This window comes from Pedobacter cryophilus, assembly GCF_005116455.1.
Classification (GTDB): Bacteria; Bacteroidota; Bacteroidia; order Sphingobacteriales; family Sphingobacteriaceae; genus Pseudopedobacter; species Pseudopedobacter cryophilum.
The window spans coordinates 1-57671 of record NZ_SWBP01000006.1; the positions used below are offsets into that span (position 1 = coordinate 1).

55 protein-coding genes (1 of these 55 running past the window's edge) are annotated in these 57671 nt (G+C 34.0%); 31 read left to right on the forward strand and 24 right to left on the reverse strand.

The window, feature by feature from the left end; genetic code table 11:
- Positions 1-1098: 1098 nt before the first annotated feature.
- The 8 genes from FA046_RS14525 to FA046_RS14560 all read right to left on the reverse strand — a co-directional run bounded on the left by FA046_RS14525 (position 1099) and on the right by FA046_RS14560 (position 7433).
- The gene (locus FA046_RS14525; protein WP_136827266.1) at positions 1099-2001 is read right to left on the reverse strand and encodes a histone deacetylase family protein; all 903 of its coding nucleotides are present in this window, start codon (positions 1999-2001) and stop codon (positions 1099-1101) included.
- Positions 2001-2813, reverse strand: coding sequence for a hypothetical protein (locus FA046_RS14530; RefSeq protein WP_136827267.1), 813 nt, complete (start codon positions 2811-2813; stop codon positions 2001-2003). The genes FA046_RS14525 and FA046_RS14530 overlap by 1 nt, the downstream gene beginning before the upstream one ends.
- Before the next feature lie 53 nt (positions 2814-2866).
- Entirely contained in the window at positions 2867-4156 is a 1290-nt protein-coding gene (kynU, locus tag FA046_RS14535; protein ID WP_136827268.1) for a kynureninase, read from the reverse strand.
- Between the two features lie 69 nt (positions 4157-4225).
- Complete coding sequence (locus FA046_RS14540) at positions 4226-4714, reverse strand: pyridoxamine 5'-phosphate oxidase family protein (RefSeq protein WP_136827269.1); 489 nt, start codon at positions 4712-4714, stop codon at positions 4226-4228.
- Between the two features lie 44 nt (positions 4715-4758).
- The gene (locus FA046_RS14545; protein WP_136827270.1) at positions 4759-5352 is read right to left on the reverse strand and encodes a DNA-3-methyladenine glycosylase; all 594 of its coding nucleotides are present in this window, start codon (positions 5350-5352) and stop codon (positions 4759-4761) included.
- A gap of 17 nt (positions 5353-5369) precedes the next feature.
- The gene (locus FA046_RS14550; RefSeq protein WP_136827271.1) at positions 5370-6230 is read right to left on the reverse strand and encodes a bestrophin family protein; all 861 of its coding nucleotides are present in this window, start codon (positions 6228-6230) and stop codon (positions 5370-5372) included.
- 79 nt (positions 6231-6309) lie between these two features.
- Positions 6310-6960, reverse strand: coding sequence for an alpha/beta hydrolase (locus FA046_RS14555; RefSeq protein WP_136827272.1), 651 nt, complete (start codon positions 6958-6960; stop codon positions 6310-6312).
- Entirely contained in the window at positions 6960-7433 is a 474-nt protein-coding gene (locus FA046_RS14560; protein ID WP_136827273.1) for a GAF domain-containing protein, read from the reverse strand. Before FA046_RS14560 ends, FA046_RS14555 begins: the two co-directional genes overlap by 1 nt.
- Positions 7434-7544: 111 nt before the next feature.
- Between FA046_RS14560 and FA046_RS14565 the strand changes: the two genes are divergently transcribed.
- From FA046_RS14565 to cobC, 8 genes are all read left to right on the forward strand, one after another.
- The gene (locus FA046_RS14565) at positions 7545-9983 is read left to right on the forward strand and encodes a zinc-dependent metalloprotease (protein WP_136827274.1); all 2439 of its coding nucleotides are present in this window, start codon (positions 7545-7547) and stop codon (positions 9981-9983) included.
- A gap of 19 nt (positions 9984-10002) precedes the next feature.
- On the forward strand, positions 10003-10581 hold the full coding sequence (locus FA046_RS14570; protein ID WP_136827275.1) for a sigma-70 family RNA polymerase sigma factor: 579 nt from the start codon (positions 10003-10005) through the stop codon (positions 10579-10581).
- Between the two features lie 2 nt (positions 10582-10583).
- Positions 10584-10847 (forward strand): hypothetical protein, encoded by a 264-nt coding sequence (locus FA046_RS14575; RefSeq protein ID WP_136827276.1) that lies wholly within the window; start codon positions 10584-10586, stop codon positions 10845-10847.
- Positions 10848-10934: 87 nt separating this feature from the next.
- Positions 10935-11621 (forward strand): DUF3291 domain-containing protein, encoded by a 687-nt coding sequence (locus FA046_RS14580; protein ID WP_136827277.1) that lies wholly within the window; start codon positions 10935-10937, stop codon positions 11619-11621.
- 129 nt (positions 11622-11750) lie between these two features.
- Complete coding sequence (locus tag FA046_RS14585; protein WP_136827278.1) at positions 11751-11996, forward strand: hypothetical protein; 246 nt, start codon at positions 11751-11753, stop codon at positions 11994-11996.
- A gap of 213 nt (positions 11997-12209) precedes the next feature.
- Complete coding sequence (gene cobT / locus FA046_RS14590) at positions 12210-13247, forward strand: nicotinate-nucleotide--dimethylbenzimidazole phosphoribosyltransferase (protein ID WP_136827279.1); 1038 nt, start codon at positions 12210-12212, stop codon at positions 13245-13247.
- 161 nt (positions 13248-13408) lie between these two features.
- Positions 13409-14176 carry an adenosylcobinamide-GDP ribazoletransferase gene (locus FA046_RS14595; protein ID WP_136827280.1) on the forward strand — a complete coding sequence of 256 codons (768 nt, stop codon included), beginning with the start codon at positions 13409-13411 and terminating at the stop codon, positions 14174-14176.
- Positions 14177-14259: 83 nt separating this feature from the next.
- Positions 14260-14871, forward strand: a complete 612-nt coding sequence (gene cobC / locus FA046_RS14600; protein ID WP_136827281.1) for an alpha-ribazole phosphatase — start codon at positions 14260-14262, stop codon at positions 14869-14871.
- Positions 14872-15011: 140 nt separating this feature from the next.
- Here the strand turns inward: cobC and alaS are convergent, their stop codons facing one another.
- From alaS to FA046_RS14625, 5 genes are all read right to left on the reverse strand, one after another.
- Positions 15012-17657: an alanine--tRNA ligase gene (gene alaS / locus FA046_RS14605; RefSeq protein WP_136827449.1), complete on the reverse strand. Its 2646-nt coding sequence runs from the start codon at positions 17655-17657 to the stop codon at positions 15012-15014.
- Positions 17658-18286: 629 nt separating this feature from the next.
- The gene (locus FA046_RS14610) at positions 18287-19012 is read right to left on the reverse strand and encodes a head GIN domain-containing protein (protein ID WP_136827282.1); all 726 of its coding nucleotides are present in this window, start codon (positions 19010-19012) and stop codon (positions 18287-18289) included.
- A 124-nt stretch (positions 19013-19136) separates the two neighbouring features.
- Entirely contained in the window at positions 19137-19817 is a 681-nt protein-coding gene (locus tag FA046_RS14615) for a GIN domain-containing protein (RefSeq protein WP_136827283.1), read from the reverse strand.
- A 238-nt stretch (positions 19818-20055) separates the two neighbouring features.
- Positions 20056-21150, reverse strand: coding sequence for a hypothetical protein (locus FA046_RS14620; RefSeq protein WP_136827284.1), 1095 nt, complete (start codon positions 21148-21150; stop codon positions 20056-20058).
- A 2-nt stretch (positions 21151-21152) separates the two neighbouring features.
- Positions 21153-23045, reverse strand: a complete 1893-nt coding sequence (locus FA046_RS14625; RefSeq protein ID WP_317130554.1) for a RecQ family ATP-dependent DNA helicase — start codon at positions 23043-23045, stop codon at positions 21153-21155.
- 373 nt (positions 23046-23418) lie between these two features.
- On the opposite strand from FA046_RS14625, the gene FA046_RS14630 reads away from it, so the two are divergent.
- Positions 23419-26667, forward strand: coding sequence for an amidohydrolase family protein (locus tag FA046_RS14630; protein WP_136827285.1), 3249 nt, complete (start codon positions 23419-23421; stop codon positions 26665-26667).
- A gap of 284 nt (positions 26668-26951) precedes the next feature.
- Entirely contained in the window at positions 26952-28421 is a 1470-nt protein-coding gene (locus FA046_RS14635; protein ID WP_225870936.1) for a family 43 glycosylhydrolase, read from the forward strand.
- 173 nt (positions 28422-28594) lie between these two features.
- Here FA046_RS14635 and katG read toward each other — a convergent pair whose 3' ends face one another.
- Positions 28595-30853 (reverse strand): catalase/peroxidase HPI, encoded by a 2259-nt coding sequence (gene katG, locus FA046_RS14640; protein WP_136827286.1) that lies wholly within the window; start codon positions 30851-30853, stop codon positions 28595-28597.
- A gap of 627 nt (positions 30854-31480) precedes the next feature.
- On the opposite strand from katG, the gene FA046_RS14645 reads away from it, so the two are divergent.
- The 3 genes from FA046_RS14645 to FA046_RS14655 are packed head-to-tail and all read left to right on the forward strand — an operon-like array spanning position 31481 to position 32699.
- Positions 31481-32113, forward strand: coding sequence for a peroxiredoxin (locus FA046_RS14645; RefSeq protein WP_136827287.1), 633 nt, complete (start codon positions 31481-31483; stop codon positions 32111-32113).
- Between the two features lie 42 nt (positions 32114-32155).
- On the forward strand, positions 32156-32470 hold the full coding sequence (locus tag FA046_RS14650) for a thioredoxin family protein (protein WP_136827288.1): 315 nt from the start codon (positions 32156-32158) through the stop codon (positions 32468-32470).
- On the forward strand, positions 32451-32699 hold the full coding sequence (locus tag FA046_RS14655; RefSeq protein WP_136827289.1) for a DUF6952 family protein: 249 nt from the start codon (positions 32451-32453) through the stop codon (positions 32697-32699). The genes FA046_RS14650 and FA046_RS14655 overlap by 20 nt, the downstream gene beginning before the upstream one ends.
- 187 nt (positions 32700-32886) lie before the next feature.
- Here FA046_RS14655 and FA046_RS14660 read toward each other — a convergent pair whose 3' ends face one another.
- On the reverse strand, positions 32887-34077 hold the full coding sequence (locus FA046_RS14660; RefSeq protein ID WP_136827290.1) for a BaiN/RdsA family NAD(P)/FAD-dependent oxidoreductase: 1191 nt from the start codon (positions 34075-34077) through the stop codon (positions 32887-32889).
- 75 nt (positions 34078-34152) lie between these two features.
- Here FA046_RS14660 and FA046_RS14665 point away from each other — a divergent pair, with 75 nt between their 5' ends.
- Both FA046_RS14665 and FA046_RS14670 read left to right on the forward strand, forming a co-directional pair.
- A complete protein-coding gene (locus tag FA046_RS14665) occupies positions 34153-34734 on the forward strand; it encodes an NADH-quinone oxidoreductase subunit A (protein ID WP_136827291.1) in 582 nt (193 codons plus the stop codon).
- Entirely contained in the window at positions 34731-35213 is a 483-nt protein-coding gene (locus FA046_RS14670) for an NADH-quinone oxidoreductase subunit B (protein ID WP_136827292.1), read from the forward strand. Before FA046_RS14665 ends, FA046_RS14670 begins: the two co-directional genes overlap by 4 nt.
- Positions 35214-35216: 3 nt before the next feature.
- On the opposite strand, the gene FA046_RS14675 is transcribed toward FA046_RS14670, so the two are convergent.
- Both FA046_RS14675 and vapB read right to left on the reverse strand, forming a co-directional pair.
- Positions 35217-35606: a type II toxin-antitoxin system VapC family toxin gene (locus FA046_RS14675; RefSeq protein ID WP_136827293.1), complete on the reverse strand. Its 390-nt coding sequence runs from the start codon at positions 35604-35606 to the stop codon at positions 35217-35219.
- Positions 35606-35812 carry a type II toxin-antitoxin system VapB family antitoxin gene (vapB, locus tag FA046_RS14680; protein WP_169303383.1) on the reverse strand — a complete coding sequence of 69 codons (207 nt, stop codon included), beginning with the start codon at positions 35810-35812 and terminating at the stop codon, positions 35606-35608. Before vapB ends, FA046_RS14675 begins: the two co-directional genes overlap by 1 nt.
- A gap of 136 nt (positions 35813-35948) precedes the next feature.
- Here vapB and FA046_RS14685 point away from each other — a divergent pair, with 136 nt between their 5' ends.
- Complete coding sequence (locus FA046_RS14685) at positions 35949-37085, forward strand: 5-(carboxyamino)imidazole ribonucleotide synthase (RefSeq protein WP_136827295.1); 1137 nt, start codon at positions 35949-35951, stop codon at positions 37083-37085.
- A gap of 139 nt (positions 37086-37224) precedes the next feature.
- Positions 37225-37737 (forward strand): 5-(carboxyamino)imidazole ribonucleotide mutase, encoded by a 513-nt coding sequence (purE, locus tag FA046_RS14690; protein WP_136827296.1) that lies wholly within the window; start codon positions 37225-37227, stop codon positions 37735-37737.
- Here the strand turns inward: purE and FA046_RS14695 are convergent.
- Positions 37734-38297, reverse strand: a complete 564-nt coding sequence (locus FA046_RS14695; RefSeq protein ID WP_136827297.1) for a YqgE/AlgH family protein — start codon at positions 38295-38297, stop codon at positions 37734-37736. The two genes, purE and FA046_RS14695, sit on opposite strands and share 4 nt — an antisense overlap.
- 142 nt (positions 38298-38439) lie before the next feature.
- On the opposite strand from FA046_RS14695, the gene pdxH reads away from it, so the two are divergent.
- The 8 genes from pdxH (at position 38440) to FA046_RS14735 (ending at position 44911) form a co-directional block, all read left to right on the forward strand.
- Positions 38440-39093, forward strand: a complete 654-nt coding sequence (pdxH, locus tag FA046_RS14700; RefSeq protein ID WP_136827298.1) for a pyridoxamine 5'-phosphate oxidase — start codon at positions 38440-38442, stop codon at positions 39091-39093.
- A complete protein-coding gene (locus FA046_RS14705; RefSeq protein ID WP_136827299.1) occupies positions 39093-39593 on the forward strand; it encodes an NADH-quinone oxidoreductase subunit C in 501 nt (166 codons plus the stop codon). Before pdxH ends, FA046_RS14705 begins: the two co-directional genes overlap by 1 nt.
- Positions 39594-39603: 10 nt before the next feature.
- On the forward strand, positions 39604-40791 hold the full coding sequence (locus FA046_RS14710; protein ID WP_136827300.1) for an NADH-quinone oxidoreductase subunit D: 1188 nt from the start codon (positions 39604-39606) through the stop codon (positions 40789-40791).
- Between the two features lie 178 nt (positions 40792-40969).
- Positions 40970-41413 (forward strand): YMGG-like glycine zipper-containing protein, encoded by a 444-nt coding sequence (locus tag FA046_RS14715; protein ID WP_136827301.1) that lies wholly within the window; start codon positions 40970-40972, stop codon positions 41411-41413.
- A 150-nt stretch (positions 41414-41563) separates the two neighbouring features.
- A complete protein-coding gene (locus FA046_RS14720; RefSeq protein WP_136827302.1) occupies positions 41564-42532 on the forward strand; it encodes a M23 family metallopeptidase in 969 nt (322 codons plus the stop codon).
- 41 nt (positions 42533-42573) lie between these two features.
- Positions 42574-42909, forward strand: coding sequence for a MerR family transcriptional regulator (locus FA046_RS14725; protein ID WP_136827303.1), 336 nt, complete (start codon positions 42574-42576; stop codon positions 42907-42909).
- A gap of 18 nt (positions 42910-42927) precedes the next feature.
- Complete coding sequence (locus FA046_RS14730) at positions 42928-44016, forward strand: AI-2E family transporter (RefSeq protein ID WP_136827304.1); 1089 nt, start codon at positions 42928-42930, stop codon at positions 44014-44016.
- The gene (locus tag FA046_RS14735; RefSeq protein ID WP_136827305.1) at positions 44003-44911 is read left to right on the forward strand and encodes a diacylglycerol/lipid kinase family protein; all 909 of its coding nucleotides are present in this window, start codon (positions 44003-44005) and stop codon (positions 44909-44911) included. The genes FA046_RS14730 and FA046_RS14735 overlap by 14 nt, the downstream gene beginning before the upstream one ends.
- On the opposite strand, the gene FA046_RS14740 is transcribed toward FA046_RS14735, so the two are convergent.
- Positions 44885-45931: a metallophosphoesterase gene (locus tag FA046_RS14740; protein ID WP_136827306.1), complete on the reverse strand. Its 1047-nt coding sequence runs from the start codon at positions 45929-45931 to the stop codon at positions 44885-44887. The genes FA046_RS14735 and FA046_RS14740 overlap by 27 nt on opposite strands.
- Before the next feature lie 91 nt (positions 45932-46022).
- Here FA046_RS14740 and FA046_RS14745 point away from each other — a divergent pair, with 91 nt between their 5' ends.
- From FA046_RS14745 to FA046_RS14770, 6 genes are all read left to right on the forward strand, one after another.
- A complete protein-coding gene (locus FA046_RS14745) occupies positions 46023-46823 on the forward strand; it encodes a PorV/PorQ family protein (RefSeq protein ID WP_136827307.1) in 801 nt (266 codons plus the stop codon).
- Between the two features lie 31 nt (positions 46824-46854).
- Complete coding sequence (locus tag FA046_RS14750; protein WP_136827308.1) at positions 46855-48867, forward strand: helix-hairpin-helix domain-containing protein; 2013 nt, start codon at positions 46855-46857, stop codon at positions 48865-48867.
- Positions 48868-50934, forward strand: coding sequence for a ComEC/Rec2 family competence protein (locus FA046_RS14755; protein WP_136827309.1), 2067 nt, complete (start codon positions 48868-48870; stop codon positions 50932-50934).
- Between the two features lie 17 nt (positions 50935-50951).
- Positions 50952-51722, forward strand: coding sequence for an enoyl-CoA hydratase/isomerase family protein (locus FA046_RS14760; RefSeq protein WP_136827310.1), 771 nt, complete (start codon positions 50952-50954; stop codon positions 51720-51722).
- A gap of 64 nt (positions 51723-51786) precedes the next feature.
- Positions 51787-52467, forward strand: a complete 681-nt coding sequence (locus FA046_RS14765) for a DUF4412 domain-containing protein (RefSeq protein ID WP_136827311.1) — start codon at positions 51787-51789, stop codon at positions 52465-52467.
- A gap of 65 nt (positions 52468-52532) precedes the next feature.
- Positions 52533-54407, forward strand: coding sequence for an LTA synthase family protein (locus FA046_RS14770; RefSeq protein ID WP_136827312.1), 1875 nt, complete (start codon positions 52533-52535; stop codon positions 54405-54407).
- 118 nt (positions 54408-54525) lie between these two features.
- Here FA046_RS14770 and FA046_RS14775 read toward each other — a convergent pair whose 3' ends face one another.
- The 5 genes from FA046_RS14775 to FA046_RS14795 all read right to left on the reverse strand — a co-directional run.
- Positions 54526-55062: a YciE/YciF ferroxidase family protein gene (locus tag FA046_RS14775; protein WP_136827313.1), complete on the reverse strand. Its 537-nt coding sequence runs from the start codon at positions 55060-55062 to the stop codon at positions 54526-54528.
- Positions 55063-55271: 209 nt separating this feature from the next.
- Complete coding sequence (locus tag FA046_RS14780) at positions 55272-55892, reverse strand: hypothetical protein (RefSeq protein ID WP_136827314.1); 621 nt, start codon at positions 55890-55892, stop codon at positions 55272-55274.
- A gap of 1 nt (position 55893) precedes the next feature.
- Positions 55894-57159 (reverse strand): adenosylmethionine--8-amino-7-oxononanoate transaminase, encoded by a 1266-nt coding sequence (gene bioA, locus FA046_RS14785; RefSeq protein WP_136827315.1) that lies wholly within the window; start codon positions 57157-57159, stop codon positions 55894-55896.
- Complete coding sequence (locus FA046_RS14790; protein WP_136827316.1) at positions 57156-57611, reverse strand: NUDIX domain-containing protein; 456 nt, start codon at positions 57609-57611, stop codon at positions 57156-57158. The genes bioA and FA046_RS14790 overlap by 4 nt, the downstream gene beginning before the upstream one ends.
- Positions 57611-57671, reverse strand: partial view of a cation diffusion facilitator family transporter gene (locus FA046_RS14795; RefSeq protein WP_136827317.1) — the final stretch only. Its footprint extends 914 nt past the window's final position; the window shows 61 of its 975 coding nt (coding positions 915-975); its start codon lies off the right edge, out of view; it ends in the stop codon at positions 57611-57613. The genes FA046_RS14790 and FA046_RS14795 overlap by 1 nt, the downstream gene beginning before the upstream one ends.

Below are 57671 nucleotides of genomic sequence, written 5' to 3' on the forward strand. Positions count from 1 at the left end.
ATGCTACCCGCAATCGCCAAGGCGGAATTTAAACGGTGTACTTTGGTTTGTCTGGCTACTTCTTTGGTTTGAGTCAAATTCACTATTCCAATTGTGTTGGTGTCTTTGCAAAGTTGCTATGCAATGCGACGTAGCAGAGCAATACAGCAGAGCGGCAAAGCAAGGATGGCCTTTGAAAATTTGGAAAGGAAGACCAATAAATCTTTTGTAGAAACTTTATGAAAGCAGTACCCTCAGCAAACCGACGAGTGTTGCATAAACTTTGTTAATCCACTGCCGTTCCCACGGCTTCGGTTTGCGTTTTAAGATTTATTGAGGCTTACTGAACAAATATTCATCAAGCCTTGATTCTTTGGTTACTTTCTCATCAAGGAGAAAGTGACTAGGCTTGTCCCGCCATTAGGGACGGAAAGCCCTTTGAGCGTTTGGGAAATTATCGTCAAAATTGAAATTTAGTATATCAATTCATAATCTCGCCGCTCATTAGCCGCGGAGGCCTAGTCCTTTTCCTTTAGCTGAAAAGGACCAAAAAGCCACCGCTTCGCCATTAGCTACAAAGTTTCTTCTTTAACCTCTTCATCACTACCGCTAATGCCAAGGCGGGATTAGGCGGTGTACTTTGGTTTGTCTGGCTACTTCTGTGGGTGAAGTTAAATTCACTATTCCCATTGAAATGGTGGCTTTGCAATGCCGTTATGCAAAGCGACGTAACAAAGCCGTATAGCAGAGCGACAAAGCAAGGATGGCCTTAAAGGATTTGGAGGGAAAGCCCATAAATCTTTTGCATTGCCATACATTAAGCACAAGCTTTAAAGAATCCGTAGAAGTGTTGTAGAAACTTTATGCCATCACTGCCCTTCCCCACGACTTGGATTGTTGCTTTAAAGATTTGTGGAGCTATCCCGAACAAAGGCTTTTCAGCCTTGATTCTTTGGTTACTTTCTCATCAAGGAGAAAGTGACTAGGCTTAGCCCGCCAATGAGGGCTGGAAAGCCTTGTGGGAAAAGGCAATTACAAATGAACATAAACGCAGGTTCCTCTATGAGAGACCCTGCTTGAACGAAAGAGAAACCTTGCTTGAACATAAAGAGAAAATCATTAAAAATACACCTCATAAGCAACCTTAAAAGTATTACAATGCGCATCAACAATATCTTTAATATCAGGCGAATAGCCCCCACCCATACTTACCTGTACCGGAATATCCTTTTGGAAACAAGCTTCAAAAACTATTTGATCTCTTTGTTTACAGGCCTCTTTAGAAAGAGCTAACTTTCCTAACTTATCAGTTGCTAAAACATCTACTCCTGCTAAGTAAAAAACAAAATCGGGTTTCACTAAATCAAGTAAATAAGGAATTTTTTCTTTAATGATGCTGAGATACTCGTTATCGCCAACACCATCGGGCAAACCAATATCTAAACTAGATTGCTCTTTTCTGAAAGGAAAATTCTTCTCGCCATGTACCGAGAAAGTAAACACCCGAGGTTCATTTTCAAAGATTTGAGCGGTTCCGTTACCTTGATGAACATCTAAATCGATAATTAAAATAGAAGAGGCTAAATTTTTATTTAATAGATAGTTAGCTGCAATAGCTTGATCGTTTAACAAACAAAAACCTTCGCCCCAATTAGAACCCGCATGGTGTGTGCCGCCGGCAATATTAAATGCTACGCCATGCTCAAAAGCATAGTGGCAACCATCAATTGTTCCCTGGGCTATGCGCAATTCTCGCTCTACCAATTGTGCCGAAAGTGGAAATCCTGTCCGCTTTTCTTCTTGATAGCTGAGGTTTAGATTTTTGAGCTTTTCCCAATAGGCTTGCTCATGGGTGAGTAAAACAATTTCTTCTGCCAACATTGCTGGCGAAAAAAAATTAGCATCATTTACCACGCCTTCATGTTTTAACTGCATGGGAATAAGCTCATATTTTAACATCGGAAAACGATGTCCTTCTGGTAAAGGATGAGCGTAAATAGGATCGAAAGCGATTTTAAGCATTAAGAAACCTGTTCTTTCTTATTAGATTTTGTGATTTTGAATAACTCTAAGATGCTAACAACGGCTAATATTCCAATTCCCATCCAACATAATTTAATAAGTGATGCAAATGCTACGGGGTCAATAGCTGTTCTTTTTAGTATAATGCCATACAACGCCCACATCACTACCAAACCAAAAGAGATATTTTTCTTTTTACCGATAATGAATAAAGAAATTAAAGTAACCACAGAAACCAATGCGGTTGCCCACTGTACTTCTGTTAATCCGAAAAGATTAGTTACGCCTATAGAAACTAAATAAAGAGAAATATTTGCCACGTTTGCTACACACAACCAAGCAAAATAAATACTTAAAGGAAACTGTGTAAATAGCTTGTTTTTAAATGATTGTTGCGTGTCCCATAAATTTAATTTGATAAAAACCATCAATAAAGTAATCAATTGGATGATGATTAAAAGCATGGATAAAAGAATGTATTCATACGTAAAAGCAAATACCCAAAAGGTAGTCGCAATGTTGTTGATGATAAATAAATTCCCGATTTTAAGGATGGCCACACTAGCCTCAGCATTTATATCATCCTGGTAAGCTTTAATTAAGTGGTAAATGGTAAACCCAAACAACGAAAGATAAATTACCCCCCAAATGGCAAAAGTGATGCCTGCCGGCGTAAAAACGGTGTCGTACTTATTACTAATATCTGCATTGGTTACGCCTCCAAATATTTTTAACTGACTTAAATTTGAAACCGCAAATGCAATAACAAAGAATATAAAGTTGAGCACTGCTAATTGTTTTACTTTTTTCATTTGATTTAGTTTGCTAGTTGGTTGGTTTGTTGGGTGGTTAGTTTGTTGGGTGGTTAGTTGGTTGGTTTTAACTTTAAACTAATCTCAAGCAAAGCATCGGCGAAAGCAAAAACATCTTTAAAAGTATTATACAATGGTACCGGACTTACCCTAATCACATTGGGCTCTCGCCAATCGCCAATAATTTGTTGTTTAACCAAAGCATCAAAAATAAGTTTACCATCTTGTTTGCAAATTAAAGAAAGTTGGCAACCTCGTTCTTCTGGATTTTTAGGGGTAATGATTTTGAAAAACTCTTCTCCTAAAGCTTCATTTACTTGTTGAATTAAGAACTCTAAAAAGCCTGTAAGCCTGATACTTTTAGCTCGCATATTTGCAAAACCTGCTTTCTCAAAAACTTTTAAGGAAGCTTTGTGGGCAGCCATCATTAAAATTGGACTGGTGCTTACCTGCCAACCCTCTGCTCCTTTTTCGGGCACAAAGCCTTTATCCATTTTAAAGCGTTTATCTAATTGGTAACCCCACCAACCTGCAAACCTTGGCAAATCTGCTTCAAAATGCTTCTCGTGAACAAATATGCCGCTTATGCCACCGGGGCTGCTATTCATGTATTTATAAGAGCACCAGCAAGCAAAATCTACCTCCCAATTATGCAATTGAACTGGGACGTTTCCTGCTGCATGGGCTAAATCAAAACCCACCAGGGCGCCAATATCATGCCCGGCTTTGGTAATGGTTTTCATATCAAAAACCTGCCCGGTGTAATAATTTATCCCACCAAAAAGAATTAAAGCCAGTTCTTTTTTATGCTTATTTATTTTCTCTAAAATATCTTCGGTTCTTAAAGTCTCTTCTCCTGCTCTGGGAAAAACCTCAATAATGGCATCATCGGCATTGTAACCTCTAAATTTTACCTGAGATTCTATAGCATATTGATCTGAAGGAAAAGCGCCTCCTTCCATTAAAATCTTATACTTTTTGCCTTTCGGCTGATAAAAACTCACCATCAGTAAATGTAAATTGATGGTTAAGTTGTTCATGCAGGTCACCTCAATAGGTTTTGCTCCCAAAATTGGCGCCAGCAAATCACTAATTTCATGATGATAGGCTAACCAAGGTTGTTCGCCATCAAACCAACCTTCTACGCCGTATTTTTCCCAATAATCTAATTGCTCATTAATAAATTGACGGGTGTTTTTAGGTTGTAAACCCAAAGAGTTTCCACACAAATAGGTAATTTCCTTTCCCTCATGTTTAGGGATAAGAAATTCGTTCCTAAAATGTTGGAGTTCATCCTCTTGATCTTGTTGTTGAGCAAAAGCCAAAGTATTGGTAAACTGCATATTTTATTTTTGTTCGCAATTTAATCATCTTAAACAAAAAAGACCATCTTAAAAATGGTCTCTTTTATATTACAGTTTAATTTTTCCGTGTTCACCCTCATGAAACAGCGTTTCAGAAAAAAGAGCTTGTGCAATGTTAAACAGGAAAACCATGGTATTAGAAGAATTGTCCCAATATTCGGCAGAAGTTACATCAGCTTTTAATAGCGCCAACTTTGGATCATCTAAGCCTTTTGGAAACCAAGCTTTTACAATTGGATTAAAAAGCGCTTCCATTTTTGCTTTATCTGTTACTAAGCTTGCTGTAGCTTTTAAAGTGACATAATTACTTTTACCCTCGTTAATAAAACTGATATTGATTTTATTATTTACAGAGATTTCTTTCATTTTTGGCGAATACTCATTTGTAAAAAACCAAATCATGCCGTCGTCATCTATTTGATGATAAGACATTGGACGGGTATGAATACCTTCCTTTTCATTGTAAGTACTTAACATACAAACCTTAGAAGAAGACAACAATTCTCGTAATTTTTCAATTTCTTTTTGCTTTTTCATATCCTTATTATTAAAATTATAAAAGGCTTATTTATAAAAGCCCTTTAGCCTTTACTTACAAAAGCATTGCCAGAAAGGCAAAATCTCCAGGGAATAGAGAAATAGGGTTCGGCACAGCTTAAACCTACTCTGCCTGTTGCTTTAATGTTTTCTGGGGTAATAATTAACCCTTGGTCTTCTATCCAAATTAAATCTCCGGTTAAACGCTCTTTATCAAAAGATTTATTTAAACCTAAGGCTTTGGCTAATGAACCCGGACCTTTTGCTAATCTTTTTAAAGGCACATTTCCTCTTCTTTGCTGCATGGTTTCTATTCCAACCATAGGTTCAAAAGCTCTGATGAGAATAGCATGTGAACTACCAGCCTCACCGGTAACCACATTCAACATATCATGAATACCATAGCAAATGTATAAGTAAGCCACTCCGCCTGCTTCAAACATGGTGGCGTTCTTTGGGGTTTTACGATTATTAAAAGCATGAGAACCGGCATCAAATGGCCCTATATAAGCTTCAGTTTCTACAATCATTCCGCCTGTAAGGTTTCCATCAATTTTAGTGAATACAAATTTCCCTATCAGCTCTTTTGCAATTAATAAGGTATCTTCTCTTAAATAAAAACTTTTAGGTAGTTTCATTGGGATTTGATTTCTATTTAATCTAAAATCTCTTTCACATGCTTTTTAATATTCTTACAAATAGAATCTAAAGGCAAGTCATTAGCATCAGTACCAAAAGGGTTTTCAATTTCCTCGGCTATTAACTCTAAACTGGCAAAAGCATATAAAATAAACACCACCACCGGAATAATATAATAACCTAAGTTAAACACCCAGCCAAAGGGTAAAGTCATCACAAAAAAGAAAATGAATTTCTTAATAAAAAGGCTGTAAGAAAAGGGAATTGGGGTGTTTTTAATACGTTCGCAGGCGCCACAAATATCAGTAAAGGCCATGGCTTCTTCATTTAAAATAAGCAGCTGGTTGGAAGATAGCTTATTTTCTTGGTGAAGCTGATAAAGCTTACTGTAAATACCTGATGCAATTTGATTGGGTAAATGTTTTTCTTTGTGTAAATCTAAAACAGGGTCTATTTCATGGTAATCTTCGTTTTCTCTTAAATGATTTTTTAATGCAAAAGCATAGTTTGGAATCATACGTTCAAAAAACTTTCTATCGGTACTATCAGGTAAAAAGACATGTAATTTAATGGCCAAGTTGCGTGACGAGTTGGTTAAAGCGCCCCATTGCTTACGGCCTTCCCACCACCTGTCATAAGCGGTGTTGGTTCTAAAAACTAATAATAAGGATATTACAAAGCCTAATATGCTATGCATTAAGCTCAAATTTTTAACATGGCTGGTTTCTGCTAATTGCCAATACTCTAATTCTAAATAAGCAATTGCACCAGCGTAAACACTTACTGCCAGCATCAAAGGCATTAATTTTCTAAAGGTATCTGCTTTATGTATTCTAAAAATGAAGGTAAACCATTCTTTGGGGTTGTAATTAATCATATTAATTTGTTGACAGCGGTAATAGACTACTTAAAAGCTTATTGTATTTATTGGCAAAAGTATCAATTGTATTAAAATTTTAAGAGGTTTCATTTATGATTGCATTAATTTCATCAGCCCTGTTTAAAATCATTACATGAGTGCCGCCTTTAATTACTTTACAGTTTTTAATTTTAGAGTACCTAAATACTAGGTCTTTATCTCCTACTATTTGAACTATCTTATTAAATGGCGTAAGCTCATCATCAGACTTCCATTCTAAAATTGCTGCGGCAGCCCAGGGTAAAAAATTATCATCACTTTCATCAATCATTTTAAAAACCAAATGTTGATCTGTCTTATTCATCTTCCCAAAGAAAAAACCTATAATAGGTTTCATATTCTTTAATAAGCTGCCATTTAAAAGATACTTTACCCTTAGCGCTTTAAAAATCTTAAAAACAAAAGGTGCTTCTTTTGATGATTTTAAACTAGAAATTATAAAAACATGAGTCGGATTTATTTTAGAAGATAAAATAGTAGCAAAAATGCCACCTAATGAAACGCCTAGCAAAGAATAAGGTTGGGTTTGATCTATTTGAGGAACAAGCTTTTCGGCATAGGTTTCTAAAGTATCTTTTGCATCGGGTTTAACCCAATGAATAAATTTTAAATCATAATTATTGGGATGCAGGTTTCTAAACAAGCGTTCATCAGCTCCTAAACCTGCTATACAATATAAATTAGGCATTAAAAGGAAATCAAATTGATGATCTCTTCTAAACCTTTTTGATCAGTCTCGTCAAAATGAGCTAATAATTCACTATCCACATCAAAAACGCCTATCACTATTCCGTCTTTAATTAAAGGAATCACTATTTCTGATTTAGAAAGGCTGCTACAAGCAATATGCCCCGGAAAAAGATCTACATCAGCAACAATTAATGTTTTTGCCTGCTCCCAGGCATTTCCGCAAACGCCTTTACCTTTTTTAATTCGGGTACAAGCCACCGGACCTTGAAAAGGCCCTAAAACCAATTCATTTTGCTTTACCAAATAAAACCCAACCCAAAACCAGCCAAATTGCTCTTTTAAAGCGGCGCAAACATTAGCCATGTTAGCTATACTATCTGTTTCGCCATATAAAAGCCCTTTTATTTGTGGGATAATAGATTCATATTGAGCAAGCTTGCTGCCTTTAGTGATTGTTAAATCTTCTGCCATGTGGTAAAATTACAACAACATCTTAAATATTGATTCAAAAATAAATGTCTAACCTATTTATTACATTCAATCTATCAAGTATTTTTTATCTTAGAAATCTAAAATAATTGTATGAAAAAGACAACTCTACTCCTTTTTATTGGTATTTTCTTCCAAACCGTTTCCATTTTTGCTCAAAACATTGAAAACAAGACCAAGGGATTTAAAAAATATCCGGGTTATTTTAATTTCTATTGGGATGAGAGCGCTGGTAAAATATATTTAGAGGTAGATAAGTTTGATCAAGAGTTTTTATACGTAAGTTCTTTGCCTTATGGTGTTGGCTCTAATGATTTAGGCTTAGATAGAGGGCAAATTGGCGAAACTAAAATCTTAAAGTTTATTAAAATTGGACCTAAAATACTATTGCAACAACCCAATTATGATTATAGAGCGATTAGTGATAATGCAGAAGAAAAAAAATCTGTGGAACAAGCTTTTGCAAGTTCGGTAATTTGGGGCTTTAAAGCCGAAGCCGAGCAAGATCAAAAAGTATTGATTGATATGACTCCTTTTTTAATGAGGGATGTTCATAAAATAAGCGATAAGCTGGGCAGCATGGGTCAGGGAAGTTACAAGGCAGATGATACCCGATCAGCCATTTATCTTCCAAACACTAAAAATTTTCCAAAAAATACAGAGTTCGAATCTATTATTACCTTAACGGGAACTGCCAAAGGGCGAGAGATAAATTCGGTTACACCAGATGCAGATGCGGTTACCGTACATACCCATCAATCTTTTGTTGAATTACCTGATGCAAATTATCAGCCTAGAAAATTTGATCCAAGAGCAGGTTTTTACGCAGCTGATTATATGGATTTTGCTACTCCAATAGATCAATCTATTGTAAAGCGTTACATCAGAAGACATCGTTTAGCTAAAAAAGACCCATCGGCAGCTATTAGCGAAGCCGTAAAACCCATTATTTATTATTTAGACAGAGGAGCGCCAGAACCTGTAAAATCTGCTTTAATGGATGGCGCAGCATGGTGGAACCAAGCTTTTGAAGCTGCAGGTTATAAAAATGCGTTTCAAATTAAGCTTTTGCCCGAAGATGCCGACCCTATGGATGTGAGATATAATTTAGTACAATGGGTGCATCGTTCTACCAGAGGATGGTCTTATGGCGCTTCCATTGCTGATCCTCGTACCGGAGAAATTATTAAAGGACAAGTTTCTTTGGGTTCATTAAGGGTTCGTCAGGATTTTTTAATTGCCCAGGGTTTGCTTTTGCCTTACGGCGATGATAAAACTGTGAGTGATGAAATGATGAAAATGTCTTTGGCTCGTATTCGCCAGTTGGCAGCGCATGAAATTGGGCATACCCTTGGCATATATCACAATTATGCGGCGAGCACCAAAAATCTTTCTTCGGTAATGGATTATCCTTTTCCGCATATAGAAATGGATGCCAAAGGGAAAGTAGATTTATCAAAAGCTTATGATGATAAAATTGGCGAATGGGATAAAAGAGCCATTATATACGGTTATCAGGATTTCCCAAAAGGAACAAATGAAAGTGAAGCTTTAGATAATATTATTAAAGAAACATTAAAACAAGGCTTTTTATTTATTTCTGATGCTGATTCCAGAGCCGAAGGTAGCGCTCATCCTTTAGCACATTTATGGGATGATGGAGCTGATGCCACCTCACAATTAGAGAATTTATTAAGATACAGAAAGGTTTTATTGAACAAGTTTTCAGAAAATGCGATACCAAACGGTACTCCTATGGCTACCATAGAAGAAGTTTTGGTGCCTATTTATCTTTTACACCGTTACCAAATTGAAGCTACTTCTAAAGTTGTTGGCGGTTTAAACTATTCTTATGCCTTAAAAGGCGATGGACAAATGGTAACAGAAATGATTGATCCGGCGGTTCAGCTTAAAGCTTTTAAAACCTTATTAAACACTTTAACACCAGATGCTTTAGCCTTGCCAGAAGATTTAATTAGCAAAATTCCACCCAGACCAGTAGGTTACCCAAGATCAAGAGAAACTTTTAAATCTGCAACCGGACTTACTTTTGATCCTTTGGCTGCCGCCGAATCTTTAACCAATACCACGTTAAAATTCATGCTAAATCCAGAAAGGGCAGAAAGAACTATCCAACACCATGCAAGAGATAAAAATCAACCTGCATTTGAAGATTTGTTGAAAGAGCTTGTAAAGCAAAATATCACAAACAGAGCAGATACTAAGGAAGATTTTAATAGTGAGATCTCTAGAATGGTAGCCATTTCTACTTATAAACAACTATTAGGCTTAGTAGCTACACCAAGAGTGCCTGATAATGTAAAAGGTAAAGTGCTGTTTGCTATTAATACCATTAAAAATTATACCCGAATGCAACTTGATGGCTTTTTACCCGATTATGAAAGGTCTCTTTATTTACAAATGAATGCCATAACACAACAATATGAGCAACATCCAGAAACGTTTAAAATAGCCGAACCTTTACCAATGCCTGATGGCCCACCAATTGGTGATGATATTTTTGATTTCTAATTTGTAAGGATTATTAAATATGGCCGACAATACAGAGAAAATGCTTTTAAATCCGGAGTTGTGGGTAAAGAATTATGCAGATAGCTTATTCTCTTTTGCTTTAAAACGAGTAAATAATGAGGAAGTAGCTCAAGATTTGGTACAGGAAACCTTTTTAGGTGCATTAAAATCGAGAAATAACTTTGATGGAAAGAGCTCAGAAAAAACATGGTTAATTGCTATTCTTAAGTTTAAGATTATTGATCATTATCGATTAAAGAGTAAAAAACAAACTAGTTCTCTTCATCAATCTGATGGTGAAGAGATTGAAAATCATTATTTTGAACCAAAAGATGGCCATTTTATTCCTCAACCATCACTTATTCAAAGTTTTGCTAACAGTGATGACGAATTGTTAAAAAGAGAATTTTATAAAACACTAGAAAACTGTTTAAAAAAATTACCCAGCAAATTGGCTATTGTTTTTAAATTAAAAATGCTTTTGGAAGAAGATGCTGATGTCATATGTGAAACTTTAAACATAACTAATACAAATTATTGGGTGATTTTACATAGAGCAAAGCTTCAATTAAGAGATTGTATGACTAATTTAAGATAGAAATGATAAAATTAAAAATACTATATAATTGTTTAGCTGCTACTAGGTTAGTATCTAAAGGACAACACAAACAATTAAACATTAAAGACTCACTAAGTTTAAAATTTCACTTAGCATTTTGTAAATGCTGCCAATCCTTTCAAGCTGATTTAGACTTTGTAAAAGAAAATTTGATGGAAATGGATGAGCATGGCGAAAAATACTTTTTAAATGAAGCATACAAAAAAGAGCTTCAAAAAATAGTTTTAACAGAAATCAATAAATAAGAATAATTCCACCTTAATCTATCCACAATCTGCTACTTATCAACGTAGTGAAGGGCTTGTGCTTAATTTTTCGGAAATTAGCTGCACATGATTGTTTCATTAACCATTGTAAGGTATCCTAAAAAATTTATTCCATTTGCTTTTTTGGCAATGGCCCTGCATCGTTTCCCTTTAATGCTCACTAAAGCTTGCTCTTTTTGGAAGCTTTTAGGTTGCGGCAAAAACGGAACCTTTGATATTAATCCTGATTATCAGCAATGGGGCTTAATGGCCGTTTGGGATGATGAAGAAAGCTTTAGGAAATTCCAATCCACCTCTTTTATAGCCAAATGGTGGAAAGCTTTGTGTGAGGAGCAATGGACAGTTTTATTAGAACCTACCGAAGCACATGGTAAATGGAGCGGCAAAGAACCCTTTGGGCATCCTAAAATTAAAGGTCATGAAGGAAGGGTTGGCGTATTAACCAGAGCCACTATTAGACCCACTAAACTCAAAAACTTCTGGAAAAACGTACCAAAAGTATCAGCCATTATGGGCGATGCTAAAGGCTTTATCACCTCCGTTGGAATTGGCGAAGCTCCATTTTTTATGCAAGCCACCTTCTCTGTTTGGGATAGTTTAGAAGATGTAAAACAATTTGCTTATCGCGATGCAGCACATGCCGAAGTGATAAAGTTGACACGCAAAGAAGATTGGTACAGCGAAGAACTTTTTGCCCGTTTCAAAATCCTAAAAAGCGAAGGAACTTTAATGGGAATTGACCCGATATTATAGTGGTTGAAGAGGAAGGAACAAAGAGTAAAGAGTAAAGAGTAAGGAATAAAGAGTAAAACACGAGATAAGAATCATCAAATTTTCAAATCATCAAATCTTCAAATCATTATTTTCTAATCAAAAAACCTTATGAGAGTAGTTGCAGAATTGCCACATCCCGATTGTAAAATTTCTATTTTTTCTATGAATATGAAGTACCTTATTAAGTTTGAACAAGGCACTTTAGAGCAAACTTATAAGCTCTCAGAAATGGATGTTTTAAACGGAATTGATGGCGTGTTTGAAATCCTGGATGAAGCATTTATTGCTGCGGTTGTGGAGCGTTTTGCTGGGATGAGAAAGGATTTTATAGAAGCTTATAAACGTTACAATTAATGTTTTATATAATATTTACAAAACTCTATAATATAGTTAGTTATATAACAAAATTGAGTTAAACAGAATATTATTTGGTAATCAAACCAATTCCACATAGCTTTTTGATCTATAAATAAATAAAAACTAAAAACAAACTTCATAACTTATTGATATACATAAATATAATAAGTAGCACAAAATATAATTCTGAAGTTCAAAAACACCAAATATATGCTCAAATCTTATCAAATTACACCTACCTACACTCCTCTTAAAAAAGATTTAGAACATAAAATAAACTTTAAAACCAAGCCTATTGGAGCCCTTGGAAAGCTGGAAAATTTGGCCATTCAAATCGGATTAATTCAGAACACTTTAAGTCCTAAAATCTCCTATCCTACATTGGTGGTTTTTGCCGGAGACCATGGAATTGTTGCCGAAGGCGTAAGCCCTTATCCTCAAGAAGTAACTTGGCAAATGGTGATGAATTTTGTTTCGGGTGGAGCCGCCATTAATGTATTTGCTAAGCAAAACGGTTGGGATATTTTAGTAGTAGATGCAGGGGTAAATTACACCTTCCCAACAAGCCTTCCCATCAAAAATTTGAAGATTAATTTTGGGACAAAAAACTTTTTGAATGAGCCGGCAATGAGTGATGAAGAAGTTGATAAAGCCGTTAAAACTGGGGCAGATTTAGTAAATCAAATTCACCAAAAAGGAAGTAATTGTATTGCCTTTGGAGAGATGGGAATTGGCAATACTTCTGCTGCGGCTATCATCATGAGTAAGATTACCAACATCCCAATAAATGAATGCGCAGGTAAAGGAACCGGTTTAGATGATGAAGGTTTAAAAAACAAAATCGAGATTCTTTCAAAAGCTACGGCTTATCATCATACTACAACTCCTTTAGCTATTCTAAAAACTTACGGAGGGTTTGAAATTGCCATGATTTGTGGAGCGATGTTAAAAGCTGCCGAGTTAAAAATGATTATTGTGGTTGATGGCTTTATCGTTACTTCTGCCCTGTTAGTTGTTCATGCTTTACATCCTCAGGTAATAAACTATTGTGTTTTTGCTCATCAATCTGATGAAAATGGGCATCGCAAAATGCTTAATTACCTCAATGCTGATCCACTTTTAAATTTAGGAATGCGATTAGGTGAAGGAACTGGAGCTGCTTTAGCTCTCCCTTTAATACAAGCATCTGTTAATTTTTTAAATGAAATGGCTAGTTTTGAATCTGCCGGGGTTTCCGAGAGTCGATAGTCGGAAGTCCGCTGTCCGCAGTGCTTATATTGAGTAAAAAGAGTCGGCTGTCCGCTGTCCGCAGTACTTATATTGGGTAAAAAAAATTAGTCCGCTGTCTGCCATAATTATTAACATGTATGCAAAGCCTAACCAACTAAAAACTAACAACCCACAACTGAATGAAAAAAGAAATACGAATATTTTACACCGCAGTGATGTTTTTTACAAGAATTCCTTGTCCATCCTTTACAGATCATGATCCCGAATATTTAAACCGTTCTTCTAAATACTTCACTTTAGTGGGAATGTTATTGGGCGCTTTGTGTGGGTTATCTTTCTGGCTGGCTGTACAGGTATTTTCTCCGCCTATAGCGCTCTTATTAAGTTTTGCGGTTTCACTTTTATTAACTGGCGCTTTTCATGAAGATGGCTTGGCTGATGTTTGCGATGGTTTTGGTGGTGGCTGGACAAAGCTAAAAATCCTCGACATTATGAAAGATTCTAGAGTGGGAACTTATGGATTAGTTGGCTTAGGGTTAGTTTTAGCTATAAAATTTGCCGCTTTGAGTGAAATGTCTGTAGAAATGATGATTCCGGTTTTAATTAGCGGCCATGCCATTAGCCGTTTAACTTCTGTAAGTTTAATTTATACTGATGAATACGCCCGAGAAGATTTGCTAAGTAAATCAAAACCCTTGGCCACAAAAATGAGTCACCAAGATTATTTAATAGCTTGTGTTTTTGGATTAAGTCCTTTATTGCTCATGCGTAATTATTGGATTTTCTTGGTGATTTTTCCTTTAATTTTAACCAAACTTTACTTTAGCAGATATTTTAACAAATGGATTGGCGGCTACACCGGCGATTGTTTAGGCACCGTACAACAAATATCAGAAGTGGTTTATTATTTAAGTGTAATTCTTATTTTTAAATACTTGGTTTGTTAAGGAAAGGATTAAAGAACAAGGAGTAAAGAGTAAAGAACGCATTTACAAGAAATCAATAATCTTCAAATTTTCAAACCAACAAAATGAATATCTATCTCATCAGGCATTCGGCAGTTTACAATCCAAACAAATTATGTTATGGGCAATCAGAAATTCCTTTAGAAGAAAACTTCACCGCAGATTTTGACTGGATTCAAGAACATTTGAATTTAAAAGAAGATACCCTTTATTATTCCAGTCCGTTTAGAAGATGCACTAAATTAGCTTCATTTTTAAGTAATGATACTTTTGAAATAGACAAACGCATTACTGAACTTAATTTTGGAAATTGGGAAATGAAAGCTTGGGATAAAATCCCCGAAAAGGAACTGAACCCCTGGATGGAAGATTTTGTAAATCATAGGATGAAAAATGGAGAGAATTTTAACGACCTCTATGAACGATCTGTGGAGTTTTACCAAGACATAACCAATGCTAACACACAAAACTTAGTAATTCTTACTCATGCTGGCGTTATTCGTTCCTTAACTTCGTATGTACTTGATTTCCCTTTAGAAAAAGCCTTTAACCTACAGGTAGATTACAGTTCTGTTTCAAAATTTGAGTATGATGCCAAAAACGATTTAAGCAAGGTGGTTTACTTAAATTTAAATGCCACCAATATTGGCGCAGCCAAAAAAATAATTACCGATTGATTTCCACAAACAAGCAATAAATTTTATGCTAACCATAAATATTAGAAAAATTCTAACACTTATGGCTAATAATGAATTGGAATTGATAAAAGCCCTACAAATTTCTATTGCTAAATTGTCAAAACAAATTCGGCATCACACTAAACAAACCCTTTAGCCTTCTCTAAAGCACTACCCAAACCGGCTACATTTTTTCCGCCAGCAGTTGCAAAGAAAGGCTGTCCACCTCCACCACCTTGAATTTCTTTAGCTAATTCACGTACAATGGTTCCGGCGTTTAGGCCTTTTTCTTTCACTAAGTTTTCAGAAATCATTACTGTTAGCAAAGGTTTATCATCAATATTGGCAGCTAAAACGATGTAAGCATTATCTAAAACATCTTTTAGTTGGTAAGCTAAGTTTTTTATGGCTTCGGCATTGGGTAAATCAACGGTTTCGGCAATAAAGTTTATCCCATTAATGAGCTGTGCTTTGGCTTTCAACTCGTCTTTTAAACCAGCAGCTTTAGCCATTACGGCTTTTTCAACTTCTTTTTTCAGTTTCGAGTTTTCCTCTATTAAATACTCTACAGATTTGGCTAAATCAGTTGGATTTTTTAACAGCTCTTTTAAGCTCTTTAATAATTCATCTTGATCATGAATAAAAGCTTCTGCCTTAACAGCTGTTATGGCTTCTATACGCCTCACTCCTGCTGCAACAGCACTTTCAGATACAATTTTGAAATAGCCAATTTGCCCGGTTGCTGGCACATGTGTACCACCGCAAAGTTCTTTAGAGTAAGTATCTTCAAAAGTAATTACCCTTACAAAATCACCGTATTTCTCGCCAAATAAAGCGGTTACGCCACTATCTAAAGCTTGTTGATAAGGCACATTTCTTTCTTCTTTAAGTGCAATATTTGCTCTTATTTTTTCATTGACAATACCTTCAATATTTTTTAGTTCTTCATCAGTGACTTTAGAGAAATGAGAAAAATCAAAACGAAGGTTGTCTGCATTTACCAAAGATCCTTTTTGGTTTACATGATGACCTAAAACCATTTTTAAAGCAGCATGTAAAAGGTGTGTTGCCGAGTGGTTATTTTCGGTTAAAATTCTGTTCTGAGCATCTATTCTAGCTAAAAAACTAGCTTCTAATTGTTGAGGTAAAGCATTAGTAAAATGAACAATTAAGCCATTTTCTTTTTTGGTATCAGTGATAATTACTTCTTCGCCTTCGCCAATAAGTAAACCGCTATCTCCTACTTGTCCGCCACTTTCTGCATAAAAAGGTGTACGGTCTAAAACCAATTGAAATTGAGTTTTTCCTTTTGCGGTTACTTTACGGTATTTTAAAATTTTTGAGTGAATTTCCCAATCGTCATAACCTACAAATTCTACTTCATCGCCTTCGTTAACAATTATCCAATCTTCGGTATCTATAGCTGTTGCCGCTCTCGAACGATTTTTTTGTTTTTGCAACTCGATTTCAAAGCCTTCCATATCAACAGAAAATCCTTGCTCACGAGCCATTAATTCTGTTAAATCTATTGGAAAACCAAAAGTATCCGACAATTCAAAAGCGAATTCGCCTATAATTTGCAAGTGCTTTTCTTCTTTAGTTTCTTGATATTTAGCTTGATGTTCGGCAATGTATTTTTCAAATCGGTTAATTCCTGAGGATAAGGTTCTCAAAAAAGAAACTTCTTCTTCTAAAATTACTTTTTCTACAAAATCTTTTTGAGCATATAATTCGCTAAAAACATCTTTAAATTGATTTGCCAAAATTGGAACCAGCTTGTAAATAAAAGGCTCTTTAAAATTTAAAAACGAATAGTTGTAACGGATAGCTCTCCTCAAAATTCTACGGATAACATAACCTGCTTTATTGTTTGAAGGTAATTGTCCATCGGCAATGGCAAAAGAAACTGCTCTCAAATGGTCTGAGGTTACCCTCATAGCTACATCACTTTTAGCATCTAAACCTAAATATCCAATCCCGCTTTTATCGGCAATAAACTGAATTAAAGGTTGAAAAACATCGGTATCATAATTAGAAGTTTTATTTTGAATAACACGTACCAAACGTTCAAAACCCATTCCGGTATCTACATGCTGTGCGGGTAAAGTTTTTAAACTTCCATCTTTTTGACGGTTAAACTGCATAAAAACGTTATTCCAAATCTCAATCACCAAAGGATCATCGGCGTTTACTAAGGTTGCTCCGCTTATTTTTGCTCGGTCTTCGTTTGTGCGGCTATCAAAATGGATTTCAGAACAGGGTCCACAAGGACCTGTTTCGCCCATTTCCCAGAAGTTATCTTTCTTATTTCCTAAAAGGATTTTGTCTTCGTCAACAAATTGTCTCCAAAAATCATAAGCTTCTTGGTCTTTTGGTAAACCTTCTTTATCGTCGCCTTCAAAAATGGTCACGTATAATCTGTCTTTTGGTAATTTATAAACGTCTGTAAGTAATTCCCAGCTCCAGGCAATGGCTTCTTTTTTGAAATAATCGCCAAAACTCCAGTTGCCCAACATCTCAAACATGGTATGATGGTAGGTGTCAATTCCTACTTCTTCTAAATCGTTGTGCTTACCCGAAACTCTTAAACAACGCTGTGTATCAGCTACTCTAGGGTATTTTATGGGTGCTTCTCCTAAAAACAAATCTTTAAACTGATTCATTCCGGCGTTAGTAAACATCAGGGTTGGATCATTTTTTACGACAATAGGTGCTGATGAAACAATCTGATGTCCTTTGGATTTAAAAAAGTCTAAAAATTGCTGACGAATTTCTTGTGCGTTCATACTCATAAGCTGCAAATATAAGGAGAATGAGCAGAGTTGAAAGTGTAAATGTTGTTATTGATTATTACTATTAAAATCTTGTTTATTGGACCATGAATACTCGGATTCTTAGGAATGATAGATTGGTGACTTTTTCTTTGTGATCTTTGTGTACTCTGTGGTTATTTTTTTTGACACAGATGATAAGGATTTCACAGATTTAAAAGTCTAAATGTATGTGGTTATTTTTTTGCCACGAATACACGAATTTTCACGAATATTGAATTTGAGACCTTTCCTCTTTGGGCTTTGTGTACTCTGTGGTTAATTATTTTTTGACACGGATGATAAGGATTTCACAGATTTAGAAATCTAAATGTATGTTGTTGTTTTTTGCCACTAATACACGAATTTTTCACGAATGATTTTTTTTACGCAAAGGACGCAGAGGTTTTTTTTGCTAGGAATACACGAATTTTTACGAATCTGGGTGGTGAGGATTGACTTTTGAAATTTATTATTGTGATACTGGTTTGGTTTTTTTGCGTAAGGGATAGCAGTGTAAATACTTTATCCCCTTTTCGGGGATAAAGATTGCAACGTATGAGCCCGACCCTTTTTTTAAGGGTTACGCCCAAGAATTAAAAACATTAATCAACATGTTTTAACTCTGATGAGCCACTTTTTTTGTTGTTGATATTTTTTGGTAAACCTTTGTAAAGAATCTCGCTTGAACCTGATGAGTTTACATTAAGACTGTTTAAAACATTAATAGCGCATTTACTTGAACCAGATGTTTCTATATTATAATCGCTCACCACAAAATCAAATGCGTTAATTTCTGATGCTCCACTTACATTCACATCACTTTGTCTGGCCTGGCCTTTTAAATTAATTGATGAAGAACCAGAAGTCTCCATTTTGAATTTGGCGACTACTAAATTTAAATCAACTTGAGAAGATCCACTTAAATCTAATTCAAATTCGTCGCTATTGATTTGATTTTCTGATATGATTTGGGTTGCTCCAGAGGCTTTAATTCCCGACCATACTTTTGAGCTTAACTCAACTACTACCTCGCCTGAATTACAAAAATTGCCATCCATTTCAATTTTTAAAACATCGCCACTTACTCTGGTTTTAATTTGTTTTAAAATATTATCATCGGCAGTTATTTTCATCCAATTTATAGAATCTTGCTTTATTTTAAGTTTAATAGAGCCACCAAACTCTACTTTAGAAAATGTGCCAATATTACGATCTTCTGTGATTGGTGTACCGGAACCTTCAATGCAATTACTATTGCAACTATTTAGCATAGAAACACAAGGAATTAATGCTAAAAAACAAATAATTTGGATATATTTTTTCATCATATTTTTATTGTTTTGACTACTATTTATAAGTTAAGGTTACAACAATTTATTGAAAAAGCTTTAATAAAAAAAAAGCTGCCATACAGCAGCTCCTTCAAACAAAACAAATATATGATAGGGTTAATTATTGTAAAGTAACCAAGCTTAACTTTAATTCACACATGGGGTTTTCACATTTTTCGACATCCTTAAGTGTGTTTTTCTTATTTCCAAGGGTGATGCTTGCTTGTTTAGCTAAATTAAGTTCTTCGTTGTTTGAAGCAAATTTACTGACATCAATATTGGCATCATCCGTTGCAGACACGGTTTGATGCTCTGCATTTCCTTTTAATATTAGTTTTGATGAACCAGATATTTTAGAATTTAACTGATAAGTATCAAGCTTTACATTAACTGATGCTTCGTTTTCTAGGGTGATGTTTAAATCTAAGACCTTAAACTCGTTGATACCGTAAATAGTGGCTTTATCAGAAGCTTCAATGCTTTTTAAATCTTTAACCGTAACCCAAACTGAAAGCTTTTTATCTTCATAAGAACTAATTCTTAATGTTCCGTCTTCAATTTGCGTAAGTGCATTTTTGCCATAGTAATTATCATAAACGGTAATGCTTTGATGCTCTCCTTGGGTTATAAATACTTCTACATTTCCTTTTGCCGCAATTTTATCTATTGGCATTTTATCTTTTAACTCTGTCATCACAGATAAATTTTCTGCTGCTGTTACTTTTTTTGTTCCTGCGACAACGATCAGGACGAATATTGCAACATATATAATTACAACTCCAACTCTTTTTAAATTTTTCATTTTATTAAAATTATTTTCTATTCAATTAATACTTAAACTTTTTTTCTTTTTCATCTTCTCTACATGTACTTTGTTATACATAGTATTGTGATGATTTCTTATTTATCCGTTAACGAAACGTTTTGTAAGCTTTTTATTATCGAACTTACACAACATAAGACGCCAGGTGACATAAAACGTTACACCTAATTCAAAAAAAATTAAGAAAGATATATTTTGGAATTTCTTATAAAGAAATTTACAAGAAAGAAATTATATGTTTTGCTTGTTTGATATTGTTAAAATAATGAAATGCCTTTAGCCTATTGGTTAAAATTTGCTCCATACTGCTTTGTTCCTCTTCAATTTGCTGAATAGATTTTGAAAGCTCATTTAAAGAGGAGATGAATTTTAATTGCGGGCAGGCTATTTCTGTAAACTCTTTTAGATATTTACCTACTACCACTATGTTTTTAGAACGATATAAAGCATGTACTAACTTTAGCTTAAAGCCCGAAGGATGATCTGAAGAAACAATATTTACGAAGGCATTTGCAACCAAATGATCTAAAGCGGTTTCTGTTGGGTTTTGAAAGATAGAAATATCCTCAAAATGCTCAAAATCAACTTTTCCGGCTAAAATTAATTTCTTATTGGCTTGCCTTGCCCATTTATTTAATTCTTTAGCAAATTTATAATTGATAGAAACATTAAAATCGGCATTAAACAAAATATAATCGCCAACCACTTCTTCAATTTTTAAGGCTTCGTATTGATGAAAAGGAGGTATCAGATGTACAGATGCATAAAGCTGAGCATAATACTGCGCATCGTAATTAGAGAGCACTAAGAAATGTTGCGTATTTTGAAGTTTTTTCTCGAAGCTTTTAAGCTTTAAAGCTTCTAATTTAAAATATAGCTTCTTAAAAATATTACTTTCTTCTTGAGCTAAAAGCTGATAATATTGATGCTCTACATTATGTATTCTGATGAGTTTTTTTTTGTGTTTTAATAAAGGATGATTCACCCAAGCAGCACTATGCAATCCTTCAAATAAAACAGGATAATGATCTGATGATAAACAATTTAATAAATCATCATCTTCTCTAGTAATTACAATATAGGGCTTAGTAGATAAAAAATATTTTAGGTTTCGCTTACGCTGATAATAATAAACCTTTTCGCAATATTTATCCAAATCAGGATTTTCGTTTCTATCATATAAAAAGCAATGCAGTATTACTTTAACACCTTGTTGATGCAAGGCTTTTATTTTATAAAAAACATCAATTACCCCTCCGTAATTAGCCGGAAGAGGCACATTAAAAGAAACGATATGTAAGTATTGATCCAAATTTACAGGTAATAAAAATCTTCGCTTTTCTTAATTTCTTCGGCGTCTAACAACATTCTAATCAGCTCCAATTTCTCTGTTTCAGAACCTTTTTTGATACATTTTACTAACTCATTCAACATCATCTTTTCAGCATTTAAAGCCTTTAAAACATCCTGAATCATTTGTTCTTTAATATCTCCGTTTAACAGTCGCTTTTCTTTTAAACAAACATCACAAACGCCACATTTTTGAGCGTCTTTTTCTTCAAAATATTCTAACAATTGTACACTTCTACAAATATCATTTTCTACAAAAGACAGCATCCCCATCATTTTTTGATGATACACTTCTTTCCTTTCTGCTAAATACTTTCTATCTACAATTAAATCCTCGGTTTTATACCTTGGCTTAATAAAAGTTAATAAAGGCTGGTCGGTTTGTTTTTGATAGCTGATAATTTCTAGTTTATCTAGCTCTCTCAATAAATTAATCACATCCATTTTGTTCATGCTGTTCTTTTTGGCAATATCAGCTTCTTTGATATTCACAAAAGAGTCAAAAGCACCTCCATAAGAACGCAAAACCGACCTGATGAAAAGATCATATTTAGCGTTTTCTACCTGAAACTTGTAAATATCTTCTCCGTTCACTAAAAACTGCAATCTCGAAGCCATTAAAGCATTCTCTGTCAATACAAAATATTCATCATGCTCTAAAAATTTAATCGCACTTATGGTTTTTAAAACCTCTAATTGAAATTTTGAACAAAAATCTGCCAAGTTAAAATCATAAGTTACCCCATCTCCATTCCCAATAGGAATTTGCAGGTAATTGCATAAATAATGATAAATCTTTTTAATCTCTTCTGGCGAAGGGAAATTTTGCTCAAACTTTTTCTCAAAAACCAACTTATCTCTGGGTTGAAAAAGAATCACAGCATAAGCCTTTTTTTCGTCTCGGCCTGCCCTACCTGCTTCCTGATAATAAGATTCTAAACTTTCGGGAATTTCATAATGTACTACAAATCTCACATCAGGTTTATCAATACCCATCCCAAAAGCATTGGTAGCCACCATTACTTTTACTTTATTGTTAATCCAAGCCGATTGTTTTTCTGCTCGTTCTTCTAAATTTAAGCCTGCATGGTAATATTGAGCGGGAATTAAATGCTGATTTAAATATTTAGCCAACTCTACCGTATCCTTTCTGGTGCGCACATATAATATACCGCTCCCTTTCACATTTTTACAAACGTCTAATACTTTTTGAAGCTTATTTTCTTGCTTTAAAACCGAGTAACTTAAGTTTTTACGCTCAAAGCTTTTTCTAAATATATTTTGCGTTTTAAACTCTAGTTTTTGAATAATATCTAACTGAACTTTTTCTGTTGCAGATGCCGTTAACGCCAAAACAGGTACATCTGGGTGAATGGCTCTAAAATCGGCAATATGTAAGTATGGAGGCCTAAAATCATAACCCCACTGTGAAACACAATGCGCCTCATCTACCGCCAATAAGTTCACATTCATGTATTTAACGCGTTCTCTTGCCAAATCAGAAAGTAATCGCTCTGGTGAGATGTAAAGAAATTTTACCGGTCCGTAAATGCAATTATCTAAGGCAATATCAATTTCTCTTTTACCCATCCCAGCTACAATAGCCATCGCATTTATCCCTCTTTTTTGAAGATTCTCTACCTGATCTTTCATCAAGGCAATTAACGGAGAAATTACAATACAAATTCCTTCCATAGCCATAGCCGGCACCTGAAAACAAATAGATTTTCCACCTCCAGTGGGTAATAAAGCTAAAGTATCTTCCTTTTTTAAAACAGATTGTATGATTTCTTCCTGCAACGGTCGAAACTCATTATAACCCCAATATTGTTTTAAAATTTCTTTGATAGGCATCATTTGTATTAAACCGAAATATAGATTTTTTCAGACAATTAGGCTAAGATAGTTTGTTATTTTTAATTGATTTCTTTTTCACGCAAAGTCCGCAAAGGTTTTCGCAAGTAGCGCAAAGATTTTCTTTTGCCACGAATATTAGGATTGATGATGTTTCCTCTGTGGGCTTTGTGTTTTTTTTTGCCACGAATACACGAATTTTCACGAATATTGGATTAGCGATATTTCCTCTGAGGACTCTGTGGTTATTTTTTGCCACGAATTACACAAATCTTCACGAATATTTTCCTCTGTGAGCTTTGTGAAATCTTTGTGTACTCTGTGGTTAATCATTTTGATTTTTTCATAAATTGCAAACTGATTAAAACACACAATAATGAATAGATTTCTCTTAAGCACCCTTTTTATAATATGCTCTGGCTCATTAATCATCGCTCAGGAAGTACCAAAATGGAATGTAGAAAAGCCAACCGGACCATCAAAAAGCATTAATTTTAATACCGATGAAGGGACTTACATGAATTTAGATGTAAGTAAAGATGGTAAATTTATTGTATTTGATCTTTTAGGCGACATTTTTAAAATGCCTATTAACGGCGGCAAAGCAACTTTACTGTCTGGTGGAATGGCTTGGGAAGTTCAACCTCGTTTTTCTCCTGATGGAAAATCTATTTCTTACACTTCTGATAAAGCAGGTGGCGATAATATTTGGGTAATGAATGTTGACGGATCTAACCAACACGCCATTACCAAAGAAACTTTTAGATTATTAAACAATGCCGTTTGGACACCCGATAGCAAATATTTGATAGCCAGAAAACATTTTACAGCTTCCAGATCATTAGGAGCTGGCGAATTATGGATGTACCATATTGCTGGTGGCTTAGAAGGAATACAATTAACCAAGAAAAAGAACGACCAACAAGATTTAGGCGAACCTTGGGTTTCTCCCGATGGTAAGTTTGTTTATTTTAGTGAAGATGTAAGTCCTGGTCCAAATTTTCAATATAATAAAGACCCTAATAGTGAAATTTACGCCATCAAGAAACTAAACTTAGAAACCGCCGAGTTTGAAAAAATAGCAGGTGGATCTGGCGGTGCCGTTCGTCCGCAGGTTTCGCCAGATGGCAGCATGTTAGCTTTTGTAAAAAGAGATCGACTAAAATCAGTACTTTATGTACAAAATTTAGCTACCGGAGAAGAATATCCGGTTTATAATGATTTGTCTAAAGACCAACAAGAAGCCTGGGCAATTTTTGGCGTTTATCCCAATTTTAATTGGATGCCTGATAGCAGAACCATCGTGTTTTACGCCAAAGGAAAAATCAGAAAAGTAGATATCATTACCGAAGCTTCAGAAGAAATTCCCTTCAATGTAGATGTAAAACAAACCATTTCAGACGCTTTACATTTTGATCAAAAGGTTTTCACAGATGAAGTTGATGTAAAAATGATTAGGCAGTTGGTGACTTCACCTGATGGCAAAAAAGTTATTTTTAATGCTGCTGGATACCTTTACAGCAAAGATTTACCTAACGGAAAACCAGAAAGATTAACCAACGGAACGGATTGGGAGTTTGAACCCAGCTTTAGTAATGATGGTAAATTCATCATTTTTACTACATGGAGTGATGAGCAAAGAGGCGCTATTGTTAAATATGAGTTTAAAGGCAAAAAACTAAGCGCTATTACCACCGAAAGAGGCTTTTATTATTCTCCAAAATTCAACATCAAAGGTGATATGATAGTGTATAGAAAAGGAGTTGGAAATGATGTTTTAGGTTATGTTTACGGTAAAAACGCAGGAATTTATACCCTTAATTTATCAAACGGAGAAGCTAAACTCATTAGTAAACAAGGCATTAAACCATCATTTAATAGTACAGGAGAACGTATTTACTTTCAAGGATCTGAAGGTGATAAAAAAGCTTTTAAAAGTTGTGATTTAAACGGCGGAAACCTGAGAACACATTATACCTCCACTTATGCTAATGCTTTTATCCCAAGTCCGGATGGGAAATGGATGGCTTTTAATGAACTTTACAATGTTTATTTAACGCCATTAGTAACCACCGGAACTACTTTAGACCTTTCATCAGGTAACAAAGCTTTACCCCTTAAAAAACTAACCAGAGATGCAGGTTCTTACTTGCATTGGAGCGCTGATGCTAAAACTTTACATTGGACATTAGGTCCGCAATATTTTAGTAGTGCGGTTAAAAACGCTTTCACTTTTGTAGAAGATACGCCAGAAAAATTACCAGCCATAGATTCTACAGGTATTCAAATTGGATTAAAATTGCCTAGCTACAAACCGCAAGGAAAAATTGCTTTAAGAGGAGCCAGAATTATTACCATGGATGGCACAGAAGTTATTGAAAAAGGAACCATTATCATTAACCAAAATAAAATTGAAACCGTAGGGAACGAAGCTGATGTAGCCATCCCATCTGATGCAAAAATTTACGACCTTGCTGGAAAAACCATTATGCCCGGCATAGTAGATGTACATGCGCATTTACGCACCAGCCCGGATGGCGTTTCTCCACAACAAGACTGGTCTTATTATGCCAATTTAGCTTTCGGGGTAACTACCTCGCATGATCCATCTAGCAACACAGAAATGGTTTTTAGCCAGTCAGAAATGTTAAAAACTGGTCGTTTGGTTGGCCCGAGAGTATATTCTACCGGGACTATTTTATACGGTGCCGATGGCGATTTTAAAGCCGTTGTGAATAATTTAGAAGATGCCCGTTCTCACGTTCGTCGTATGAAAGCCGTTGGTGCTTTCTCTATCAAATCTTATAACCAACCTCGCCGAGAGCAAAGGCAACAATTTATTCAGGCAGCTCGTGAATTAAATATGGAAGTAGTACCCGAAGGTGGCTCTACTTTTTTCACTAATATGAGCATGATTGCCGATGGACATACTGGTTTGGAACATAACATTCCGGTTTTACCTGTTTATAAAGACGTGAATACCTTTTGGAATGCCAGCAAAACAGGCTACACTCCTACTTTAATTGTAAGTTATGGATCACAATCTGGCGAAAATTATTGGTACGATAGAACCAATGTTTGGGAAAACGAACGCTTGTTAAGCTACGTTCCAAAAGCCATTGTAGATGAACGCTCTCGCCGAAGAACCACTTCAGAATATGGCGATTACGGACATATAGACGTTTCTAGAGCCATCAATGAATTGGCAAAAGGCGGTACTAAAATTAACTTAGGCGCACATGGCCAGTTACAAGGTTTAGGCGCTCATTGGGAATTGTGGATGTTGGCGCAAGGTGGAATGAAACCTTTTGACGCTCTAAAAAGTGCCACCATTAATGGAGCCGCTTATTTAGGTATGGATAAAGAAATTGGCTCTTTAGTAAAAGGTAAACTGGCTGATTTAATTATTCTAGATGCCAACCCTTTAGATGATATCCGCAACAGCGAAAAAATTAAATATACCATGGTTAACGGACGCTTATTTGATACCGAAACCATGAACGAAATTGGTAATAACGAGAAACCAAAAAACAAATTTTGGTGGCAACTCAGCAAAAGCGAAAACTATATTATCCCAAGTGGCGAAATAGAAACCTATACTTTTACAGTGCCCGAATGTGATTAAAAACTCAAATTTTGTCATATTGAGCGAAGTCGAAATATTTTCTTTTAAACCGAAGAAGGCTTCGACTCCGCTCAGCCTGGCAAGCTTCTAAAGTTCAATCATAAATAAAAAATTTACCTTGTTGTAAGCTCATTCTGTCCTTAAACTTTAGTGTAAGTGATGTAACGGATTCAACTGTAAAAAAATCAAACTCGCTTTTTGCTGCCTGTAAAATTAACATGCTGAAAATCAATTCAACACAACAGTAAACCCTTCCATTAAATTTTATTCATATTATTGTTGATATGAAAAACCTCCACCATATCAACAAAATTAACATGGTAATTTTAACAAACAAGCCAAAATTTGCCCTATTTATATTTGGATTTTTCTTATTACTTCAACTGAATAGTTTAGCTCAAAAGCACTCTCCAAAAGGTTTTGATGCCATTTATTCGGGGATTCCTTGGTATACACAAGATGGAAATACCGTAAGCGCACATGGTGCTTCTATTGTTAAAGATAATGGTAAGTTTTACCTTTTTGGCGAAAGCAAAACAGATTCTAGCAATGCATTTGCCGGTTTTAGCTGCTATTCATCATCTGATTTATATAACTGGAAGTTTGAAAAAATGGTTTTACCTGTTCAAGAAACGGGTAAATTAGGCCCTAACCGAGTTGGAGAGCGAGTGAAGGTGTTAAAATGTCCCAAAACTGGCGAATATGTAATGTTTATGCATGTAGATGATCTTTCCTATAAAGACCAATTTATTGGTTATGCTACATCAAACACCATTAATGGAACTTATACTTTTAAAGGCGCATTGCTTTTTGATGGTAAACCGATAAAAAAATGGGATATGGGTATGTATCAGGATACTGATGAAAAAGGTTATTTAATTACCCACTCAGGAAATCTTTATCAATTGAGTGATGATTATAAAAGTGTTACCCAACAATTGGTTAGTAACATGACCAGTCAGTGTGAATCTCCGGCTATTTTTAAAAAGGATGGAATTTATTTTTGGCTAGGCTCTGGCTTAACTTCTTGGGAGCGAAATGATAATTATTATTTTACAGCAACCTCACTTAAAGGCCCTTGGACAGAACGTGGCCTTTTTGCCCCTAAAGAAACCCTCACCTGGAATTCGCAAACCACTTATGTTTTACCCATAGAGGGATCAAAAGACACTACTTTTTTATTTATGGGAGATAGATGGTCTTTTCCTCGTCAAAACTCTTCGGCAACTTATGTTTGGCAACCTCTTACTATCAATGGAAACTCTATTTCGCTTCCTGATTTTAAAGAAAGTTGGCAACTGAACATCTCTACCGGAGAATGGAAAACAACTGATATTAAAGGAAAAAAAATAGATGATTTGAATACAAAATTGATTAATTACCAAGGAAATTGGACACACTCACCTAATCATTCATCATCAATTAGCCGTTCTGATGCAAAAGAATCATCATTTTCTATAAATTTTAAAGGTAAACAAGTCGGGATGTTTGGAAATTCAGGTCCCGACGGAGGATATGCGAAAATAATTATACAGAATAAGAAAGGGGAAATTATACATTCTTCAATAATTGACATGTATTGTAAATATTCAGAATCTTCATTAAAATTTTTGAGCCCCATTTTAACTAAGGGCAATTATAAATTAACGGTTTCTGTAATGGGAGAACATGGTAATTGGTCAAATAAAAAAGGGACATTATTTGGAAGTAGCGGCAATTTCATCTCTCTTGATAAAATTATAGTCAATAATTAATGCTAAAAACTACAAAAGCAGGCTCTCTCTCAAACTACCCTGTGTAAATTAAAATCGGTAAATGAAATACTTAAATAAATAGAACAGGGCATCTCAATAAGCCAAACTATTTCGTAACAAAAAAAGGTGGCTTATTGCTAAACCACCTTTCATTTAATATTAATTTATCTTTATTAAGCTAAATCAAAACGATCAAGGTTCATCACTTTGTTCCATGCTGCAATAAAGTCTTTTACAAATTTAGCTTCGCCATCTACACATCCGTAAACTTCTGCAATAGCTCTTAACTCCGTATTAGATCCAAAAATTAAATCAACACGAGTTCCAACCCATTTAATTGCTCCAGTTTTACGGTCTGTACCAATAAAAGCATCATCAGATTCTGAAACAGCTTTCCAAGTAGTGCCTAAATCTAATAAATTCACAAAGAAATCATTAGTTAAAGCTTCCAAACGACGGGTAAATACTCCATTTTGAGATTGATCAAAATTGGTATTTAATACACGCATACCACCAACTAAAGCGGTCATTTCTGGCGCTGTTAAGGTTAATAATTGCGCTTTATCTAACAACATTTCTTCAGCCGAAATGGTAAATTTAGTTTTCACGTAATTACGGAAACCATCAGCCTGTGGCTCTATTACTGCAAAAGAATGAATATCTGTTTGTTCTTGTGAAGCATCGGTTCTACCAGCTGTAAAAGGAACTTTCACCTCATGACCAGCATTTTTAGCTGCTTTTTCAATAGCTGCACATCCGCCTAAAACAATTAGATCTGCTATAGAAACTTTTTTGCCTCCGTTTGAATTGTTGAATTGAGTTTGAATATCAGTTAAAACATCTAAAACTTTACCTAATTGAGTTGGATTATTTACTTTCCAATCATTTTGAGGTGCTAAACGGATACGAGCTCCATTTGCGCCACCACGCTTATCAGATCCACGGAAAGTTGATGCTGAAGCCCAAGCGGTAGATACCAATTGAGGAATTGTTAAGCCTGAAGCAAGTATTGTTGCTTTAAGCAATTCTACATCTTGTTCATTTACCAATTCATGATTAACTGCCGGAACTGGATCTTGCCAAATTAATTCTTCAGCAGGTACTTCTGTACCTAAATAACGAGCTTTTGGCCCCATATCACGATGCGTTAGCTTAAACCAAGCTCTTGCAAATGCATCATTAAATTCTGCTGGATTTTCAAAGAAACGTCTGGAGATTTTCTCATAAATAGGATCAACTCTTAAAGACATATCTGTAACCAACATAAATGGTTGGTGAGTTTTTGATGCATCATGCGCATCTGGAACTAAGCCTGCTCCAGCGTCTCCTACTGGCTTGTATTGATGTGCTCCGGCTGGGCTTTTTGTTAATTCCCACTCATATCCAAATAGGTTTTCGAAATAATTATTGCTCCATTTAGTTGGTGTGGTTGTCCATGCACCTTCTAAACCGCTAGTAATGGTATCGCCAGCGTTTCCGTTACCAAAGGAGTTTTTCCAACCTTGGCTTTGATTTTCAATGTTTGCTCCTGCTGGCTCTGGACCAACATATTTACTTGGATCTGCAGCACCATGTGTTTTACCTAAGGTATGTCCGCCTGCAATTAAAGCAACGGTTTCTTCGTCATTCATAGCCATACGAGCAAATGTTTCACGAATATCTTTAGCAGCCAACAAGGCATCAGGGTTTCCGTTAGGGCCTTCTGGATTTACATAAATTAAACCCATTTGAACCGCTGCTAGAGGATTTTCTAATTCGCGTTTATCATCATAACGTTCATCACCTAACCACTCACGTTCTGATCCCCAATAAATATCTTCATTTGGTTCCCACACATCTTCACGTCCGCCGGCAAAACCAAAAGTTTCAAAACCTGCCGATTCTAAAGCTACGTTTCCGGTTAATACCATTAAATCTGCCCAAGAAATTTTTCTACCATATTTTTGTTTGATTGGCCACAATAACAAACGAGCTTTATCTAAATTGGCATTATCTGGCCAACTGTTTAATGGCGCAAAACGCTGCGTACCAGCACCTGCTCCACCGCGTCCGTCTGCAATACGATAAGTACCGGCACTATGCCATGCCATACGAATAAATAACCCACAATAATTACCGTAATCTGCTGGCCACCATTCTTGAGATGTTGTCATCAAATTCATGATGTCTTGCTTTAACGCGTTTAAATCTAAAGATTTAAACTCTTCTGCATAGTTAAAAGTCTCGCCCATTGGGTTAGACAAAGTAGAGTGTTGACGTAAGATGTTTAATTTTAATTGATTTGGCCACCATTCGCGATTTACCGGACCAGCGCCAGCGCTTTGCTTTGCTGGAGTGCCAGCACTAGCACCGTGATTAAACGGGCATTTGGCATCACTTGTATTAACGTCTGCTAATGTTGATGGATCTGTTGAAGAATGTTTATGTTCCATGTTTATAATTTTTTTTACAGTGAGGAAATCAAATTTACAATGATTATTAGACAATTTTACATCTATATATTAAATGCTCTCATAGATAAAAGCTATGAGAAAAACTGGATTTATTAATAAATGAAGAGCTAAATCTAGAAATGGTTTTAAAATTTTGTAGAACGAAGCTCATAATTTTAAAGCTACTAAACTATCTATTTATAATATTCTACAAGGTTAAAAAAACCAAAAAAGCTATATCTATTTATATAATGTAAGCTCTTTTGCAATAGGGATTGGTGCGGAAATCTTTTTTGTTGGGCTGGTTGTGAAGTGGGAGACAAAAAAATTGTAGAGAAAGCCCGGACCTTTAGGTATTGCCCTCATTATTATTCCCTTTTTTAGTTAAAAACTAAGAAAATTATACTCCCAATTTGATTTTTTATACCGCTAAATTGTTTGATTATTTATGAAAATCGAAAAATAAATGCATTAAATTCCATGATTTTAATTAATTACTATTTAAAAGACTAATTAATTATTAAAATCACACATATAACTAATTACTATTGAATAATCTATAATATCTATGCCTTTTCATTAAACAAATGAAGGTTTGATGGTTACCTTTGAAGCAAATTAAAAGATATGGCATTAGTAGGTAAAAAAGCTCCAAAATTCACCGTAGGAGCAGTTATAAATGGTGAGGAAATAGTTGATGATTTTAGTTTAGAACAGTATGTAGGAAAGAAAAACGTAATTTTTTTCTTTTATCCAAAAGACTTCACTTTTGTTTGTCCAACAGAAATTCATGCTTTCCAAGAAAAAGTTGCTGAGTTTGCAAAAAGAGATACTGTGGTGGTTGGTTGTTCTACAGATTCTGAAGAAACTCACTTAGCATGGTTAAATACTCCAAAAGACAATGCTGGAATTCAAGGGGTTACTTTCCCTATTGTTGCTGATAATTCTAAGGTAATTTCTATGAATTTTGGTGTTTTAGGTGGCGAGTATAGTTTTGATAATGAGACTAGAACTTGGTCTTTTGCTGGAGCTCCAATTGCTTACAGAGGTACTTTTTTAATTGATAAGGAAGGTATTGTAAGACATGAATCTATTAATGATTTCCCTTTAGGAAGAAACATTGATGAATATATACGTTTAATTGATGCGCAATTACACGTAGAAAAATACGGTGAAGTTTGTCCTGCAAATTGGGAAGAAGGTGAAACTGCTATGGTTGCAACTTCTAAAGGAGTGGTAGAATATTTTTCGGCAAATTAATTTATGAGGTGGGGTAACTCACCTTTTTTATAAAGTAAGATTATGTTAATAGAATTAGAAGAAGATAATTTAGAAGCGGTTGTTGCAGAAAACGGTACTGTAATGGTACAATTCTCTGCAGGTTGGTGTGGAAACTGTAGATTAATGAAGCCAAAATTTAAAAGAATGTCGACAGAAAACGAAAGCATTACTTTTGTATTGGTTGATGCAGAGAAATTTCCTAATTCAAGAAAATTGGCTAATGTGAATAACTTACCCACTTTTGCAAGCTTTAAGAATGGTGCTTTAGTAAACCAAATTCAAACTAACAAAGAGGATTTATTAAAAAACTTATTTAATGAAGTTACCAGTAATTAGACAAATACACAGCACTAGCTCTGTAGAAGAAATTAATAATACCATTACTGTGTTAGAAAATATTTCTGAGGTTTCATCTATCAAAGAAGTCGAACTAGATGTAATTGGCGAATTGATTTCTAATTTATGCGGTGCCTTAGAAGTTCACCAATTGGTTGGAGAAGGAATGACCGAAAAAGATGCTTTAAATGCATTTATGAAAAAGGTTTTAAGCTCTATAGACAAATAAAAACAGTTTTTTAGTTTTTAAGAAAATGCTCGAATTTATTTGGGCATTTTTTGTTTAATAATAATTGTTTGGGCGTTTTAACACGCTGTTCGTTGTATCTTTTTGGAAAAAGCCAAAAAGGATGCCACTCCCATCGTTAACGCTCATAAAAAAGAGTAAAACTCAATCAAGAAACTCAACGTAAATACTAAATATTTTGCCCTATTACATAGCCACAAGCCCAAGCCCATTGAAAATTATAACCGCCTAACCAGCCGGTTACATCTACACACTCGCCACCAAAATACAAACCAGGTATTTTCTTAGATTCTAAAGTTTTAGAAGAGAGTTCATCAGTAGCCACCCCACCTCGCATCACTTCGGCTTTATCATAACCTTTATCGCCGGCAGGCTTCACTTTAAAATGATGGATAAAAGTATCTATGGCTATAAAATCTTCTTTGGTTAAAGAAGCCAAATTTTTATCAGTCGGGATAAATTTAACAATGGCTTCTACAAATTTCTTAGTATAAAAAGAAGTTAAAAAGTTGCCTAAAACCTTTTTTCCGTTGCTTGCCCGCTCCAGCTCTATCAAATTAATGATATTTTGATGTGGCAGTAAATCTATTTCAATTTGTTGCCCGGGTTTCCAATAAGAAGATATTTGTAAAATGGCTGGTCCGCTTAAGCCCCAGTGCGTAAATAAAATATTCTCTTCAAAACTTATTTCATTGTTACTAACTATGGCGTGGATAGAATTTCCAGACAAGCCAGCAAAAAACGCCTCCTCTTTACCTGTAATTGTTAAGGGCACCAAAGCCGGTGCGGTTGGCGTTAATTTAAGTCCAAATTGCTTGGCTGTTTTTAAAGAAAAATCTGAAGCTCCCATTTTAGCAATAGGCAAACCTCCACTAGCCATCACTACTTTTTCAGCATTTAATTTGAGGATTCGCCCCTTTTGTTCATAAGAAATTTCAAAGCCTTCATTGGTTTGGGTAATTAATTTTACTTCGCAATTCAGTTCTATTTTTTGATCAAGCTGTTCGCATAAATCAGTAAAAATATGAACAATGTCTTTTGCTTTATTAGAAGTTGGAAATAGCTGCCCCAGTGTTTTTTCTTGCCCCGTAATACCATAAGTTTCAAAAAAACTGATGGAATCATCTACCGTCCATTGTGAAAGTGCCGATTTACTAAAATGCTCATTCTCTGAAATAAAATTTTGTGCTGTAGTATATAAATTGGTGTAATTACATCGCCCACCGCCCGAAATCAAAATTTTAGCCCCTACCTGATCATTTTTTTCTAAAATTAAAGTCCGTTTGCCTAAAAAACCAGCTTGTACTGCACACATTAATCCACAAGCCCCGCCTCCAACTATAATTGCATCAAAATTCATGGTTCAAAAATGGCATTTTAAAATCATATCTGTGATATTTGCGCTAAATATGCGTTCAATAATTAACTTTGTTGCATGGCAGAAGTTTCTAGCATCACGGAATTTGGCAAAGTTTTAATCTTCCTGATTACAGGAATTATATTTGTTGGCCTTACTTTTGGATTAAATAAATTTATTGCTCCCCATCATCCCAATCCAGAAAAAAACAGTTCTTATGAATGTGGTGAAGAAGCCACAGGCAATTCATGGATTCAGTTTAATAGTCGTTTTTACGTTATAGCGCTCATATTTTTGTTGTTTGATGTAGAAATGATTTTTGTTTTCCCCTGGGCAACTGTATTTAGTGATAAAGCATTAATTGCAACAGATGTACGCTGGGGCTGGTTGGCTTTTACAGAAATGCTCATCTTTATAGGTATTCTTTTATTGGGCTTGGTTTACGTTTGGAGAAAAAAAGATTTAGACTGGATTAAACCTACTGCGTTTATACCACAGGTTAATACTGCTATTCCGGTAAACGCTTATCAAGCTATTAATCAAGAAAAATACATTCCTTTTCAACATAAGGCTAAGGCCGAAGCCATTGCAACCGTAGAAATAATAACTGAGGTTACTGTAGCAAAACCCAAATTTACGCCACGATTTAAAAAAGCATGAGTTTAGAACAACAATTAGAAAGCACCGGAGTAGTAGTTACCAAATTAGATGATTTGATGAATTGGGCTCGTTTATCCTCTTTATGGCCTTTAAGTTTTGGTTTGGCCTGTTGCGCTATTGAGATGATGGGTTCTATGGCTTCTAATTTTGATTTAGACCGTTTTGGGGTTTTTCCTCGTCCTTCGCCTCGTCAGGCTGATGTGATTATTATTGCCGGAACGGTAACTTTTAAAATGGCGGATAGAATTAAAAGATTATATGAACAAATGCCCGAGCCAAAATATGTGATTTCTATGGGATCATGTGCTAACTGTGGCGGCCCCTATTGGGAACATGGTTACCATGTGGTAAAAGGTGTTGATAGAATTATCCCTGTAGATATTTATGTGCAAGGCTGCCCTCCCCGTCCGGAAGCATTAATTGGAGGCATTTTAGAGTTGCAGAAGTTGATAGAGAAAGAAAGTTTGGCTCATATTTAGGAGTTATTTATCCCAAATTAAGTTTATATTGTATTTGCTAAAGTGCTGATCTTTAGATAAAATAGCCAAATTAAAGTTAATCCCTTGAGCAATTATAATTCTATCAAAAGGGTCTTGATGATGAAATTCTAAACGAGATAATTGAAGAATATGACTTGTTGTGATCGGCAAAATAGACAAGCCACTACTTTCAATGATTTCAAAAACTTTTTCTAAAGATTCATTCAGTTCTAATCTATTTAACGAATTCTTAATAGCTATTTCCCAAAAAGAAGCAATACTTACATAACAGTTATTATTAATGTCCTCTATGATAATTTTAGCTTTTTTAGGTAGTTTAGAATCGTTTGTAATAAACCATATTACGGCATGAGTATCAATTAAAACATCCATTAGCTATAGTCTTCAAAACCAGCAATAGGTGCATCAAAATTATCTTTAATTTTTATTAAACCTTTTGCTTGACCTGCAATTCGTTTTTTAGAGATCATATTCGCTTTTTCTGACTTTAATTTCAGGAAATCAATAAAATCAGCTACTTCAGCCTTGAGGTTAGATGGCAAAGAAGATAATTTTTCATATAGCTGTATATCAGTCATAAAAATCTGTTTTAACAAATATAGGTAAATCATATAACCTAAAAAATTGGGTTTAAATAATAAATCATGATATTTGAAATAAATTTTTTAAATAAAAAAATACAAACTCAGCAAACGCAGTAGTTTAAAAATAAAAATGAAATCAATTACACAAACTCGTTTAGGTATTTTAGGTGGCGGTCAGTTAGGTCGTATGCTGATACAGGAAGCCATTAATTACAATATTTCTATTAGTATTTTAGATCCAGATCCAGATGCGCCTTGCAAAAATATTTGTGATCATTTTGAAGTAGGTTCTTTAGGAGATTATGAAACTGTTTATCAGTTTGGAAAAAACCTTGATTTGCTCACTATTGAAATAGAAAAAGTAAATATTGAGGCCTTAGAAGATTTAGAAAAAAAAGGTGTAGTCGTTTATCCTCAACCAAGAATCATCAGATTAATACAGGATAAAGGCTTGCAAAAGCAGTTTTTTAAAGAAAACGACATCCCTACCTCTCATTTTCAATTGTTTAATTCGAGAGAGCAATTAAAAGCCGCAAATATTCACTTCCCTTTTATTCAAAAATTAAGGAGAGATGGTTATGATGGAAAAGGTGTTAAAAAAATTGCTGATGCCAATGATTTGGATGAAGCTTTTGATAAACCAAGCTTAGCAGAAAAGCTGGTTGATTTTGAAAAAGAAATTGCGGTAATTGTTGCCAGAAATGAGGATGGAGAAATGACCACCTTCCCAATGGTAGAAATGGATTTTAATCCGCAAGTTAATTTGGTCGAATTTTTAATTTCTCCATCAGAATACCATTTTGATATCCAGCAAATGGCCGAAAACATTGCTAAAAAAATTGCCAGCAGTTTAAAAATTGTAGGAATTTTAGCGGTAGAAATGTTTTTGACCAAAGACCACCAAATTTTGGTAAATGAATTAGCGCCAAGGCCGCATAACAGTGGCCACCAAACTATAGAAGGAAATTACACTTCACAGTTTGAGCAACATTTAAGAGCTATTTTTAATTTGCCTTTAGGCGATACCAGATGCCTAACTAATGCCATTATGATTAACCTTTTAGGCGAAGAAGGATATGAAGGCATTGCAGAATATGAAGGTTTAGAAGAAATTTTAAAGAAAGATGGCGTTTATGTTCACCTTTATGGTAAAAAGTTTACCAAACCTTTCCGTAAAATGGGACACATCACTATTGTTGATGAAAACCGAGAAAAAGCGATAGAAAAAGCAAAATTTGTTAAAGAACATATTAAAGTAAAAGCATAAATTTTTGATCATTAAAAATGACAAAAAATTCATCAACTCAGCCTCTGTGAACTTCGTGTTCTCTGTGGTTAAAAATCATACACATAAACAAGCCATTACGAACAAAATCAGCGTTCTGTGTGGTTAAAATTATAACACAATGACAAAACCAAAAATAGGAATCATCATGGGCAGTCGCTCTGATTTGGGCATTATGGAAGAAGCCGCTGATGTTTTAAAAGAATTAGGCGTAGATTATGAGTTAACAGTAGTTTCTGCCCACAGAACTCCTGATAGAATGTTTGATTATGCAAAAACTGCCGCAAGCAGAGGTTTAAAAGTAATTATTGCTGGCGCAGGTGGCGCAGCACATTTACCAGGCATGGTAGCCTCTACCACTTCTATACCAGTAATTGGCGTCCCTATAAAATCAAGTAATTCTATTGATGGTTGGGATTCTGTTCTTTCTATTTTACAAATGCCAAATGGTATTCCGGTGGCTACAGTTGCTTTAAATGGAGCCAGAAATGCAGGAATTTTAGCCGCTCAAATGTTGAGCATTGCCGATGTTAAAATTGCAGACAGACTGATCAAATTTAAAAATGATTTAAAACTAAAGATTGAAGAATCAGCAGAGAATCTAAAAAACGAAGGGTTTCCTTCCGAATATTAATTCAAAGCCGGGTCCATTGGGAATTTAGCAATATGGGCATATTTTTCTCCCATATTAATAATTGCTTCTTTCCATAAATCTGCTTCAGAATCATCAAATATCATATCTGGGTTGTATTTATTAGATACAATCCAGCTGTTAACCAACAATTCATCATTGAGTTGATCATCAGTCCAACCAGAGTATCCTATAAAAAACCGAACCTCATCTTCTTTAATATTGTAATTATTGATCTGTATTTTCAGGCTCTCAAAATCACCACCCCAATACAATCCATTTCCTAAATCAATGCCATTTGGTATTTTATCTGGTACTTTGTGAATAAAATGTAGAGTATCAGTAGCCACAGGTCCACCCAAATAAACCATAAAATTAGCATCCCAACAATCAGGAATAATATCGCTTAATAAATAATCGCTTTTCTGATTAATAATATAACCTAAAGCACCCTCCGGTTTATGCTCTACCAGCAAAACTACCGAACGTTTAAAATTAGGATCTGCCATAAACGGTTCTGATATTAATAGTGTTCCTTGTGCAGGAGAGAGTTTATTTATCATATCAATTTATTAAAATGTTATTTAATATTGTTTTTAACGAGCAATAAGCGTACAAGGTTTTTATTATTATTTAATTTCTAAATTAACAAATGTTTTAATATTGCTTTAAAACCATTTACACAATGATTAAGTTTGTTGAGTGATGAGTATAGAAAAATCAACCATACAAAATTTAAGACAAGATTACCGTTCTGCTTCTTTGTCTAAAAGCGATATTGATAAAAATCCGTTTCAGCAATTCTCTAAATGGTTTAAAGAAGCTTTAAATGCTAAAGTTACTGAACCTAATGCGATGACTATTGCTACAAGCAGTAAAAACGGTATTCCATCAGCCAGAATTGTTTTACTCAAAGAATTTGATGAAAATGGTTTTGTATTTTACACTAATTACAACAGCCAAAAAGGAAAAGAACTGGAAGAAAACCCACATGCTGCATTAATTTTCTTTTGGGGCGATTTAGAAAGACAAATAAGAATAGAAGGTACCGTTGAAAAAGTAACCGAAGAAGAAGCTACCGAATATTTTAATTCCCGACCAAAAGGAAGCCAATTAGGCGCACATACTTCGCCACAAAGTGAGACCATACCAAACAGATCATTCTTAGAGTATAAATTAGCTGATTTAGAAAAAGAATATCATTACAAAGACATTCCAAAACCCTCACATTGGGGTGGTTATAGAGTAATCCCAAATAAAATAGAATTTTGGCAAGGCCGAACCAGCCGTTTACATGATAGAATTGTTTATCTAAAAAATAACGACCAATCCTGGCGTTTTGAAAGGTTGGCACCCTAATGATTATTGATATTGTTAAAGAAATTTTAATTGCCAAGTTTGGAGATGAGGTAATTATAGCCGAGGAAAGATCGCATCTTCAACCTGCATTAGTTATTCACCCCAATTTTATTTCGGATGTTTGCCTTACGCTGAGAGATCATCCAGAAACTTGGTTTGATTTTCTTTCTAGCTTAAGCGGAATTGATTATGGTGTAGAGCAAAAGAAATTTGGAGTAGTTTATCACCTCAGTTCTATCATTAAAAATCATCAAATAGTGCTTAAAGTAATGCTTGAAAACGACAGAGATGAAAATAATCTCCCTGTTTTTAAAAGTGTAAGTACCGTTTGGAAAACTGCCGAATGGCATGAGCGTGAAGCCTTTGATTTATTAGGAATTTACTTTGAAAACCACCCAGATTTAAGAAGAATTCTTTTGCCTGATGATTGGGAAGGTTATCCTTTAAGGAAAGATTATAAAACAGCAGAGCGTTACCATCAAATTAAAATCGACTTATAAATATCGATTAATGAACTATCAAGAAGCACTCACTCGCTATCAGCATAAAATCAATTCGGTTTCTTCAGAAGAAATGGTTTTAAATTTAGGTCCGCAACACCCCAGTACACATGGTGTTTTAAGATTAGAATTAATAACCGACGGAGAAATTGTAAAAGAAGTAATTCCACATTTAGGCTATTTGCACCGCTGTTTTGAAAAACATGCAGAAGCACTTAACTATGCTCAAATAATCCCTTACACAGACCGTATGGACTATTTAGCATCTATGAATAACAACCATGCTTTTGTAATGGGTGTAGAAAGAATGTTGGGCATAGAAAACGATATTCCTAAAAGAGTTGAATACATACGTGTTTTAGTTTGTGAACTTAACAGAATTGCTTCTCATTTAATTGCTGTTGGTACTTATGGTATTGATATTGGCGCCTTCACTCCTTTTCTGTGGTGTTTTAGAGATCGTGAACATATTATGAATATGTTAGAGTGGGCATCAGGAGCTAGAATGCTTTACAATTATATTTGGGTTGGCGGCTTATTTTATGATGTACCCGTTGGTTTTGAAGAACGTTGCCAAGAGTTTGTGGCTTACTTTAAACCTAAAATGAAGGAATTAAATGAGTTATTAACTGATAACCAAATTTTTATTTCTAGAACAGCCAATGTGGGTATTTTACCTTTAGATGTGGCTATTAATTATGGTTGTTCTGGTCCTATGTTACGTGGATCTGGATTAAAATATGATTTAAGACGGGTAGATGAATATTCGGTTTACCCCGAGTTGGATTTTGAAATTCCTTACGCCAAAGGTGAAATTGGAACAGTTGGCGATTGCTGGAATCGCTATAAAGTTAGAATTGATGAAATTGCCGAATCGCTCAAAATTATTGAACAATGTACAGAGAAGCTTACCAAAGAACATAAAAGAACTCCAGATTTTGACCCAAGAGCAAAAGCGCCTAAAAAGATTGTCCCTAAAGCGCAAGATTTTTATATCAGATCTGAAAATCCAAAAGGAGAAATTGGTTTTTACTTTATAGCTGATGGAAAATCAGATAAACCTTTTAGGGTAAAAGCTAGAGGGCCAAGCTTCTCTAATCTTTCTGTTATTCCTGAGATTTCTAAAGGTGTAATGATAGCTGATTTAGTAGCTATTATTGGTTCTATAGATATTGTTTTAGGAGAAGTAGACAGGTAGTTTTTTATGATTTACCCTTATATTTTATTTTTTTGTACTAAAATATATACAATAAACCTCTTAAAATGAATGTTAAAACAGCTTTTAAAGTCGCCAAACAACTTGGCATTGTTTTGACATAGTAGGAAATGTATTAAAATACAAAAAAGCAAAAAAATAAAACACTAAAATAAAAGTTATGAAAAAGTTAATGAGTATAATATTGATATCGGTTAGTTTAGCCGCTTGTAATAATAAATACAAAGCAAGTTCTGATGATAAGATTGACTCTGTTAAAATAATGAAGGATAGCCTAAGATTAGATAGTTTTGAAAGAGCTAAGGCTGATGAACAAACAGCTTTAGAAGAACAAAAAATTGCTGCCGCTGCTGCTGCAAACAAAACATCAGTAACAAATAATTATTCTTCAAATTCAAGTGGCACTACTGCCGCTCCTGCCCAGAAAAAAGGTTGGAGTTCTGCAGCTAAAGGTGCGGTAATTGGAGGAGCTGCCGGAGCGGTTGGTGGTGCATTAATTGATAAAAAATCTGGTCGTGGTGCTGTTATAGGTGGTGTTGCTGGCGCAGGTGCTGGTTATATTATTGGTAGAAGTAACGATAAGAAAACAGGAAGAGCGCAATAAGCTAATTTATAAAATTTAAAAACATTAAAGGTTGCCTTTTAAGGCAGCCTTTTTTTATGCCTTATATTTTAATAGCCTATTTTCCGTTTTAGTTATTTTTATACCTTTGTTCACTTTAATTGAACGCTATAAACTATTAATTATCAATTCATGGCGAAAACAAAATATTATTTTAATTCACAAACGCTTAAGTACGAAAAGGTTAAATTAAGTATTGGGGTTAAAGTTTTAAAAGGTTTAGGTTTCCTTTCTACTGCTTTAGTTTTTTCTTTTATCATTATTGCTTTGGCTTATACATTTTTAGATTCGCCTAAAGAAAAGCAGTTGAAAAGAGAGATCAATTCTTTAAGCTTACAATATGAAATTTTGCAAAGCAGATTAAAGCAAATGGATGTGGTGATGAATGATTTGCAAGAAAGAGACGATAACATTTACAGAGTTATTTTTGAGTCTGAACCTATCCCATTAGAAGTTAGAAAAGCCGGATTTGGTGGTATAAACAGATATAAAAATTTAGATAACTACAATTACTCTAAATTAATGATAGAGACTACCAAGAAAATAGACATGCTTTCTAAAGAAATTTATGTGCAATCTAAATCTTATGATGAATTGGCTAAAGCGGTAAATTCTAAAGGAAAAATGATGGCATCTATCCCTGCTATTCAACCTATTGATAGCCGAAAACTTAGAGGTTCTATTTCTGGTTTTGGTTATAGAATGCACCCTATATACAAGATAAGAAAGATGCATGAAGGGTTAGATTTTGCTGCACCTATTGGAACTCCTATTTATGCAACCGGAGATGGCGTAGTAATTGCAGCCGGTGCAGAGAGAGGTTATGGAAATAGGATAATAATTAATCATGGTTATGGCTATATCACCAAATACGCACACATGAGTAAGTTTAAAGTAAAAATTGGAGTAAGAATTAAACGGGGTGATGTGATTGGTTTTGTAGGCAATACTGGAGCTTCTACTGGTCCGCATTGCCATTACGAGGTTTATAAAAACAAAAAACCTATTAATCCAATAAATTTCTTTTTTAATGATTTAACACCTTCAGAATATATGACGATGCTAGAAATAGCATCAAGAGATAATCAATCTTTAGATTAGTGTTTTAAAACAAAAATTATAAAAATACAGCACAGCTAAATATGCCTTATAAAGAAAAAGAAATAGCCAAATTGTACTATCCAATTGGAGAAGTTGCCGAAATGTTTGAAGTAAATACGTCTATGATTAGGTTTTATGAAAAGGAATTTGACATTTTACAGCCTAAGAAAAACGCTAAAGGAAACCGACTTTTTAGACCTGAGGATATTGATAATTTAAAAATCATTTTCAACTTAATTAAGAATAAAGGTTTTACTATTCAAGGTGCTAAGGAGCATTTAAAATCTAATAAAAACGAGGTACATGAACAACAAAAAGTGATTGATGCCTTAGAAAAATTAAAATCTTTTATGACCGAATTAAAAGATCAACTCTAAAACTTATAAACTTTATTTATGATTGAAAAAGACGTACTATCTAAATTAGATTACGCATACAAACTGCTTTTTATTACCGCATTAATTATATTTATGCTGATTTGGGGTAGTGATATTTTTATACCTATGCTTATTGGCTGTTTTATAGCTTTTGCTTTAATGCCAGTAAATCAATGGCTAGAAAGAAAAAAAATACCCAGAATTTTAGCCATCCTCATCACATTATTTTCATTTATTGGCATCATTGGTTTATTTGGTTATTTGGTAAGTGTACAACTTACCGAGTTAATTAAAAATTTACCTGATTTAGAAACCAAGTTTGAAAAACTTGTACAAAACACACATACATTAATAGAAAATTACTTTGGTTTAAATATCAAAGAACAAGATTCTTTACTGCGTGATTCTTTTAAAAATGCAGGTTCTTATGCCAGTTCTATATTACTTTCTACTTCTGGTGTAATTGCTATAATTATTCAAATTCCTATTTACGTTTTTTTGTTTTTACTGTATCGCAATAATTTTAAAAACATGTTATTGAGCTACTTTCCGGTAAAAAAGAAAGATGATAAAAATTGGATTCTGCAAATCAAAAAAGTGATTCAGGGTTATGTTTCTGGTCTTTTATTAATCATCATCATTGTGGCCTCACTTAATACCATTGGGCTATTTATGCTGGGTATTCCATACGCCATTTTTTTTGGTGTATTTTCTGCAATTCTTACTATTATTCCATTTATAGGAAATTTTATTGGTTGTGCCCTACCCCTGGTAATGGCTTTAATTACAAAAGACAGCGCATGGTATGCTGTGGGTGTAATTGGAGTTTATGTAGTGGTTCAGTTTTTAGAGGGAAATATCATCACCCCAAAAATAATGGGTAATAAAGTAAGTATTAACGCCCTTGCGGCAATTATTGCATTACTTATTGGTGGTAAAATTTTAGGAATTGCAGGCATGATTATCGCTATCCCAGCAATGGGAGTATTAAAGGTGCTATTAACTAACTCGCAGCAATTAAAACCATTTACCTTATTAATGGATGAAACTGACAGCAAATTTAATCCCGAAGAGGATGAAGTTTTAGAGGAAAATGGTAAAGACTAAAGTTCTATTTGTAATTAACCAAAAGGCTGGGCAACAGTCTAACCTTAAGATTCATGAAATTATCATCAAACATGCAATAAAATATGATTATGAGGTTGATTTTTATGAAATGGGAACAAATCACCATGCCTTAGAAATTAAAAAATCAATTGATTTATTTAAACCTGATATTGTAGGTGCTGTTGGTGGAGATGGAACCGTAAACTTGGTTTCCGGCATCATCCAAAAAACCAATATTTCTTTACTCATTATTCCCTACGGATCTGCCAATGGGATGGCAAAAGAGCTTCAAATTCCAGAGAATTTGCCGGCATGTTTAGATTTAATTATCAAGGGGAAAACCATTGAGATTGATTTATTGAAGGTAAACGAAGAAATATCTATTCATTTAGCTGATGTAGGTTTAAATGCCAGTATCGTAAAACGATTTCAGCTTGATAAGAAAAGAGGATTATTAACCTACGGAAAACATTTATTTGCCGAAATTTTCATCATAAAAAGAAAAAGATTTACAATTTTTTATGATGATCAAACAAAAAAAGTAAGTGCTGTTTCTTTAACTTTTGCTAATGCTACTATGTATGGCACTGGCGCCGTAATAAACCCTGATGGGAAGTTAAATGATGGTTTGTTTGAGATTTGTATTGTAAAACCTTTTCCTAAATATTTGGTGTTTAATATTGCTTATCAAATGTTTAGAAATAAACTTAAAACATCAAAATACTTTGAGGTAATTAAATGTACAAAAGCGAAGGTTATTTGTAAAAGAAGAACGTTATTACAAGTAGATGGTGAGGTTTTAGGAAAGGTAAAAGAAATTGAACTGACTTGTTTACCTAAAGTTTTAAAAGTGATTATTTTAGCCAATTTAAACCATCCAACCATCGTAAACTAATTCACCCGCCTCATTTTTCTCATCTACAATAATAGCTTCAATTTCAACTTTTTTATTGGAGTAAAATTTAAGCTTAAAAAAACCTTTTGCCGAGATTCCAAAACGAGAATGCTTACTATCTAAAACATAAGTAGCTTTAGATGCTGCCCCACTAATCACATAATTTATTTGATATTTTTCTATAAATTGTAAGTTATGCTCATGCCCTGCTGCATATATTAAACCAGGATATTTTTTAAAAATCTGTTTTAAACGAGCCCTCAAAATCTTAAACCTTGGATGAGAAAGATCTTCTTTGGCTCCAAAATATTTACGGTACAAAGGCAATAAAGAGCCTACTAATGGCAAAGGCAAATAAACATTTTTTTTATAAAGTGTAAACGGAAATAAATGATGTTTTAGCTTATAGCGCCCACCATGCAAAGAATAACTATAAATAGGATAATGCCCTAAAACTAATATTCTTTTAAACTGGTTTCGATGAAGAATCTCTTCTAGCTGGATAAAAAAGTCTTCTTCATTTTCTATGTTACAACCTTCATTTTTTCCTAGAGGTTTATTTCCTTTTTGTATCCACCACTGTGTATTAATGGCTACTATTACTAAATCATCACTTACATTAAATTCTTTAGGGCCGGGGCAACCATTTTCAGGCACAAAAATATCATCTTGTTTAAAAAGATCTTTTAAAAAATTTTGTTGTCTTAAAAAATAGGCTAAACCATCTTCTTTTCCTTTATTCCAATCATGATTACCCGAAATAAAAATCACTTTTCCTTTATAATCCTTTAAAGCTTCGTGATGTTTAATTAAAACAGTTTCTGCATCTTTTCTCAGCGGATCATCTTCTGATGGAAAACCTTTTGGATAAACATTATCACCCAAAAAAATTACTGCTGATGCTTCGTCATGTGGCAAATGAACTTTCATTAATTCTAACAGCTCATCTGGTTTATTTCTTTTTACATTTCCAGAATCACCAATTAAAAGAACTTCATAAGTAAGTTTTTGTGTAGACATACTGCTTAAATTACAATAAAAATTTAAAAAAATTAAATTCTAACAGTAATTTAATAATGATTACTTATTTTCAGGATCTTAATTATACTGCATGAAGAGATTTTACTTTCTAATCATATTTATTGTTTCTAATTTTCAACTTCAAGCACAAATAAATTACGGTCCCAGAATAACAGCTATGGGCGGTGCTGGGGTTGCTTTACAGGATGTTTGGAGTGCTCAAAAAAATCAAGCTGGTATTGCAGGCTTAAAAAATCCAATAATTTCTGCTGGTTATGAAAACAGATTTGGCGTAAAAGAACTCAGTACACAATCGGCGGTATTTGCTATTCCTATTAAAAATTATGCGTTGGGAGCCTCATTTCAATCTTATGGAGTTGATGCTTATAATGAAGTAAAAACCGGGTTAAGTTTAGCTAAATCATTTGGACCTAAACTACTGGCTGCCATCAACTTAAATTATCATCAATTAAAAATTGACAATTACGGAAATTCCCAAAGCTTTTCTGTAGAAGTGGGTTTACAGTACCAAGCATTTGAAAAACTTTGGTTAGGAACCCATATTGCCAACCCCAATCAAAGTAAATATGGCGAACAAACAGAACAAATTATTCCTGCCCACATTCAATTTGGAGCCAGTTACCTGTTTTCTGATCAATTAACCATCAGTTCTGAAGTAGAAAAAGTGCTAGACAATCAAGCTGATTTTAAAGTTGGCTTAGAGTACAAAGTAGTGAAATTTGTAGCCCTTAGAGGTGGCATTTCTGTAAATCCATTTAAACAGTTTGCTGGTTTTGGCATCAATTACGAAAAATTAAATTTAGATTTTGCCATAGCATCTCATCCTGTTTTAGGTTACTCACCACAAATAGCTATAGGGTATGAGTTTTAAGAAATCATTATTCTTATGTATTTGTTTTTTGATGCTTAGCTTCAACACAGTATATGCTCAGCAAACAAATGATCCTATTATAGAATACATTATAGAATCTATTGTAGATAATCAAGCAGAAGATTTTGATTATACCGAATTGGTTGACCGGTTAAATTATTACAGAAGAAATAAAATCAATTTAAATAAAACAAGTAGAGAACAATTACAAGAATTAGTTTTCTTAAACCCATTACAAATCAATGCTTTATTAAATCACATTACCATAAATGGAAAATTAATTGATGAGTTAGAGTTACAAAGTATTGATGGTTTTAATTTAGAAACCATCAAAAATCTACTTTATTTTGCCGGGATAAATACCCCATCGGGCTTTGAGAATTTTTCTTTTAAAAACTTATTTAAAGAAGGAAGAAACGATATTTTAATAAGATACAACCGCTATTTAGAAGCTCAAAAAGGATATTCACCAGGTTCTACTTCCAGATACTTAGGGACTCCCGAAAGAGTTTTAACCCGTTACCGATTTGCTTACAGCAATAACATTCAGTTTTCACTAAACGTAGAGAAAGACCCTGGGGAAAAATATTGGAATAATACCAACAACCAAACCGGACCCGATTTTGTATCGGCTAGTTTATATATTAAAGATTTAAGGAAATTAAAAAAATTAGCCTTTGGCGATTATACCCTTCAATTTGGGCAAGGATTAACACTTTGGAGTGGATTAAGCTTTGGTAAAGGTGCTGATATTTTTACTGTTGCAAAACAAGATTTAGGTTTAAGAGCTTACACATCTGTAAATGAGTATTCCTATTTTAGAGGGGTAGCCACTCAAATTAATTTAGGCAAGTTTGACTTTACTCCTTTTGTGTCTTACATTAATTTAGATGCCGGTATTGCTTTAAATCCTATTACCAATGCCGAAGATATTTCATCGTTACAACAAAGTGGTTTACACCGCACAAACAGCGAATTAAACAATAAAAACAGGATAGGTCAGTTTATTTTTGGTGGAAATTTGCAATACAATTACAAAAAACTATCTATTGGCTTAACAGCTTATCACTCTAAATACAGTAAAAACTTTGCACCCGGAAATTCCCTGTATAACAAATTTGATTTCACCGGTAATTCTTTAAATAATGCGGGTATAAACTATAGCTACACCTTAAAAAACACTTATTTCTTTGGAGAGTTTGCACATAGCTTAAACTATGGTTTTGCTTATGTAAACGGTTTAATAAGTAGCTTATCGCCTGCGGTTTCTATGGTGTTATTTCATAGAAATTATCAAAAAGATTACTTTTCTTTTTACAACCAAGGAATTGGAGAAAGTAGCACTGCTGTTAACGAAAAAGGTTTTTTTGGAGGCTTACAAATTAAACCAAGCAGAAAATTTGAACTTAATTTTTACACCGATCTTTTTAAATTTCCTTGGTTAAAATTTAGAGTAGATGCCCCATCAACAGGATATGATGTATTTAGTCAGTTTACATTTGCCCCTAATAAAACAACAAAGTTTATTTTGAGGTATCAGTTTCAAAACAAACAACAAAATGCTGCCAATCAAATTTTTGTGAACACTTTAGAATTTGTAAAAAAATCTAACTACAGACTTGATGCCCAATACCAGATCAATAAAAATTTTAGTTTAAAAAACAGGTTAGAAATTGTTCAATATCATGAAGAAAACACCAATAATAGATTTGGATTTTTAGCTTATCAAGATATTAATTACAGCCCATTAAGTTCTAAACTATCTGGAAATATGCGTTTAGCCATGTTTGAAACGGATGGATTTGATACCCGAATTTATGCTTATGAAAATGATGTACTTTACGGATTTTCTATCCCTGGATTTCAAGAAAAAGGAATAAGATTTTATACTAATGCTCGCTATAACCTAAAAAGAGGAGTTGATTTTTGGTTGAGATATAGCATTACCAAATACAATGACCAAACCACTGTAGGCTCTGGTTTAGATGAAATACAAGGCAACAGCCGATCAGAAATTAAGGCTCAAATTAGATTTCAATTTTAGATGATTGCTTATTTTAAAACGGAGATTCCCTTTTTACGCTTAGCTTTGTTTTTTATTGCCGGCATTTCATTTTCTATAAGTTATAACCTAAGCCCAAATTTACTTTGGTTTTTACCCTGGGCTATTATTTTCTTAATTTTAGTTTATTTCAATATTACTTTTAAAAAAGATAAACTTTATTTAAACACTTATATACCAGGATTTTTGATCTACAGTTTAATGTTCCTCTCGGGAATTATTATTTGTAATCAACGTAAGGAAATAGAAAAAGAAAACCATTTCTCTAAACTCCCAGCACAAGAACTCATTGTTTATTTAACTGAGGAACCAAAAATCAAAAATGATGTTGCCCGTTTTAATGTAGAAGTTAAAAACAATGTCACACAAAAAGGCATACAGAAAACATCAGGAAAGCTTCTTTTAGCTTTAAGATTTGATACCACTCAAAACTTAAAGCTTCACTATGGAGATTTATTGCTCATTAAATCAAAATTCCAAGAAACAGAACCGGCTTACAATCCATCAGAGTTTGACTATAAAAGATACCTCTCCTATCAACAGATTTACCACCAAAGTTTCATCAATCAAAAGCAAATTATCAAAATTGGAGAAAACGAAGGCAATCCTATAAAAGCTTTTGCACTAGCATATAGAGAAAAACAGGTAGAAAAATTCAAGAAATATTTGGAATATAAAGATGCTCAATCTGTAGCTTCTACCTTAATTTTAGGCTACAGATCAGATTTAAGTCAGGATATTTTAAACGCTTATTCCAAAACAGGAACCATGCATGTACTTTCCGTTTCTGGAATGCATGTGGCTATTGTGGTGATATTATTAGGTTTTTTACTTCGCTTTATGGATAAAAATAAGAAAAGCCGAATTGCCAAAGCCATCATTATGATTAGCCTAATTTGGTTTTATGCTTTAATATCTGGTTTAGATCCATCGGTAGAAAGAGCTGCCATTATGCTCACTTTTGTTTTAATAGCTAAAGCAAGATCTAAAAAAGTAAATATCTTTAATGTAATTGCTATTTCTGCTTTCATTTTATTGATTTATAATCCATTTAACCTAACCAATGTTGGTTTTCAGTTGTCTTTTATTGCCGTAGCAGGATTAATTTATCTACAACCAAAAATTTATGCCCTTTACGAGCCTCAAAATAAAATTCTCCAATTTATTTGGGCTAGTATAGCGGTTTCCATAGCCGCACAATTGGCAACTACGCCTATTAGTTTATACTATTTTCATCAATTCCCGCTCTATTTTATTGTAAGCAACCTATTTATCACCATACCGGCCGCCTTAATTATGTATGTTGGTTTGGCATTTTTAATGACAAGTTGGTTAATTCCGCTAACAAAAGCATTAGGCATCGTTTTAAACGAATTGATAGATTTCACCAATAAAGGGCTTATTCAAATAGAGCAGGTTAAGTACGCCAGTATTTCTCAAATTTGGGTAAACTCCTTTGAAATTATCCTGTTTTATATCATATTAACTTTATTTTTAATAAGTTATAAGAAATTACTCTATTTAAAATATGCTTTATTGCTTACTTTAATTTTTATTATTGATGTAGGTTATAAGCAATATCAACACATTCAACAAAAGCAAGTCATGTTTTTTAGCTTAAGAAAAAATACAGCTGTAGCTTTAATAAAAGGAAGAAGTGCCACCTTAATTACAGATTTAGACCCTAATGAATTTACCTATCTCTTCTCGGTGAAACCCTATTTAGATAGTTGCCATGTGAGCTATATAGAATATGTAAATCCTCACCTAACAGAAGACGAAAAATTATTTAATTTTGAAGGTCGTCGACTTAAAATAATCAATCATAAAAATAATATTTTTACCGCTTCAAAAGTTGATTGGTTGCTTTTAGGTGGAGATAAAATTTACAATGTAAATAGCATTTTAAAAAACAATAAGGCTCATCATATTTTTATAGATGGCAAAAACAGAGATTTTGTAATAAAAGGCTTACAAAAACAATTGATTGATAAAAACACCAATACGCATGTGCTAAAAAGAGCGTATGCGGTAGAAATTAAACTATAAACTTATACTTAAGCCCAATGCTGGTTGATTACCAAATTAATAACAGAGTTGCCTACATTATTTTAAATCGTAGTGAAAAAAGGAACGCTTTAAACTCAGAAATTGTTGCCGAATTAAGCCATGCTTTTGAAAAAGCCGAGCATGATGAAAAAGTAAAAGTGATTATCCTTAAAGCAAACGGAGAAGTTTTTAGTGCTGGCGCCGATTTAGATTACCTTAAAAAACTACAATCTAACTCGTTTGAAGAAAACCTTGCCGATTCTAACCTTCTTAAAAGATTATTTGAGCAAATTTATGGGCAACCTAAAATTGTAATTGCACAAGTACAAGGACATGCTATTGCAGGAGGTTGTGGTTTGGCTTCTGTTTGCGATTTTATTTTTAGCACTCCAGCAGCAAAATTTGGTTATACCGAAGTAAAAATTGGATTTATTCCCGCCATTGTATCGCTATTTTTAATCAGAAGAATTGGAGAAGGAAAAGCCAAAGAATTACTATTTAGTGGTGATTTAATTGATGCAAATTATGCAAAACAAATAGGCTTGGTAAACTATTTGTGTAGTGATGAAAACATAGAAGCAGAAGTTTTAGCTTACGCCGAAAAACTTTGTAAAACAACATCGGCTCAATCTATTGCGTTAACTAAACAATTATTAAATAATGTACAGGATTTACCATTAACAGAAGCTTTAGAATTTGCAGCAGAAATGAACGCTCATGCTCGTTCTACCAATGATTGTAAAAATGGAATTAACGCATTTTTAAACAAAAAGAAAATAGAATGGTAGAATTACCTGTAACTTTTTCAAAGAACAAATATCTAATTAACATCAAAAAATAAACAAACAAAACATGACTAAAAACTTAAAAATGGGTCTTATTGCATTCATTTGCTTAGGATCTTCTTTTGCTGCCAACGCACAAAAAACAATTAAAGAAGGCTCTATCACTTATAGCGTAGTATATGATTTACCACCAGACCAACAAGCTATGGTAGCCATGTTACCTACAGAATATAAAGTAAGTTTTAAAGGCGACATGAGCATATTTAAAATGGATATGGGCATGTTTGCTACACAGGTAGTTTATAACGACGCCACCAAAGAAAGCTTAAGCTTAACTGATGTACCTATGCAAAACAAAAAAGTTGCAGTAAAAATGAATAAAGAGCAGGGCGAAAAAATGCAGGAAATGCAATACGGTGAAAAAGATTTAGAAGTAAAAGCAACTACAGAAACCAAACTAATTGCAGGGTACAATTGCACTAAATACACCATTAACGATAAAATTTCTAACGAGCTATCTGAAGTTTGGGCTACTACCGATTTAAAAGTGCCTGCAAATTCATTAACCTCAACTTTTAAAGGTATTGTTGGTGTACCTGTACAATTTAGTACTAATGCCCGTGGTTTAAAATCTAAAATGACCTTAAAAGAAGTGAAAGAAGAAACTGTAGCGGAAATTAATATGACAGTTCCTTCAGATTATGAAACCCTAACATTTGATGAACTAATGAAACAAATGGGAGGCTAATCCTTTCAATTGTCATTTTATTTCAAAGGCTTTTAAGCTGTTTGTAAGTTTTTATAACTTGCACCATGCTTAAAAGCCTTTCTTTTTTTCTGAAATACTTCTTTTTATGGATGATTTTTTTCTTCATCAATAGATTATTTTTTGAAGCTTGGTACATCACAAGAATTTCTGAGTCATCCTACATAGAAATTATTCAAACCTTTTTATACGGTGCCCACATGGATGCTTCTATGGCTGCTTATCTTTGTGTCATTCCATTTTTGCTTTACATTGTATCGTGGCTTTTTCCTAAAGTATCATTTCCAAATAAATTTGTTAAATATTACACCTTCATCTTACTGTTTTTCACCTCTTTATTTACGCTTATAGATATTAACATTTTTAGGGAATGGGGTACAAAATTTAATTACAGAGCAGTAGAATTCTTTTTAACCGCTACTGAAGATGCTGTGGCTTCTAGCTCTTCTTCACCAGTTGTGGCTAGTTTTAGCAGTATTGCTATTCTATCTATTATTGGTATGTTTTTGTATGTTAAATTGGTTCCTCATATAAAGCCTTTGCAATTACACACTTCAAAATTAACAGCTAAAATCCCTGCTATTTTACTGGTTTTGGGTCTAACATTTTTAGCTATTAGAGGCGGTTGGAGTGTAGCGCCAATGAATACCAGTAAGGTTTATTTTAGTGAAAAGCAGGTTTTAAACTATGCGGCCATCAATACCAACTGGTTTTTAATGTCTAACATCTTATCTAACCAAAAAACCAAAGGCAATCCTTACACTTATTTCAGCGAAAGCGAAAGAAAAAGCATAGTTGACAGTTTGTTTAATGATCCAAAAAAAGATCATCCTTTAATTTTTAATCAGCCCAATCCTAACGTGGTTTTAATTATTATGGAAAGCTTTACCGCAGATGTGGTAGAAGATTTGGGTGGCGAAAAAGGCGTAACACCAAACTTTAGCAAATTAATTAAAGAGGGATTATTGTTTGAGCACATTTACTCGGCATCAGACCGTACAGATAAGGGTTTAATAGGTATTATTAGTGGTTTTCCATCTCAAGCCATTAGAAGTGTTGTTAAGGAAAATGATAAGCAAGAAAGGCTTCCGTCCATCTCTCAAGAATTAGTAAAAAACAAATACAACAGTTCTTTTTTTTATGGTGGTGATACCGATTTTTCTAATTTCAAATCTTATTTATTGAGTCATGATTATCAAAAAATTATTGATGTAAAATCTTTTGCTTCCGCCGAAGTAGGATCTGTTTGGGGTGCTTATGATGAAGTTACTTTTGCAAAACAACTAGCTTATTTAAATCAAGCAAAACAGCCATTTTTCTCTACCCTACTCACTTTATCAAATCATGAACCTTTTGATTTACCTCAAAAAGGAAAATTTGGAGATCAAACCATCGAAAATAAATTTAGAAGTACCAGCTTTTACACAGATAAAGCCTTGTGGCAATATGTAGAAAATGCTAAAAAACAGCCTTGGTACGCAAATACAGTTTTTATTGTTATTGCAGATCATGGGCATCGTTTACCTAAAAGCACTCACGAAATTTATAACCCAGCCAGGTATCATATTCCACTTTTATTTTTTGGTGGAGCTTTAAAAGCTGATTATAAAGGCAAACGAATTGACACTTATGGAAACCAAGTTGATATTGCTGCTACGTTGGTAAATCAGATAAACGTAGCTGATACGGCTTTCCATTACAGTAAAAATTTATTAAGCCCCAGCCTTAAAGGATTTGGATTTTACAGTTGGGATAATGGCTTTGGTTATATTGATAAAAACCAAGCGGTAAGTTATGATCCTGTTGGCAAGAAAATCATTTTTACAGTACCAGAAAACTTGCCAGAGAATAAAAAAGAAGAATCACTCATTAAAGCTAAAGCATTGATGCAAAGTGTTTATGAAGATTTTTTAAAATATTGAAAATTATTATTTAAATATTTTTATCTCGATAAAAAAACCTCACCTGTATAAAGAAATCATAAAAAAAGCCAGAAGTAAGAGATTACTTCTGGCTTTAGCTTTTCTATTAAAAGAAAAACTACTCTCTTGAAGCAGGCTCATTCACAAAAGATTCGGCAACTTTTGTTAATGCTACATCCGTTTCCTTTTCATTTTCTAAAATAGAAGTTAACAAATCTGCAATCTCATCATGCCCCATATTTTCTGCAAAAACACGTAAGGTTCCATAAGTTGCAATTTCATAATGTTCAACTTTTTGTGCACCCAAAATTAACCCGGCATCACGTGTCATGGTCTCTTTCTCCGTATCTTCAATAATGGTATTACATTCTTCTAACAAACCTTCCATAGCTGCACATTTTTTAGCTACTGGTTTTATTCCTAAAAGATCAAACACTTCCACAAGCTTATCTATATGAGTTTGTGTTTCTTGTGTGTGCTTTTCAAATGCTGCGGCTAATTCTTTACTGGTGGCTGCTTTTTTCATCTTAGGAAGGGCTTTTACTAAATGATTTTCTGCCCAATAAATATCCTTCAATTCATCAATAAAAAATTGATGAAATTCAGAATTTTTCATTTCCATAGTCTGTTGACTTGTTTTCACGTTGGTTGCCATAATTTTTAATTTTAATGTTTATAATTTGATAAATAGATTTACCAAACTGGCGCAACATCAATGCCAAATGAGCTAAAAAAAGACTGATTTAGACATAAAAAAGGATCAAAACTAAGTTTTAATCCTATAGAAAAACACGACGAAAGAAAGCTGTAAATAATATCTATAACCTATATAATTTATAAAAAAAGGAAATTTATTTTTTTGAATTAATCAACCAATTGTGCCACTTCTTCCTCTAAACCCAACATCCAATTTTGGAATAGTTCTTTTTCTAGGTCAACTGCAATTTGGGCATATTTCTCCCAGTTAGGCGAAAAGGTTTTTAATTGATGAAGCATTTCTTCTAAATGCCCCTCTTCTTCTAAAATGATAGATTTAACAGTTACTTTACTTTCCATATCACTTAAAACATCCTGATAAACAGGATACAATTCATCTGCTCTTACTTCTATGGCATAGGTTACCAATAAATATGCAGCAAATTTTAATTCAGTTCCATTAAGATGAAGCTCGTTTTTTAAATACTTACAAACTTTTACATCTAAATTATTCAAATAATACTTACTGGCTTTAGGAGCTAACAAATATTGATCTTCATAATTCTGGCACAAATCTTCACCTAATTTACCAATCTGCTTTTTCAGGTAATAAGCATGTCTATGTTCTTCTGCTGCGTGTTTTAAAATAATTAAACTTACTTTTTGCTTGTCCTCAGAAGCAGAAATTTTTCTTGCACCAGCGTTTTCCATAAAAGACAAGGTATTTAACCATTGTGCATGTATCAAGTTGTCTTTTACTATATTTTCTAAAGTTGCTTTTAATTTCATCTTAAATATCTTCTAACGCTATTTTAATCTGTTCGTAAATATAATCTAAATCGGTGTTGCTGATACAATATGGAGGCATAATGTATAAAATATTGCCTAATGGACGCAAAATTATGCCTTTTTCTAAAAAGAATTGATATAAAATATCTCTAATATTATTAAAATAAGAAGTCCCTTCGGTATTCCATTCTAAGGCTAAAATAGTTCCGCATTGTCTTACCTCTTTTAATTTAGGATGCTTTTCTATTTGCTGCTTAAATTGATGATGCTTTGTCTCAACTCTTTGAATATTCTGCTGAGTTTCGGCTTGCATCAATAAATCAAAACTTGCGTTGGCGGCAGCACAAGCTACCGGATTTGCCGTAAATGAATGCCCATGAAATAAGGTTTTTAACTTGTCATCAGAAAGAAAAGCATCATATATTTCTTGTTTACACGATGTAATACCAAGCGGCATAGTCCCTCCGGTTAAACCTTTAGAAAAACACATTAAATCTGCTTTATTTTCTAAATAATCTGAAGCAAAAATCTTCCCGGTTCTTCCAAAACCTGTCATTACTTCATCTGCAATGGTGAGTACATTTTCTTGTTTGCAATGAAGAATCAACTCATCTAAATCTGCGGCAGCATACATAAGCATCCCTCCTGCTCCTTGTACCAATGGTTCAAAAATAAAGCAAGCCAATTCAGATTTTAATTGGGATATTTTAGATTTTAGAGTTGATAAATTCTCTTTATTTGGTAAATCAATAAATTCTACATCGAATAAAAGCGCATCAAAAGGTGCGGTAAAAGCACTACGCCCACTTACGGCCATGGCACCAAAAGTATCGCCATGGTAAGCGTTTTTAAAAGCCAATATTTTTTGCCGCTGCGTTCCTTTATTACTCCAATATTGCAAGCACATTTTAATAGCCACTTCAACCGCTGTTGAGCCATTATCAGAATAAAATATTTTAGCCTGATTTTTAGGAATAATACTCAATAAATTCTCAGCCAATTGTACCGCCTGCGGATGCGTAAAACCAGCAAAAATCACATGTTCTAATTGCTTTAATTGTTCAAAAACCTTATCGGCAATGTATGGATGGCTATGTCCATGAATATTTACCCACCATGATGATACGGCATCAATCAGTTTTTTCCCATCCTCTGTAAAGAGATAAACTCCTTCTCCTTTTATAATTGGAATTGGCTTTGCCGCCGTTTTCATTTGTGTATACGGATGCCAAATGGTATCTAAATCCCTATTCACTAAATCATTCATAAATATTTTTCTCTCAATAAGTTAACTACATGTTTATCTACCGGAAAGGTGATATGCTTTTCTTCTAATTCTTTAATAGCTACAAACCTAAAACATTGCTTAGGGCTAATATCCTGTCCTTCAAAATCAAATTGAAAATTACTTAGCTTAAAGCTGAAATCTTGCTTTGGTTTTATTAAATAGTAAACAGAAATGAGCTGCCCGCCACCAAAAATAGATTCTACAAAAAAATCTGTGGTATAAAAATGAGCTTCCACATCTATAACTAAATTACACTCTTCTATAAATTCCCTTTTTAAACCTTCTGTTAAACCTTCGCCATATTCTAAGCCGCCACCCGGAAATTTAGTAAAACGTTTTCCGTACTCTTCCTCGTCACTCAATAAAACTTCTTGATTTTCATTCACCAACAAGCCATAAACTCTAACATTAAAAAGAGGTTTATTCATCATTATTCAAAATGCTTATTGTTTTTTGTCACGTTTTCTAAACTCCAATTAATGGTTTTAGTT

Coding starts and splice junctions, on each gene's coding strand:
- FA046_RS14595 (WP_136827280.1), top strand. CDS start 13,409: ATGAAAAAAGAAATACGAATATTTTACACCGCAGTGATGTTTTTTACA.
- FA046_RS14755 (WP_136827309.1), top strand. CDS start 48,868: ATGATTGCTTATTTTAAAACGGAGATTCCCTTTTTACGCTTAGCTTTG.
- FA046_RS14730 (WP_136827304.1), top strand. CDS start 42,928: ATGATTGAAAAAGACGTACTATCTAAATTAGATTACGCATACAAACTG.
- FA046_RS14530 (WP_136827267.1), bottom strand. CDS start 2,813: ATGAAAAAAGTAAAACAATTAGCAGTGCTCAACTTTATATTCTTTGTT.
- FA046_RS14580 (WP_136827277.1), top strand. CDS start 10,935: ATGATTGTTTCATTAACCATTGTAAGGTATCCTAAAAAATTTATTCCA.
- FA046_RS14545 (WP_136827270.1), bottom strand. CDS start 5,352: ATGAAACTACCTAAAAGTTTTTATTTAAGAGAAGATACCTTATTAATT.
- FA046_RS14635 (WP_225870936.1), top strand. CDS start 26,952: ATGAAAAACCTCCACCATATCAACAAAATTAACATGGTAATTTTAACA.
- FA046_RS14705 (WP_136827299.1), top strand. CDS start 39,093: ATGATTATTGATATTGTTAAAGAAATTTTAATTGCCAAGTTTGGAGAT.
- vapB (WP_169303383.1), bottom strand. CDS start 35,812: ATGACTGATATACAGCTATATGAAAAATTATCTTCTTTGCCATCTAAC.
- FA046_RS14525 (WP_136827266.1), bottom strand. CDS start 2,001: ATGCTTAAAATCGCTTTCGATCCTATTTACGCTCATCCTTTACCAGAA.
- FA046_RS14565 (WP_136827274.1), top strand. CDS start 7,545: ATGAAAAAGACAACTCTACTCCTTTTTATTGGTATTTTCTTCCAAACC.
- FA046_RS14650 (WP_136827288.1), top strand. CDS start 32,156: ATGTTAATAGAATTAGAAGAAGATAATTTAGAAGCGGTTGTTGCAGAA.
- FA046_RS14645 (WP_136827287.1), top strand. CDS start 31,481: ATGGCATTAGTAGGTAAAAAAGCTCCAAAATTCACCGTAGGAGCAGTT.
- FA046_RS14670 (WP_136827292.1), top strand. CDS start 34,731: ATGAGTTTAGAACAACAATTAGAAAGCACCGGAGTAGTAGTTACCAAA.
- FA046_RS14625 (WP_317130554.1), bottom strand. CDS start 23,045: ATGATGCCTATCAAAGAAATTTTAAAACAATATTGGGGTTATAATGAG.
- FA046_RS14735 (WP_136827305.1), top strand. CDS start 44,003: ATGGTAAAGACTAAAGTTCTATTTGTAATTAACCAAAAGGCTGGGCAA.
- pdxH (WP_136827298.1), top strand. CDS start 38,440: ATGAGTATAGAAAAATCAACCATACAAAATTTAAGACAAGATTACCGT.
- FA046_RS14765 (WP_136827311.1), top strand. CDS start 51,787: ATGACTAAAAACTTAAAAATGGGTCTTATTGCATTCATTTGCTTAGGA.
- FA046_RS14630 (WP_136827285.1), top strand. CDS start 23,419: ATGAATAGATTTCTCTTAAGCACCCTTTTTATAATATGCTCTGGCTCA.
- FA046_RS14790 (WP_136827316.1), bottom strand. CDS start 57,611: ATGATGAATAAACCTCTTTTTAATGTTAGAGTTTATGGCTTGTTGGTG.
- FA046_RS14710 (WP_136827300.1), top strand. CDS start 39,604: ATGAACTATCAAGAAGCACTCACTCGCTATCAGCATAAAATCAATTCG.
- FA046_RS14740 (WP_136827306.1), bottom strand. CDS start 45,931: ATGTCTACACAAAAACTTACTTATGAAGTTCTTTTAATTGGTGATTCT.
- FA046_RS14750 (WP_136827308.1), top strand. CDS start 46,855: ATGCTTAGCTTCAACACAGTATATGCTCAGCAAACAAATGATCCTATT.
- FA046_RS14660 (WP_136827290.1), bottom strand. CDS start 34,077: ATGAATTTTGATGCAATTATAGTTGGAGGCGGGGCTTGTGGATTAATG.
- FA046_RS14780 (WP_136827314.1), bottom strand. CDS start 55,892: ATGAAATTAAAAGCAACTTTAGAAAATATAGTAAAAGACAACTTGATA.
- purE (WP_136827296.1), top strand. CDS start 37,225: ATGACAAAACCAAAAATAGGAATCATCATGGGCAGTCGCTCTGATTTG.
- FA046_RS14665 (WP_136827291.1), top strand. CDS start 34,153: ATGGCAGAAGTTTCTAGCATCACGGAATTTGGCAAAGTTTTAATCTTC.
- FA046_RS14715 (WP_136827301.1), top strand. CDS start 40,970: ATGAAAAAGTTAATGAGTATAATATTGATATCGGTTAGTTTAGCCGCT.
- FA046_RS14760 (WP_136827310.1), top strand. CDS start 50,952: ATGCTGGTTGATTACCAAATTAATAACAGAGTTGCCTACATTATTTTA.
- FA046_RS14615 (WP_136827283.1), bottom strand. CDS start 19,817: ATGAAAAATTTAAAAAGAGTTGGAGTTGTAATTATATATGTTGCAATA.
- katG (WP_136827286.1), bottom strand. CDS start 30,853: ATGGAACATAAACATTCTTCAACAGATCCATCAACATTAGCAGACGTT.
- cobC (WP_136827281.1), top strand. CDS start 14,260: ATGAATATCTATCTCATCAGGCATTCGGCAGTTTACAATCCAAACAAA.
- FA046_RS14725 (WP_136827303.1), top strand. CDS start 42,574: ATGCCTTATAAAGAAAAAGAAATAGCCAAATTGTACTATCCAATTGGA.
- kynU (WP_136827268.1), bottom strand. CDS start 4,156: ATGCAGTTTACCAATACTTTGGCTTTTGCTCAACAACAAGATCAAGAG.
- FA046_RS14560 (WP_136827273.1), bottom strand. CDS start 7,433: ATGGCAGAAGATTTAACAATCACTAAAGGCAGCAAGCTTGCTCAATAT.
- FA046_RS14575 (WP_136827276.1), top strand. CDS start 10,584: ATGATAAAATTAAAAATACTATATAATTGTTTAGCTGCTACTAGGTTA.
- FA046_RS14770 (WP_136827312.1), top strand. CDS start 52,533: ATGCTTAAAAGCCTTTCTTTTTTTCTGAAATACTTCTTTTTATGGATG.
- FA046_RS14585 (WP_136827278.1), top strand. CDS start 11,751: ATGAGAGTAGTTGCAGAATTGCCACATCCCGATTGTAAAATTTCTATT.
- FA046_RS14775 (WP_136827313.1), bottom strand. CDS start 55,062: ATGGCAACCAACGTGAAAACAAGTCAACAGACTATGGAAATGAAAAAT.
- FA046_RS14675 (WP_136827293.1), bottom strand. CDS start 35,606: ATGGATGTTTTAATTGATACTCATGCCGTAATATGGTTTATTACAAAC.
- cobT (WP_136827279.1), top strand. CDS start 12,210: ATGCTCAAATCTTATCAAATTACACCTACCTACACTCCTCTTAAAAAA.
- FA046_RS14695 (WP_136827297.1), bottom strand. CDS start 38,297: ATGATAAATAAACTCTCTCCTGCACAAGGAACACTATTAATATCAGAA.
- FA046_RS14540 (WP_136827269.1), bottom strand. CDS start 4,714: ATGAAAAAGCAAAAAGAAATTGAAAAATTACGAGAATTGTTGTCTTCT.
- FA046_RS14570 (WP_136827275.1), top strand. CDS start 10,003: ATGGCCGACAATACAGAGAAAATGCTTTTAAATCCGGAGTTGTGGGTA.
- FA046_RS14610 (WP_136827282.1), bottom strand. CDS start 19,012: ATGATGAAAAAATATATCCAAATTATTTGTTTTTTAGCATTAATTCCT.
- FA046_RS14745 (WP_136827307.1), top strand. CDS start 46,023: ATGAAGAGATTTTACTTTCTAATCATATTTATTGTTTCTAATTTTCAA.
- bioA (WP_136827315.1), bottom strand. CDS start 57,159: ATGAATGATTTAGTGAATAGGGATTTAGATACCATTTGGCATCCGTAT.
- FA046_RS14655 (WP_136827289.1), top strand. CDS start 32,451: ATGAAGTTACCAGTAATTAGACAAATACACAGCACTAGCTCTGTAGAA.
- FA046_RS14720 (WP_136827302.1), top strand. CDS start 41,564: ATGGCGAAAACAAAATATTATTTTAATTCACAAACGCTTAAGTACGAA.
- FA046_RS14685 (WP_136827295.1), top strand. CDS start 35,949: ATGAAATCAATTACACAAACTCGTTTAGGTATTTTAGGTGGCGGTCAG.
- FA046_RS14555 (WP_136827272.1), bottom strand. CDS start 6,960: ATGCCTAATTTATATTGTATAGCAGGTTTAGGAGCTGATGAACGCTTG.
- alaS (WP_136827449.1), bottom strand. CDS start 17,657: ATGAACGCACAAGAAATTCGTCAGCAATTTTTAGACTTTTTTAAATCC.
- FA046_RS14550 (WP_136827271.1), bottom strand. CDS start 6,230: ATGATTAATTACAACCCCAAAGAATGGTTTACCTTCATTTTTAGAATA.